Here is a 56,080-nt window from a genome sequence, read left to right on the forward strand (position 1 = left end):
GGCTCCGCCCTGGCCGCCGCGCGGTTCACCGCCGAGACGCCTGGGGACCAGCTCATCGCCCTCGACCGCCGGGGCGCCGAGCAGCACCTGTTCGGCGCCGCGCTCCGGCCGGGCGAGCGGCGGACGGACACCGGCCCCCGCGCGCACGGCGCCCGCCCCCTGGACGGGGCCGCCGTCGCGGGCAGCGGTGCGCGCGCCGCGGAGGAGCCGCCGCCGCCTCGGGACCTCGTCGCGAAGTCCCTCACCACCGGCGACCACGACGGGAACGGGTTCGCGGACCTGGTGATCAGCGGCGTCACCACCGGGGCCGAACCCGGCCACGGCTGGTCCTGGTACCTGGCGGGGCAGAGCGACTCCCTCGACTACCGGCGCGAACTGCGCGGCGGGCCGGTCGTCGCTTCCGGGGACATCGACGGCGACGGTTACGACGACCTCGTCACCGGCGAGCCGCACAGCCCCGACGACGGCGGCGACTCCATGACCGGCGGTCTCGTCGGCGTCTACCGGGGCGGCCCCGACGGGCCCGCCGGAGCCACCGGCGTCGGCACCCCGCCGCAGTGGTGGACCCAGGACTCGCCGGGCGTGCCGGGCGCCTCCGAGCGCGGCGACGGCTGGGGCGCGGACCTCTCCCTCGGCGACACGAACGAGGACGGCTACGCCGACCTCGCGATCGGCGCCCCCGGCGAGGACAACGGCACCGTCGCCGACGCGGGCATGGTCACCGTCCTGCGCGGCACCGCCCGGGGCCTGACCGCCACCGGCGCCGCCTCCTGGACGCAGAACTCGCCCTCCGTACCCGGCGCGGTGGAGAAGGGCGACAAGTTCGGCGGCCAGGTCCGGCTCGTCGACCCCAACGCCGACGGACGCTTCGGACTGCTCGCCGCCGCCCCCGGCGAGGACACCGAGGACGGCTGCGTCTGGGTCTTCTCGGCCGGTACGGGCGGACTCACCGCCACCGGCTCCTGGACCTTCAACGCGGGCACCTTCGGCGGCCCGTACCTCGACGCGCGCTTCGGGGCCGCGATCGACGAGTGACCCCCGCCGGCCAGGGGCCGGTCGGGGTCACGGACGTGGTCCCCGCCCGGGGTCCCCTTCCGGGCACCCGCCCTCGTACAGTGCAGGCATGAGCGATCACACGGTGCTGCACGTGAAGGGGCGGGTGCTCGTCGGCCCCGAGGACGTACGGGACGAACTGTGGTGCGTCGACGGGCGGATCACCTTCGACCGGCCCGCCGCGGAGGCGGTCACCGTCGAGGGCTGGGTGCTGCCGGGACTCGTCGACGCCCACTGCCACGTCGGCCTCGACCGGCACGGCCCCGTCGACGAGGCCACCAGCGAGAAGCAGGCCCTCACCGACCGGGACGCGGGCACCCTGCTCATCCGTGACGCCGGCTCCCCCTCCGACACCCGCTGGATCGACGACCGCGAGGACCTGCCGAAGATCATCCGCGCGGGGCGGCACATCGCCCGCACCCGCCGCTACATCCGCAACTACGCCCACGAGATCGAGCCCGCCGACCTCGTGGCGTACGTCGGCCGCGAGGCCCGGCGCGGCGACGGCTGGGTCAAGCTCGTCGGCGACTGGATCGACCGCGAGGCGGGCGACCTCACCGCCTGCTGGCCGCGCGCCGAGGTCGAGGCGGCCATCGCGGAGGCGCACCGGCTCGGCGCCCGCGTCACCGCGCACTGCTTCGCGGAGGACTCGCTCCGCGACCTGGTCGAGGCCGGGATCGACTGCGTCGAGCACGCCACCGGCCTCACCGAGGACACCATTCCGCTCTTCGCCGAGCGGGGCGTCGCGATCGTGCCGACCCTGGTCAACATCGCGACCTTCCCGCACCTCGCCGACGGCGGCCAGGAGAAGTTCCCCCGCTGGTCGGCCCATATGCGCCGGCTGCACGAGCGCCGGTACGACACCGTGCGCGCCGCCTTCGACGCGGGCGTCCCCGTCTTCGTGGGTACGGACGCGGGCGGCTCCCTCGCCCACGGCCTGGTCGCCGAGGAGGTCGAGGAGCTGACGAAGGCCGGCATCCCGCCGCTCGACGCGCTCTCCGCCACCGCCTGGGGAGCCAGGTCCTGGCTGGGCCGCCCCTCCCTGGAGGAGGGCGCCCCCGCCGACCTCGTCGTCTACGGCGAGGACCCGCGCGCGGACGTCCGTGTCCTCGCGGCGCCGCGGCGGGTCGTCGTCAACGGCCGGGTGATGGGCTGATCCCCCGGGGGATCAGCGGGTCAGGAACGCCAGGCGGGCCTTCTTCTCCGGGATGAAGACCTCCGGCAGGTCCACCTCGGGCAGCACGACCTCGGGGCCCAGCTCGAACCCGGCCCGCACCATCCGGGCGATGGCCTTCTCGTTGGCGGCGTCCGGGTCGACCACGATCCGGGTGTGGTCGCGCAGCGAGAAGGCGACGAGCGCGGTGAGCAGCCGGCCCGTCCAGCCGGGCTGCGGGGCCGTGCCCGGGGCGATCAGCAGGTGCACGCCGATGTCCCCGGGCAGCGCCTCGTAGCACTCGCCGACGCGGTCGGCCCCGGGGTCGTACGTCTGGAAGAGGGCGACCGGCTCGTCGTCCAGGCCGACGAGGAAGCCGTGGTGGGTGGTGAGCGAGTCGAGGTGCGCGTAGATGTCCCGGACCTGCTCGACGGTGGTCCCGGTCATGCCCCAGAAGCGGGCCCGCTCCTCGTTGACCCAGCCGTGCAGGAGCGGGGCGTCGCGCTCGGGCTCGACGGGCCGGACCGTGACGGTGCCGAAGCCCTCGACGTTCTGGACGTACACGGCGGTGGTCATCCCTGCTCCTTGGTGAGGTACTGCCAGTCGGTGGTGACGGGGGCGAGTTCGCCCCTCAGCCACAGGGGGAGTTGGTCGCGGTGGTGCGGGTCGCCGGGCACGCCGGACGCGCCGAACGGCACGACCCACCCGCTGCGCTCGCGGTCGGCGAGGTCCCAGACGTAGCGGGCGGCGGAGGCGCGGGCGCTGCGGTCGGTCCAGCCGGGCACGCTGGACGTGGAGAGCACGCAGTCGTGGTCGCCGCCGAGCCCCGGCCACTGGGCGTCGTCGGCGTCGGGCAGGGCCTGCCAGGGCGCGAGCCGGTGCGTCACGCCCCAGGCGGCGGGCGGCTCGCCGGCGCCGACCTCCTCGAGCGCCTCCCGGACGATCCGGTCGACGTCGCCCGCGGGCACGGGACCGGCCACGAGGAGGGTCTCCAGGGCGTAGGCGACGCGCGGCCCGAGGGCGAGCCAGGGCCGGAAGACCTCGGGGTACGGGGCGGGTTCGCGCAGCGCCGCGAAGGCCTCGTGGGCGGCGAGCCGGCGGACCACGGCCGCGCGCACGGCGGCGTAGAGACCGGCGTCGGCGCTCTCCGCGTCCATCCGCCGGTCCCAGGCGAGCAGCCGGTCCCGCACGGCGGAGGCGGCGGGGGAGAGGGCAGGGGAAGCGGGGAGGACATCCGGGGAGGTGGCGGGGGAGAGGTGCTCGCCCGCCCGCGCCACCGCCGCGAGGAGACGGGCCGCCGAGGGGTTGTCGGTGTCCCTGTGGACGGCGGTCGTCGTCTCCGGCGTCCATTCCGCCGAGGCGCCGAGCAGCGCGTCGATCCGGGCCGCCCGGTGCGGCGGTGCGAACTCGATGCCCAGGGGCGCGGCCAGGCCCCGGGCGTTGGCCATCACGGCATGGCCGCTCACCTCGGCGCGCGGCAGCGGCGCGGGCTCTGCCGCCCAGTCGTGCGCCGGGTCCCAGGCGGGCACGATCCGCAGCGAGTTGGCCTTGTCCCGTACGGGTACGTGGCCGGCGACCCGGTGCAGCAGACCGCCCTCGGTGTCGGCGGCCAGGACGACGTTCACGGGCTCGATCCAGCCGTCGAGGGCCGCGTCCACGTCGGCGACGGTCCGGGCGCGCAGCAGCGCGGGCAGCACCCCGAAGCCGAGCTGCCCGGTGACCCGGGGCGGGTAGCGCAGGCTGACGGCCTCCCAGCCGGCGGAGCCGGGCTCGTCGTCGGCGCCGATGATCACCGGACCCCGGTCCGTCTCGATCACCTCGACGACGACCGGCTCGCCGCCCGCCACCTCGATCGTCTCGGTGTGCGCCGCCGCGGGGCGCCACCCGTCGGGGCCGTACGCCTCCACCCCGCCGTCCGGGAGCCGCCGCAGCCGCTCCCGGTAGAGGTCCTGGTAGTCCGCCATCGCGTTGGTGATGGCCCAGGCCACCGGACCGGTGTGGCCGAAGTGGCCGAGTCCCGGGATGCCGGGCACGGCGATGCCCACGACGTCGTACGCGGGGCAGGCGAGCCGGATCTGCTGGTAGACGCCGGGCGCCTCGATGAACCGGTGCGGGTCGCCGGCCACCAGGGCCGCCCCGCTCGCGGTCCGCTCGCCCGCGACCAGCCAGCCGTTGGAGCCCGCGGTGCCGGGTCCGTCGGTCGCGAAGAGCTCGGTCCACTCCTCGCCGAGCCGGCGGGCGACCTCCTCGCGCCACAGCTTGGTGGGGAAGCCCGCGAACAGGATGTGGGTCGAGAGCCAGACCGCGAGCGGCGTCCACGGCTCCCAGCGCCCGGGCGCGAGACCGGTCTCCGCGAACTCGGGTGCGCGCGAGGCCCCTTCGGCCAGGCCGTCGTTGACGCCGTCCACGTACGCGCGCACCCAGGCGGCCGTCGTCGCGTCGTCGCGCTCGAGCCGTTCGAAGCAGCGGCGTGCGGTGTCGGCGAGCCGGGACCGGCGGGCGAAGCTGTCCCAGCCGAGTTCGGCGGCGCCGAGGAAGGCGGCCGTGGTGCCCTGCGCCCGGTGCCGCTCGACCTCCAGCTGCCAGGCCCGGTCGCGGGCGGTGACCCGGCCCTGGGCGAAGGCGAGTTCGTCCGGGTCCGCGGCACGCAGATGGGGGACGCCCCAGGCGTCCCGGTAGACCTCGATGCTCACGGAGACCCCGTTCCCGTCCATGTCCGCTGGTGATTTCTTAGGTTAGGCTGACCTAAATAATCTACAGGAGTTCAGGGGAGGGGATCGCGGTGGGTCACGGTTGGCAGGGTGCCGTTCTCAAGCTGATGCGCGGCAAGGACTTCACGTTCACCGTGACGGGCGCCGAGCAGGTCACGGAGGACTACCGCCGGGTGCACTTCACGGACGGCGGCCTGCTCGCCGCCGCCGGGGTGCACCCGACGATGTGGGTACGGATCTGGTTCGCCGGCGCGGGCAAGCCCCACCAGCGCGCCTACACCCTGGTCGACCCGGACGCGGAGGCCGGCACGTTCGGTCTGGAGTTCGCCCTCCACGACGGGGTCGCCAGCCGCTGGGCCCGCACCTGCGCCCCCGGCGACACCGTGGACGCGACCCTCCAGGGCACCGGCTTCGAGGCCCCCGAGCCGGTGCCCGGACGGCTGCTCGTGGTCGGCGACCCGGCCTCCCTGCCCGCGATCAACTCCCTGCTCGACGCGCTTCCCGGTGTCCCGGCCACCGTCTGGTTCGAGACCCAGCACGCCTCGGACGAGGAACTGCCGTTCCGGCTCGACCCCGAGCGGCACGAACTGCGCCGGGTGCCGCGCGAGCGCGACGGCGCCGGTCTCGTCGCCCGGGTGAAGGCCGAGCTGCCCGCGCTCGCCGACGCCGACCCGTACGTCTGGATCGCCTGCGACACCGCGACCACCCGCACCCTCGCCACGTACGCGCGCAAGGAGCTGGCGCTCCCCAAGGAGCGCGTCCACGCGCTCGGGTACTGGCGCCCGAGCTGAACGCGTCGCGTTGACGATCCGTTACTTCGGTGACGTGCGGGTCGTTCTCACCTCCCGCGTGCGGTGCCGCGCCCGCCCGCACGTGCGAGAGACGCGGGACACCCGGGAACGGTTGTGTCGAAAAAAATCGAATATGAACACGGAAACCCCCCTTTGGAGTGAACTCACGGCAGGCGACTGCCGGTTCACTCTCCGTGCGTAAAGATTCCGGTGTCTCAAGTCGCCGAGGCCGCGCCGACCCACCGTCCCCGTGGTGAGCGGCCGGCGACGCCATGTCTCTTGTGGGGGTTCCACCACCGTGAACAGCAACACCTTCCGCATGCCCGTACGCCGTACCGCCGCCGCCGCGACCGTCGCCGCCCTGACCATCGGCCCGGTGCTCCTCGCGGCGCCGGCGGCGCAGGCCACGGGCGGCGAAGGGCGCGCCACCGCCGTCGTCCTGCGAACCGGCCTCGACGTCTCCCTGCTGAACAAGACGGTCGACGTGCCGCTGCGGGTCAGCCTCAACGAGGTCAAGGCGCCGGAGACCGAGAGCGAGACCGCGCTCTCCGTGAAGGTGCAGGGGGCCGAGGGCGGGAAGCCGATCGACATCCTGGCCGCCGACGTCGCCACCTCCGAGGCCACCGTGGACGAGGAGAAGGCCGAGGGGCACGTCAACCTGGTCAAGGCGCGGGTGCACGTCCCCGGCATCCCGCTGCTCTCCCTCATCGAGGTCGAGAAGGTCACCTCGAAGGCCCTGTGCGAGGTGGGGAAGAAGCCCGTCGCCGAGTCCAACGTCCTCGGTCACGTGACGGTCTTCGGCAAGAAGACCACCCTCTCCGCGGGCGGCAGGACCCAGGTCACCGTGCCCGGCGTCGGCCAGGTCACCCTCGACCTCTCCCGTACCTCGACGACCTCCCGTACGGCCGCCGCGACGGCCCTCGAACTCAAGGTGGAGGTCGACCCGCTGAAGCTCGGTGTGGCCGAGGTCAACGGCACCGTGACGCTCGCCGAGGCGACCTGCGAGACGCCCGAGGGCACGGCCCCGACCGAGAAGCCCACCGAGAAGCCGACCGAGCGGCCCACCCAGAAGCCCAGCGAGCGGCCCTCCGAGCAGCCCACGACCAAGCCGAGCGACGCCGGAGGCATCAAGACCAACAACGGCGGCACCACCCCCACCGAGAACCTCGCCGAGACCGGCGGCAGCTCCACCACCCCGTACATCGCGGCCGGAGCGCTCGCCCTCGTCGCGGCCGGCGGCGGCGCCCTCGCGCTGACCCGTTCGCGCGCCCGCTCCCGGGGCTGACGGCCCGAGGCTGACGGCCCGAGGCTGACGGCCCGAGGGGGGACGGCCCGAGGGGGGACGGCCCGAGGGGGACGGGCGCTGGGGGAGTGGTCAAGGGGAACCACGGGGCCGGGGAGGGCGACGGTGACGACGTCGCCCTCCCCGGCCCCGCGCGCGTACCTGAGCTCAGCCGCCGATCAACAGGGCCTGGTCGAGGGCCTGGAGGAAGCGGTTCGTCGTCGCCCGGTCCCGGACCGCGAGCCGCAGCCAGTTCCGGTCCAGCCCGGGAAACGTGTCGCCCCGCCGGGCCGCGAAGCCCAGCGACCGCAGCCGCTCCCGCACCGTGTCCGCCCCGTCGATCCACAGCAGCACGAAGGGGCCCTCCGCCCCCTCGATCGCCCGCACCTCGTCGAACTCGGCGAGCCCGGCCAGCAGATGGGCCCGCTCCACCCCGATCCGGTGCGCCGCGTGCTCGGCCTCCGCGAGCGCCGCCCGCGACATGCACGCCTCCGCCGCGACGAGCGCCGGCGTCGACACCGGCCACAGCGGCTGCGCCCGCTCCAGGGCCGCGATCGTCTCCGGCTCGGCGAGCACGTACCCGATCCGCAGCCCCGCGAGCCCCCACGTCTTGGTGAGGCTGCGCAGCACCACGAGCCCCGGCACGTCGGTGCGTCCGGCCAGCGACTCGCGCTCGCCCGGCACCGCGTCCATGAAGGCCTCGTCCACCACCAGGATCCGCCCCGGCCGGGCGAGCGCGGCGATCGACTCGGCGGGGTGCAGCACGGAGGTCGGGTTCGTGGGGTTCCCGATCACCACCAGATCCGCGTCCTCCGGGACCGCCGCCGGATCCAGCCGGAAACCGTCCGCCTCGCGCAGCAGCACCCGGCCCACCTCGTGCCCGGCGTCCCGCAGCGCCGCCTCCGGCTCGGTGAACTGCGGATGTACCACCACCGGCCGCCGTACCGGCAGCGCCCGCGCGAGCAGCACGAAGGCCTCCGCCGCGCCGGCCGTGAGCAGCACCCGGTTCGAGGGCAGGTCGTGCCGCTCGGCGACGGCCGCCCGCGCGGCCCGGCCGTCGGGGTAGGCGGCGAGACCCGTCAGGGAGTCGGCGATGCGCTCCCGAAGCCAGTCCGGCGGGGTGTTCGTCCGGACGTTGACCGCCAGATCGATGAGTTTCTCGTCCCGTACCTCGGCGTCACCGTGGTGGCGCAGGTCGTGGGCGTCGGTATGCGTGTGCATGTCCATGGCCGCCGTCGTGTGGGGGGTGGGGATGGTGGGGGGTGAGCCGGGCTCGCCAGCGATGTACCCGTGAGCCCGGTGCAACAACCGTACGTCTGTGGCGCCTTCGTTCGGACGTAACGGGACGTAAGCGGCGAGCGCACACGTTACGCGCGCGTTCTTCCGCTTCGGCACGAGCAGCATGACCCCTGCGACAGCCTCTACGACAGCCCCGGGAAGCAGTTCCTCCCACGCGTCCGACGCGGCCAGCAACGCCGCCGCCTCCGCCACCGATCCCGTGCCGGTCGCCGTCAGCGGCAGCGCCGACGGATGCGGTACGGGCACGGCCGCGAGCTCCTCCGCCGTGAACCCCCGCACGGGCACGCCCAGTACCCCCGCCGCCCCCGTGAGGCCCGGCTCAGCTGCCCGCGCGTCGAGCGTGCCGAGGGACCGGACGTCCGCCCGCGCGAGCCCCGCCTCCCACAGCACCGCGTCGACCAGCGCGAGGACGTCCTCCACCGGAGTCCCGGGCCGGGCCCCGACGCCGAGGTGCGCGGACGCCCCCCGATCCGATACCAAAGCCCCATGGCTGTGGTCGTCGCGCTCGGCGCGTTCCTCATGACGCTCTTCGGCGGTTGGGTCGCCGGGCGCGTCACCGACCGCCGCCACCTGGTCCTCGGGCTCGCCGGCGGTCTCATGCTCGGCGTCGTCGGACTCGACCTGCTGCCGGAGGCGCTGGAGGCCGCGGGCGCCGAGGTCTTCGGTGTTCCGGAGGCCCTGCTGCTCTTCGTCGGCGGCTTCCTCTTCGCCCACGTGGTGGAGCGGCTCCTCGCCGTCCGCCGTGCGGCACACGGGGTCGGAGCCGACGAGAGGGTCCCGCAGGTCGGCCTCACCGCGGCCGCCGCGATGGTCGGCCACAGCCTCATGGACGGCATCGCCCTCGGCGCCGCCTTCCAGGTCGGCGGCGGGATGGGCGCCACCGTCGCCCTCGCCGTCATCACCCATGACTTCGCCGACGGCTTCAACACGTACACGATCACGAGCCTCTACGGGAACGCCCGCCGCAGGGCCGTCGGGATGCTCGTCGCGGACGCCCTCGCCCCGATCGTGGGCGCCGCCTCCACCCTGCTGTTCACCCTTCCGGAGGAACTGCTCGGCAGCTATCTCGGTTTCTTCGGGGGCGCCCTGCTCTACCTGGCCGCCGCCGAGATCCTGCCGGAGGCCCACCACGACCACCCCGCCCGCTCCACCGTGCTGTGCACGGTGGCGGGCGTGGCCTTCATCTGGCTCGTGGTGGGCGTCTCCGGCGGCTGACCTCACGCGACCGGACCGCCCGCGCACCGCTCGACGAACCGGGCGGCCACCTCGGGGGCACCCGCCCAGTGGGTGTGCACGTAACTGGCGTGCACACCGCCCTGTACGAAGCCCTCCAGACGCCGCTCGGGCTGCCGCAGCCCCCAGGCGGCCTCGGCCCCGGCACCCGGCTCGATCACGGTGCGGTGGAACTCGTGCCCCCGCATCCGGGTCCCGGCGGGTGCGAGGACGCTGTCGCTGACGGCGACGGCGTCCCGGTACCCGAGCGTGAGCCGCTCCGACATCCGCGCGTCCGCGTCGAGCACCCCGCACATGGGCGTGCCGTCGAGCGACCGCGCCAGGTACAGCAGCCCGGCGCACTCGGCGGCGATCGGCGCTCCGGAGCGGGCGAGCTCGGCGACGGCCTTCCGCAGCGGCTCGTTGGCGGACAGCTCGGCCCCGTACATCTCGGGGAAGCCGCCGCCTATGACGAGCCCGGACGTCCCCTCGGGAAGCGCCTCGTCCCGCAGCGGATCGAAGGTGACGACCTCGGCCCCGGCGGCGGTGAGCAGTTCGGCGTGCTCGGCATAGGAGAACGTGAAGGCGGCCCCACCGGCGACGGCGATCCTCGGCGTGGGCACACCGGGACCACCGGCGTGCAGCCGCTCCCCGACCTCAGGCACCCACGGCTCGGCGTGCAGTTCGGGAGCGCTGCGCGCGAGCGCCAGCAGCGCCTCCATGTCGCACCCGGCAAGAACCTGCTCCGCCTGCGCCGCGACAGCGGACACGGCAGCCGCCTGCCGCTCGGCGACCGGGACCAAGCCCAGGTGCCGCGACGGCGTGGCCACGGCCGGCGCCCGCCGCAGCACCCCGAGGACCGGCACACCCGACTCCCCGAGCGCCTCCCGCAGCAGATGCTCGTGCCGGTCGGTGGCGACCTTGTTGAGGATCACGCCCCCGATCCGCACCTCCGGGTCCCAGGACGCGAACCCGTGCACGAGCGCCGCCACCGACCGCGACTGCGACGACGCGTCGACGACGAGCACCACCGGCGCCTTGAGGAGCTTCGACACCTGGGCGGTGGAGGCCAGTTCGCCCTGGTCGGCGGCCCCGTCGTACAGGCCCATCACGCCCTCGACCACGGCCAGGTCACAGCCGCGCGCCCCGTGCGCGAAGAGCGGCGCCACCAGCCCCGTGCCGCACATGTACGCGTCGAGGTTGCGGCCTGGCCTGCCGGTCGCCAGGGCGTGGTAGCCGGGGTCGATGTAGTCGGGGCCGACCTTGTGCGGGGAGACGGCCAGACCACGGCCGGCGAACGCGGCCATCAGGCCGGTCGCGACCGTGGTCTTGCCCGCGCCCGACGACGGCGCGGCGATGACGAGACGTGCTACCACTCGATGCCCCGCTGGCCCTTCTGACCGGCGTCCATCGGGTGCTTGACCTTGGACATGTCGGTGACGAGGTCCGCGAAGTCGACCAGCTCCTGCGGCGCGTTGCGGCCGGTGATGACGACGTGCTGGTGCCCGGGACGGTCGCGCAGCACCTCCACGACCTCCTTGACGTCGATCCAGCCCCAGTGGAGGAGGTAGGCGAACTCGTCGAGGACGTAGAACTTGTACTTCTCCTCCGCGAGGTCCCGCTTGACCTGCTCCCAGCCCTCACGGGCCTTCTCCTCGTGCGACTGCTCGCCCTCGGCGACCTCGCGCTGGATCCAGGACCAGCCCTCGCCCATCTTGTTCCAGGTGACCGTGCCGCCCTTGCCGGTCTCGCCGAGCGCCTTGAGGGCGTTCTCCTCGCCGACCTTCCACTTGGCGGACTTGACGAACTGGAACACCCCGATCGGCCAGCCCTGGTTCCAGGCGCGCAGCGCCATGCCGAACGCGGCGGTCGACTTCCCCTTGCCGACGCCCGTGTGCACCATCACCAGTGCGCGGTTGCGTCGCTGACGGGTGGTGAGACCGTCGTCGGGCACGACGGTCGGCTGTCCCTGCGGCATTAAGCGGCCCTCCTGGCAGTGGTCCTGTGCGTTCCCTGAACATCTCTGACGAGGCCGGCGATCGAGTCGGCGCGCAGCTCGTCCAAACTGACGGCGGTGCCGCCGAGTTCGCGCGCCAGGCTCACGGCGAGTCCGAGCCGCACCGGCCCGGTCTCGCAGTCCACGACCACCGACGCCGTGCCGTCGGCGGCGTGCAGCCGCGCCGCGCGGGCGGCGAGCGCCACCGGGTCGGCGCCGCCTCCGGTCGCCCGCCCGTCGGTCACGACGACGAGCAGCGGACGGCGCGAGGGGTCCCGCAGCCGTTCGACCCGCAGCACGTCATGGGCCTTGAGGAGCCCTGCGGACAGCGGCGTACGGCCGCCGGTCGGCAGCTGTTCGAGCCGGGCGGCCGCGGCGTCCACCGACGAGGTCGGCGGCAGGGCGACCTCGGCGTCCCGGCCCCGGAAGGTGACCAGACCGACCTTGTCGCGCCGCTGGTAGGCGTCGAGCAGCAGGGAGAGGACGGCGCCCTTGACGGCGCTCATCCGCTGCCGGGCCGCCATCGAACCGGAGGCGTCCACGGCGAACAGCACCAGGTTCCCCTCGCGCCCCTCCCGGGTCGCCTGCCGCAGGTCGTCCCTGCGGACCACGAGTCCCCTGCCGGTCCGCCCGCGCGCCTTCTGGTGCGGGGCGGCGGCCCGCACGGTCGCGGCCAGGTGGAGCTTGGTCAGGGCGCCCCGGGGCCGGGTGGCTCCGGTGGTACGGCCGTGCTCGGTACGGGCCCGGGAGCGGCGCCCGGCCGCGCCCTCGCCGAGACCGGGCACGCTCAGCATCTTCGTACGGAAGGGCTCGGCGGCCTTGACGGCGGCGCGCTCACCGGCGCGGGCACCCTGCGGGGCGGACGCGGGCTCGGGAGCCGGAACCTCCTCCGGAGCCGGTACGTCGTCAGGAGCCGGTGCGTCGTCGGGCGCTACGTCGTCGGGCGCGTGGCCTTCCCCCTGCGGCGGAATGCCCCCGCCGGGACCGCCACCGTCAGGGCCGCCGTCGCCGGGGCCGCCGTCGCCGGGGCCGTCGGGCTCCGGGTCCTCCTCCGGCTCGTCCCCCTTGAACTGCTCCAGGGTCTCGTCGAGCTTGTCCTCGTCGAGGCCGGGCGCGTCGAAGGGCGAACGCCGCCGCCGGTGCGGAAGGGCGAGCAGCGCGGCCTGCCGTACGTCCTCGGAGGTGACCTCGGTGCGCCCCGCCCACGCGGCGAGCGCGGTCGCGGTCCTGGCCATGACGATGTCGGCGCGCATGCCGTCCACCTCGAACGCGGCGCAGGTCGCGGCGATCTGGAGCAGGACGGCGTCGCCGAGGGTCACCTGCGGCAGCAGGGCGCGAGCCGCGACGATCCGGCCGCGCAGCGCGGTCTCCTCGCCCGTCCACCGCGCGGCGAACGCGGCCGGGTCGTCCTCGAAGGCCAGCCTCCGCCGGACGACCTCGACCCGCTGCTCGGGCTCGCGCGACGCGGCGACCTCCACGGTGAGCCCGAACCGGTCGAGCAACTGCGGCCGCAGCTCGCCCTCTTCGGGGTTCATCGTGCCGACGAGCAGGAACCGTGCTGCGTGCCGCACGGAGACGCCTTCGCGCTCGACGTACGAGGAGCCCATGGCGGCGGCGTCGAGGAGGAGGTCGATGAGGTGGTCGTGGAGGAGATTGACCTCGTCGACGTACAGGATGCCGCGGTGCGCGTCGGCGAGGAGCCCGGGCTCGAAGGCCTTCACTCCGTCGGCGAGCGCCTTCTCGATGTCGAGGGCGCCGACGAGCCGGTCCTCGGAGGCGCCGACGGGCAGCTCGACCATCCGCGCGGGCCGTTCGGCACCGGGCCCGGCCTCGTGCGGCCCGTCCGGGCAGCCGGGGTCGGGCGAGACCGGATCACAGCTGAACCGGCAGCCGGCGACGACCGGCACGGCGGGGAGCAGCTCGGCGAGCGCCCGCACGGCCGTGGACTTGGCGGTCCCCTTCTCCCCCCGGACGAGCACACCGCCCACGGCCGGGCTGACGGCATTGAGCAGCAGCGCGAGCCGCAGGTCGTCCATACCGACGACGGCGGTGAACGGATACCGGGTGCTCATCGGTCGGTCACTCCTTCAACTCGTTGATGTTCGGCGGTCGTCATGCTCACGGCGCGCCCGGCGGCACGAACGGCAGCCCCGCCGGGGCTCCCTCCTCGATCAGCCGCAGCAGCGCGTCCGTGTCCGCGTGCTCCTCGATCAGGTCGCCGAGCCGGTCCAGCTGCTCTTCCCGCAGCGTCCCGAACGACGTGTCGGGAGCCGGCACGAACCGCCGCCCGGCCGCCGCCGCGACCTCCCGCAGGAAGGCCCGCCGGAACCCGTCGCTCTCCAGGGAGCCGTGCCAGTGCGTGCCCCACACGGAGCCGACCCGGCACCCGTCCAAGAACGACTCCCCACCGGCCACCGACGCGACGCCGTGGTGGATCTCGTACCCCTCGACCCGCTCGCCGAGCGCCTCTCCGACCGGCCGGGCGAGGGTCTTCTCGCGCGCGAACCGGACGCGTACGGGCAGCAGCCCGAGCCCGTCGACGGCCCCCGCGCGGGACTCGACCTCGTCCTCGATGTGCTCGCCGAGCACCTGGAAGCCGCCGCAGATCCCGAGCACCGGCCGCCCCTCGGCGGCCCGCCGGGCCAACGCGTCCGCGAGGCCGCGCTCCCGCAGCCACGCCAGCGCCTTGACCGTCCCCCGGGTGCCCGGCACGACGACCAGGTCCGCGTCGACGAGTTCCTCGGCCCGGTCCACGAACCGGACGACGACGCCCGGCTCGGCGGCCAGCGCGTCCACGTCCGTGAAGTTCGACATCAGAGGTACGGCGCAGACCGCGACCCGCAGCACGTCCTCGCCGAACGGCGGCGCGACGACCGACTCGCGTACCGCGCCGCGCAGCGAGACCCGGAGCCCGTCCTCCTCGTCGATGCCGAGCCCGTGGGCGTACGGCAGGACGCCGAAGGTCCGCCGTCCGGTCAGCCCGTGGAGCATGTCGAGGCCGGGTTCGAGGAGGGTCACGTCACCCCGGAACTTGTTCACGAGGTAGCCGGCCACCAGCGACTGGTCCTCGGGGCTCAGCAGCGCCGTCGTCCCGAAGAACTGGGCGAAGACCCCGCCCCTGTCGATGTCGCCGACCACGACCACGGGCAGCCGCGCGGCCCGCGCGATGCCCATGTTCACGATGTCCGTGCGCCGCAGGTTGATCTCGGCCGGACTGCCCGCCCCCTCGCAGATCACGGCGTCGTACATGCCCCGGAGTTCCTCCAGGCACGCCATCACCGGCTCGAAGAGTTCCTTCTGCCTGCCCCCGTGGTAGCCGCGGGCGGAGAGTTCACCCACCGGCTTGCCCATCAGGACGACCTGGCTGGAGCGGTCGCTGCCCGGCTTCAGCAGCACCGGGTTCATCAGCGCGGTCGGCTCCACCCGGGCGGCCTGCGCCTGCATGGCCTGGGCGCGGCCGATCTCGGCGCCCTCGCGGGTCACGAAGGAGTTGAGGGACATGTTCTGTCCCTTGAACGGCGCCACCTTCAGGCCCTTGCGGACCAGCCAGCGGCAGATGCCGGCCGTCACGACGCTCTTGCCGGCGTCGGACGTGGTCCCGGCGACGAGCAGCCCCCCACCCCTCATGCGTTCCTCCGCTTCAGCGCGTATCCGAGCAACCGGCCGCCCACACAGGCGGCCAGAGTGAGTCCGGTGACCCGGCGGGACAGGCGTACCGCCCGGTCGATGTCGGCGACCTCGACGGGCCGCCCCTCCCCGTTGAGCACCGGCCGGTGCTCGACGCGTCCGCCGTACGAGAGGGTCCCTCCGAGCCGTACGCCGAGCGCACCCGCGAAGGACGCCTCGACGGGGCCCGCGTTGGGGCTCGGGTGCTTCGCCGCGTCCGCCCGCCAGGCTCGTACGGCTCCGCGCGGGTTCCCGCCCGCGACGGTCGCGAGCACGGCCGTCAGCCGGGCGCCCGGCCAGCCGGCCACGTCGTCGAGCCGGGCGGAGGCCCAGCCGAAGCGCCGGTGGCGCGGCGATCTGTGGCCGACCATCGCGTCCAGGGTGTTGACGGCCCGGAAGCCGACCAGTCCCGGCACGCCCGCGACCGCGCCCCAGAAGAGGGCGCCGACCACGGCGTCGGAGGTGTTCTCGGCGACCGATTCGACGACCGCGCGGGCCATCGCCGGTCCGTCGAGGGACTGCGGGTCGCGTCCGCACAGGTGCGGCAGCCGCTCGCGGGCCACCTCCAGGTCGCCCGCGGCGAGCGCCCCGCCGATCGCGCGGGCCTCCCGCCCCAGGGTCGTACCGCCGACGACGGCCCAGACGGAGGCGGCGGTGAGGGCGACGGCGGCGGCCGGCCTGTTCCGTACGGCCCGTGCGGCGAGCGCGCCCAGGGCGACGGTGGAGCCGGCGCAGACGGCGGTGTGCAGGGCGCCCCAGCCGCGGTGGTCGTGGTGGAGGCGCCGCTCGACCGCGGCGGCCGCCCGGCCGAACACGGCGACGGGGTGTCCGCGGCGGGGGTCCCCGACGAGCAGGTCGACGGCGAGACCGGCGGCCGCTCCGTACGCGAATCCGTCCGGGAAGGGGCGACTGGCTCTGGAAAGGCTGCGGCTGCGGCCGGGCATGGCGCATGTCCTCACTCAGGGTCCGCGCCCTGGATCGACGTGACCGGCGGCGAGAGTTCCTGACTCCCGGACCCTTCGGATCCGGTCACAGTGGCGGGACCGCGCCGGATTCGCACCGGACTTCCTCTACTGCCGCCGTAATGGCCTCGGCAGTCCACCACGGGCCGAGAACAGCCGTCAACTCACCCTTGACCTGCGTCGCGTCACTGTGCGAAGCGCCACAAACACGACGGCCGGGCGGCCCGCACCCGAAGGTGCGGACCGCCCGGCCGAGGGACCGCGGGACCGTCAGACGACGATCAGGTAGATGCCGTACGCCACGGCCGCGAGGCACAGGGCGAAGCAGGCGTAGGCGCCGGTGCGGGCCAGGGCGGCGGAGCCCCCCTGGGCGGCGGCCTGCTCCTGCTTGGAGAGGCCGACGATGCCGAGGGTGAAGAGGCCCACCAGCGCGACGGTCGCCACGAGGCTGACTCCGAAGACGGAGCCGAGGGCTGCCCAGTCGATCTTCATGTCGTTCGTTCCTTACACCGCTGCGGCGGGGGCGGGGGGAGCGGCCGGGTCGGTGGGAACCGGCGCGGGGATGGTGGTCTTGAGGTCCTCGTCCGCGACGGCGGCGACGGATCCGGCCGCCGGCGGCGGGGTGACGGCCGCGATGGCGGTGGTCACGACGCCCGCGGGCTCGGTCTCGACGTCGTTGACGTTGGTGTGGTCGACCACCTGACGGCGGGAGATGACCCAGATGGCGAGGCAGGAGGCGACCAGGAAGGCCGCGACGGTGTAGACGCCCCAGTCGCCCTGGCGGGCGACGTACTCGGCACCGGCTCCGACCAGGCCCGCGGCCGGAAGGGTCAGGCCCCAGGCGACGAACATCCGGGTGGCGGTCGACCAGCGGACGACACCGCCCTTGCGGCCCAGGCCCGCACCCATGACGGCGCCGGAGCAGGAGTGCGTGGTCGACAGCGAGAAGCCGAGGTTCGAGGAGGCGAGGATGACCGCCGCCGCGCTGGTCTGGGCGGCGAAGCCCTGCTGCGGCTGGAGGTCGGTCAGGCCCTTGCCCATGGTGCGGATGATGCGCCAGCCGCCCAGGTAGGTGCCGAGCGCGATCGCGAGGCCGGCGGAGACGATCACCCAGACCGGCGGGTTGGAGCCGGGCGCGAGGACGCCGCCGGCGACCAGGGCGAGGGTGATGATGCCCATGGTCTTCTGGGCGTCGTTGGTGCCGTGGGCGAGGGAGACGAGACCGGCGGAGGCGATCTGACCGGCCCGGTAGCCCTTCTCGGTCGTCTTCTTGTCGGCGTTCTTGTCCATGCGGTACGTCAGCCGGGCGGCGAACATCGCGGCCAGGCCGGCGACGAGCGGGGCGGCGACCGCCGGGATGAGCACCTTGCTGACGACGACCCCGCCGTTGACCCCGCTGACGCCGATCGAGGCGATGGTCGCGCCGATGAGGCCGCCCATCAGGGCGTGGGAGGAGCTGGAGGGCAGTCCGACCAGCCAGGTCACCAGGTTCCAGAGGATCGCGCCGACGAGCGCGGCGAGGATGACCTCGGGTTGGATGCCCTCCTCGTTGACGAGCCCCTTGGAGATCGTCTTGGCGACCTCGACGGACAGGAACGCGCCGACGAGGTTCAGCACGGCGGACATGGCCACCGCCGTCTTCGGCTTGAGCGCACCGGTCGAGATGGTCGTGGCCATCGCGTTGGCGGTGTCGTGGAAACCGTTCGTGAAATCGAACACGAGAGCTGTCACGACCACAATGGCGAGCAGCAGCGTGATGTGTTCCATTTACCCAGGCAATCGTTTGACGTCAGTGGCTGGACGAACGTAGGCAACCTGAGTGAACGGAAGGTGAACTGGGTCGGGCGGCATGGTGTCCCGATCCGGTGTCAAGAGATTCCGTTTACGGCTCCGACGGTCGGACTGTCCACGATGCGGTCACCCGCAACCCGGGGTAATCCGGGCCCACACCGGGCACACGGGCCCCACCCCGCTCCCACCCCCGGCACCCGGTTCCGCTCCCTGGACCGAACCATCCGACCGGGGGACCCCGCGGAGGAGACCCACGTCACTCCCAGGAGTGGGTCCCGCGGCCCCCGGGGCCACCGCGGGAACGCCCCCGCCCGGGTCTGTCCGGGTCCGTCCGGTGGCAGCTCCGCCCCATCCTGCCGAGACTGGGAGCGTGCGCCCGGTTACAGCGACGGCAGCGGCCGTCACCACTCTGCTCGGTGTCGGCGTGGCCGCGGTCGCGGCCGGCCGGTACGCCAGCGACGTCGCCCTCAGGGCACCGTCCGGACGTCCCCTGCCCGGGGATCCACGGCTGACCGTGCACGCCACGGGCCCCGAGCGGATCACCCTCACCCGCAGCCTCGCCTCGCTGCGACCCGGCACGTACGGACTGGAAGGCCCCGGCCTGCACGCCGTCGTCGGCCCGGTCCTCGACCGGGTCCCGCACACCGCCGACACCGTCGTCCGGCGGCTCGAACGCGTCGAACTCGGCGTGCTCGGCGCCGGCGCCCGCGTCCGCCTCACCCCCCAGCTGCACCGCGGCACGCCGCTCGGCGCCCTGGGGCTCGCCCACGAGGACGCCGAGATCCCCGGCGAGCTCGGCCCCCTGCCCGCCTGGCTCGTGCCCGGCCCCCGCCCCACCTGGGTCATCGCCCTGCACGGCCTCGGCACCACCCGCGAGCACCCGCTGAACGTCGTCCCCTCCTACAGCCGCCGCAAGATCCCCGTCCTCGTCCCCGCCTACCGCGGCGACGAGGGAGCGCCCGCCGCCCCGGACGGCCTGGCCCACCTCGGCGACTCGGAGTGGCGGGACGTCGACGCCGCCATCCGCTACGCCGTCCGCAGGGGCGCCGCCAAGGTCGTCCTGCACGGCTGGGGGACCGGCGCCTCGATGGCCCTGCGCGCCGCCGCCGAGTCGGGGGTGCGCGACCGGATCAGCGGCCTCGTCCTCGACTCCCCGGTACTGGACTGGGAGGCCACCCTCCGCAACCTCGCGGCGGCCCGCCACGTCCCCGCTCCGCTGCTCCCGCTCGCGGTCCGCGCCGCCCAGGGCCGGATCGGCCCGCACGAGGACCTGCTCACCGTCGCCTCCGCACCGGAAGCCCCGAGGATCCCGATCCTGCTGTTCCACGGCCCCGACGACACCATCGCCCCCTGGGAGCGGTCCGTCGAACTCGCCGCCCGACGCCCCGGCCTCGTCTCCCTCCAGACCGTCCGGCAGGCTCCGCATGCGGCGATGTGGAACGCCGACCCGGTCCGCTACGAGGAGTCCGTGCGCCGCTTCCTCACCCCGCTCCTCTAGAGGCGCCCCGCCGATCGGGCCGGTCCCGTCACGGGCCCGGCCCGACGGGGCGTCCGATTCCGATTGGGCTTTCGGGCCGTCAGCGGGAAGACTGCCCCCGTGACGTCTCGAAAGCCCGATGAACCATTGGCGCGCAACTCCAGACTCCGACTCGTCCGCCCGCAGGCGCTGGCCACCGCCCGACGGGCCGTGACGACCCGGCGCACCCGGCCGGCGCCGAGGCCGCCCGAGGGCACTCCGCCCCGCGCGGAACTCGCCCGGCAGGCCCGGCACGTCCTCGCCGACGCCGTACGGATCGCCCGCTGGGCCGCCGCCCCGAGCGGCGCCGAAGCGACCCTCCGCACCGACCCGGGACCCGTCACCGCCCAGGAACGGGCCGCGGCCGCACTGAACCTGACGTCCGACCAGATCCGGGCCGGCTGGGACCGCGCCCGGCTCGCCGGACTCGTCGAGCTCCACGGCGACACCGCCCGCCCCGGCTGGCGGCTGCACGCCTGGGACCGCGACGACTCCGCCGTGCTGCGCGGCTGGGTCGCCCTCTTCGACGCCTGGTCGCTGGTCCACCCGGCCCCCGAGAAGGTCGAGCCGAGCGCCGTCGCCGAGGTCGTCGAGGCCGTCCCCCAGGTGCTCTCGCTGCTCCAGCTCTCCCAGGGCCCGGTCCTCGTCCCCGCCCTCCTCGACCTGCTCGGCCAGCGCGTCGAGGAGCTGCGCGAGGAGCGCTGCGAGGTCCCGGCGGCCGGCCCCGCCCCCGAGGCCGCCGGCATCCCCGGCCCGCCCGGCACCGACGGACTCCCCGCCCTCCTCGACTGGGCGCTCGAAGGCCTGGCGGCCGTCGGCGCGCTCACCCTCGACCCGGGCACGGAGGCGCGTCACGCCACCCTGACCCCGCTCGGCAACTGGGCGGTCTGGGTCAAGCTGGAGCAGATCTGCGTCGCCGCGCAGAGCCCCGCGGGCAACATCGAGCAGTCCGCCGAGGACATGCTGCGCGGCTGCGCCCGGCTCACCCCGGGGCCGGCCCGCGCCGAGTACCGCGCCTGGCTCGCGGCCCGCACCCTCTCCAGCGCGGTCACCGAGCTCCTCGCCGTCGCCCGGGGCGAGGACGCCCTGCTGCGCGGCCTCGCCTTCGAGGCGCTCAGGGTCGTCGGCGCGCCCGCGGAGGCCGAGGTGCGGGCCACCGTCGCCGAGCCCTCGCTGCGGCCGTACGCACTGCTCTGGCTGGCGGAGTACGAGGGCGCCGACCCGGACGACGCCCAGGAGGTCCTGACCCGCGAGGAGTCGACCTGGCTCTGGGTGGACACGGCGGCGGCCGTCGCCGACCACGGCGAGAGCGAGCTGCTCGTCCGGCACCTCGACTCGGCCGTGCAGGGCACCGTTCCGGCGCTCCTCGACGAGGTGAGGGCGATCGGCCACCCCCGTACCGTCCAGGTCCTGGTCGCGCTGGCCGCCGCCCACCCGGACCCGGCCCTGGCCAAGGCCGTCCGCAGGGCCGCCTTCCAGGTGCACACCGGCGGCGCCTGAGCCGAGACGGCACCGCCCGGCGCCCGGGCAGGGACGTGCGTCCGGCCGATCAGGGCCGGACGCGCCCTACTCCGCGGCGCCGGGCGTGTACGTCCCGAAGCTCCAGATGTTGCCCTCGGCGTCCCGGGCCATGTAGTCCCGGGAGCCGTACTCCTGGTCCTTCGGCGCCATCACGATCTCGATGCCCTGGGCGACGGCCCGCGCGTGGTGCTCGTCCACGTCGTCGACGTGCACGAAGACGCCCACCGGGCCGGACCCCGCCATCAGCTTGTCGAACTCGCTGCCGGTGCCCTTGCTGCCGAGCATCACCATGCCGTTCCCGTACGACAGCTCCGCGTGCGCGATCCGCCCGTCCTCGCCCTCGTACACGGCGGTCGCGGTGAAGCCGAACCCCTCCGTGAGCTGGGAGATCGCCGCCTTCGCGTCCTCGTACGTCAGCGTCGGACAGATGTGGGGGGCCTCAGCCATCCCGATCACTTCCCTTCGATTCAGCCGAATGTGACCTGGGTCTCAGTCTTGCAGCCCCCACCGGCAACTCAGCGGAAGGTGTTGCACCGGGCCATGTCACCGGTCCGGTAGCCCTCGTAGAACCACTGCTGCCGCTGGGCCGCCGAGCCGTGCGTCCAGTTCTCCGGCGTCACCCGGCCCTGGAACCTCTCCTGGATCCGGTCGTCGCCCACCGCGGCCGCCGCGTCCAGGCCGTCCCGGATGTCCGCGTCCGTGAGCGAGGTCAGCAGCGGCCGGCCCGTCCGGTCGTCGGGCGTGCTCGTCGCGTGCCGGGCCCACACGCCCGCGTAGCAGTCGGCCTGGAGCTCGACCCGCACGGCGTTGGAGTCCGCGCCGGTCCGCCCGTCCTGGGCGCGGCTCAGGGTCCCCATGAGGTTCTGGACGTGATGGCCGTACTCGTGCGCCACCACGTACGCCTGGGCGAAGGGTCCGCCGCTCGACCCGAACGTGGTCCGCAGCTCCTCGAAGAAGCCCAGGTCCAGATAGACCTGCCGGTCGCCGGGGCAGTAGAAGGGGCCGACGGCCGAGGTCGCGGAGCCGCACGCGGTCGCGACCCGTTGGCTGAACATCACGGTGGCGGCGCTCCCGTAGGTGCCGCCCCTGCGCGTGTACTCGCTCCGCCAGAAGTCCTGCAGACTGTTGACGACGGCGACGATCCGGCAGTCCTCGCGCGTGTTGGCGTCCGAGCCCTTCCGGCAGCTCTGGTTCACCTGGGCCACCGAGGAGGAGCTGGCCGCCGGCTCTTCTCCGCCGCCGGAGAGCCCGAGCTGATCCGGTCCCACCCCGAAGAGCACGCCCAGGACCAGCGCGATGAAGCCGATGACGCCGCCGCCGACGGTGGCCCTGCCGCCGGGGATGCGGCTGCTCCGGACGTCCCGTACCTCCGTGGTGTCCAGATCGGCGTCGTCGTCGAACTGCACGGTGCACCACCCTCCGCGTCACTGCCGCGGCAGTGGCCGCCGCCCTCCGCCGAGTATCGGGTGATCTCTCACCCGTCGCCCCTTTTGCGAAGCATCGGCGGGAACGTGAGATAACTCCCGATCGCGCCCTCGTACCCCGCATGGCCGAAAAGCAGTTGCAGGCGCCCGTTAGACTGGCCGTATGGCCATTCTCCCCGTGCATTAGCGGCGTCGAAGCCCTTCATCAGCCGTCCTTCCGCCGTTTCCCACCGCCCTGGAGTCTGTCCGTGATCACCGCTTCCGGCATCGAGCTGCGCGCCGGCGCCCGCGTCCTCATCGAGTCCGCTTCCTTCCGCATCGCCAAGGGCGACCGCATCGGCCTCGTCGGTCGCAACGGAGCGGGCAAGACCACGCTCACCAAGTGCCTCGCGGGCGAGGGCGTCCCCGCCGGCGGCACCATCGCCCGCTCCGGCGAGGTCGGCTACCTCCCGCAGGACCCGCGCACCGGCGACCTCGACGTCCTGGCCCGCGACCGCGTCCTCTCCGCCCGGGGCCTCGACGTCCTCCTCAAGAAGATGCGGATGAACGAGGAGCGCATCGCGACCGGCTCCGGCGCCACCCGCGACAAGGCCATGCGGCAGTACGAGCGCCAGGAGACCGAGTTCCTGACCAAGGGCGGATACGCGGCCGAGGCCGAGGCCTCCACCATCGCCGCCGCCCTCGGCCTGCCCGACCGGGTCCTCGGCCAGCCGCTGCACACCCTCTCCGGCGGTCAGCGCCGTCGTGTCGAGCTCGCCCGCATCCTGTTCTCGGACGCCGACACGCTCCTCCTCGACGAGCCCACCAACCACCTCGACGCCGACTCCATCGTCTGGCTGCGCGACTACCTGAAGACCTACCGCGGCGGCTTCATCGTCATCTCCCACGACGTCGACCTCGTCGAGACCGTCGTCAACAAGGTCTTCTACCTGGACGCCAACCGCTCCACGATCGACGTCTACAACATGGGCTGGAAGCTCTACCAGCAGCAGCGCGAGGCCGACGAGAAGCGCCGCAAGCGCGAGCGCCAGAACGCCGAGAAGAAGGCCGCGGCCCTCAACTCGCAGGCCGACAAGATGCGCGCCAAGGCCACCAAGACCGTCGCCGCGCAGAACATGGCCAAGCGCGCCGAGCGGCTGCTCTCCGGCCTGGAGGCGGTCCGCGCCTCCGACAAGGTCGCCAAGCTCCGCTTCCCCGACCCGGCGCCCTGCGGCAAGACCCCGCTGACGGCCGAGGGGCTCTCCAAGTCCTACGGCTCGCTCGAGATCTTCACCGATGTGGACCTCGCCATCGACAAGGGCTCGCGCGTCGTCATCCTCGGCCTCAACGGCGCGGGCAAGACCACGCTTCTCCGGCTGCTCGCCGGCGCCGAGACGCCCGACACCGGCGAGGTGACCCCCGGCCACGGCCTCAAGCTCGGCTACTACGCCCAGGAGCACGAGACGCTCGACCCCGAGCGCAGCGTCCTGGAGAACATGCGCTCGGCCGCGCCCGACCTCGACCTCGTCCAGGTCCGCAAGACGCTCGGCTCGTTCCTCTTCTCGGGCGACGACGTCGACAAGCCGGCGGGCGTCCTCTCCGGCGGCGAGAAGACCCGTCTGGCCCTGGCCACCCTGGTCGTGTCCTCGGCGAACGTGCTGCTCCTCGACGAGCCGACCAACAACCTGGACCCGGCGAGCCGCGAGGAGATCCTCGGGGCCCTGCGCACCTACAAGGGCGCCGTCGTCCTCGTCACCCACGACGAGGGGGCCGTGGACGCCCTCGAGCCGGAGCGGATCATCCTGCTCCCGGACGGCGTCGAGGACCTGTGGGGCCCGGACTACGCGGACCTGGTGGCGCTCGCCTGATGCGGACGGGGCCCCCGGCGGTCCCTGGTGATCATTCCGGGCTGGATCATTCGGCTCATGCGTGATCCTTCATCTGAGTGAGGGTGTCTCGTACCTCCGGCGCGGTGCTCTGCCGAATCCTTCCGGCAGACCCGCGCCGTACGTGTGTTCCCCTCACATCGCTGACCTGGCACTTCCCTCGACGATCGGCGCGAGGGGGCGTCTCCGGCCCCCCGGAATGCAGGCTTCCGTTCGTGATGACGCCGCACTCGGCGACAAACCCGGCGGCATGGACCTTGTCGAATGGGTGGCCAGGACGGACGGGAGGGGTGATCATGAGAAGTCCAGAGCGCACTTCCCATGAGGAGGCACGGGTGGCCGAGACTCTGAAGAAGGGCAGCCGGGTGACCGGCGCCGCGCGCGACAAGCTCGCGGCAGACCTGAAGAAGAAGTACGACTCCGGTGCGAGCATCCGGGCGCTGGCCGAGGAAACGGGCCGCTCCTACGGATTCGTCCACCGGATGCTCAGCGAGTCCGGAGTCACGCTGCGTGGACGCGGCGGAGCGACACGGGGCAAGAAGGCAGCCTCGGCCTGACACAGGGGCGGCTCGACCGGGCCACCGGGTCTCTCGGTGGCCACCCGGTCGGTCCCCGGACCGGCCAGGTGGTTACTGTGCAGTCACTTAGCATCGGATGGATGCAGTGCTGCACCGGAACCGGAGGCGCCCCATGACTACGCTCGACGACTCTGAGCTCGTATTCGACAAGGACGGTGTACGGCTCACCGTCGAGGACGCCGTTGCCACGGTGACCCTGACCAATCCGGCGAAGCGCAACGCTCAGTCTCCCGCTCTGTGGCGGGCGTTGACAGAAGCCGGCCGGTCTCTGCCCGGCAGCGTGCGGGTCGTGGTGCTGCGCGGTGAGGGCAAGTCCTTCTCCGCGGGTCTCGACCGGCAGGCGTTCACGCCCGAGGGCTTCGACGGAGAGCCGTCCTTCCTCGATCTCGCGCGGGGTTCCGACGAGGACCTCGACGCGGAGATCGCCGCGTACCAGGAGGCGTTCACCTGGTGGCGCCGCAGCGACCTCGTGTCGATCGCGGCCGTCCAGGGGCACGCCATCGGGGCGGGCTTCCAGCTCGCCCTCGCCTGCGACCTGCGGGTCGTGGCCGACGACGTGCAGTTCGCCATGCGCGAGACCAGCCTGGGGCTCGTCCCGGACCTGACCGGGACGCACCCCCTCGTCTCGCTGGTCGGCTACGCCCGCGCGCTCGAGATCTGCGCCACCGGACGCTTCGTCCACGCGGAGGAGGCCGAGCGCATCGGCCTCGCCAACCTGGCCGTGCCCGTCGACGAACTCGACGCGGCAGTACGGGACCTCGGCGCCGCCCTGCTCGCGGCGCCGCGCGACGCGGTCACCGAGACCAAGGCGCTGCTCCAGGGCGCCGCCGGCCGCTCGTACGAGGAGCAGCGCGCCGCCGAGCGCGCCGCCCAGGCCCGCCGCCTGCGCGACCTGGCGGGCCTCGGCGACTGACACGCCCGCCCGTACGCCGAGCGTGCGCTAGCGCAGCTCCGACACCACGACCGTGACCGCGGCCTCCTCAGGGTGGGCCGCGGTCACGGCCGTCCGTACGGCACGGGCCACGTCCAGGGGGCGGACGCCGGCCGTCACGGCCAGCTCCACCCGCACCCCGTCCGGGCCCCGGCGCACCGGCGGGCCCAGCGCGTCCGTCACCCCGGCGACGCCCGGCACCCCGAGCGCCGTGAGCGCGACCGGATCGTCCGTCGCGGGGGAGGTCCGACCGGGTGGGGGCGCGGCCGGTTCCGGTGCGGGCTCCGGCTCCGCGTCGAGGAGATCCGTCACCCGCAGGTCCACCGCGGCCACCACGAGCCCGAGCCCGTCCTCGGCCGCCGCGAGCAGGGCGGTCCGCAGGGCGTCGACGCGTTCGGGCAGGGGTCGCCCGGCCACCACGGCGAACGAGGCCGAGACGCGCAGGGCCCCCGGCTCCGATCCCGTTTCCGGCTCCGATCCCGTTCCCGGCTCCGATCCCGTTCCCGGCTCCGGTCCGGTTCCTGGTTGCGCGGCCCGTTCCCGCCCCGCCTCCCGCTCCCGGTCCGGCCCGATCCGCAGTTCGCCCGGCACCACACCCCGTACCGCGGCCGCGACCGGGCCGAGCACCCCGCGTGCCGCCCGCTCGGTGATCCACGCCCCGTCCGCCGCGCTTCCGAGCGGCACCAGCCTGCCCGGGGCGAGGCGATCCCGTACCGCCGCCGTCCAACCCTCAGCCGTCGTCATTACCCCAGCCTGCCGTATCCCCGGGGCGAGACCGGGTAACCGCCCTTAGTGTGGGCGAAGAACCCCGAAATATCCCAGAAGGGGCGTAATCCGATGGCAGACACCACTCCCTCCGGCTCCACCTCCGGCGACGAAGCGCGCCGTGCCCAGGTCACCAAGCGCGGCGGCGGCGACCCGGCCTCCCGGGGCAAGACCACGATCGCCGACGGCGTCGTCGAGAAGATCGCCGGTCTCGCCGCCCGCGACGTCGACGGCGTCCACGCCATGGGCAGCGGACTCTCCCGCACCTTCGGCGCCGTACGCGACCGCGTTCCCGGCGGCGGCACCAAATCGAGCGTCGCCCGAGGGGTGAAGGCCGAGGTCGGCGAGGTACAGACCGCGCTCGACCTGGAAATCGTGGTCGTCTACGGCTTCTCGATCACGGACGTCGCCGGTGACGTCCGGGAGAACGTCATCGCGGCCGTCGAGCGCATGACGGGCCTCGAGGTCGTCGAGGTGAACATCGCGGTCAGTGACGTGAAGCTGCCCGACGACGAGGAGGAGGAGACGGAACAGCGGCTCCAGTAGACGGGAACGGCGGGTACGGGGGGCCAGAGATCCTCAGGAAGGGGTCAGGAATGAGCATGGCGGTGGTCGGCCTGTTGGCCGGTATGGCTCTAGGCTTCGCCGGATACTTCGGCGGCTTCTGGGCGTTTCTGCTGGTCGCGGTACTGGGGGCGGTCGGCTTCGTGGCCGGCCGCTTCCTCGAGGGCGACCTCGAACCGGGCGATCTGTTCCGGGGCCGCGACCGCGGCGAACGGCGGCGGTGACCCGGGGTGGCAGCCGAGTGGATCAAGGACCCGGTGCGGGGCCGTGGCGCGACCACGATCGCCGACCGGGTCGTCGCGAAGATCGCCGCCCAGGCGGCCAGAGAAGGGTTGGGCGCCGTCCCCCAGGCCCAGGGCGCCGTCCCCCAGGGCGGCGCCCGCCCCCACGCCTCGGTCGTCGTCCACCGGGATGTCGCCCGGGTCGCGATCAGCCTCGAACTCGACTACCCCTCCGACCTCGGGCGCCGCTGCGGCGCCGTCCGGGGCCGGGTACGCGCGCGCGTGGAGGAGCTCGTCGGCATGGAGGTCCATGAGGTCACCGTCCATGTGGAACGCCTCCACTCGCAGCTCACCCGGCAGGCCGCACCGAGGGGCCGCCTGTCATGACGACCACGCCCGAACCGGACCCCACCCGCGGCCGGGCCCCGGACCCCCCGGACCCCGGCCGGCCCGACGACGTACCCGTCCTGGCTTCCGACGCCCCCGCGCCCACGCGCGTCCGCCGTTTCTGGGCGGTGCGCCGTATCCCCGCCGCCCTGCTCGCTGCCCTGGTCCTCGGCGGGGCCGGGCTGCTCCTCTACGACGTGGCGGCCGTCCGCGCCGACCGCACCGCCATGGCCTGGCGGCGCGAACTCGCCGACGCCCTCGCGACCCGGCCGCTCGACGACTCCCTGGTCGTCACCGGCGCCGCCGTCGCGGTGGTCCTCGGCCTCTGGCTCCTCGTCCTCGCGGCGACGCCGGGCCTGCGCGCCGTCCTGCCGATGCGCCGCGACCACGCCGACATCCGGGCGGGGCTCGACCGCGACGCCGCCGCCCTCGCCCTGCGGGACCGCGCCATGGAGGTCTCCGGGGTGCAGTCCGTCCGGGTGCGCGTCGGCCGCTCCAAGGTGGGCGTCCGTGCGGTCTCGCACTTCCGGGCGCTCGACGAGGTCCGCGCCGACGTGGAGAAGGTCCTCGCGGCCGGCGTCGACGAGCTGGCCCTCGCCCACCCGCCCGCACTGCAGGTACGGGTGGCTCGGCCGCCCAGGAAGGGGTGAGCACGGTGACCGTGGTCCTCCGGCGCGTCAACCGCGTCCTGCTCGGCCTGGCCGGGCTGCTCCTCGTGCTCGTCGGCGGGGGAGTCCTCGCCGCCGCCCTCGACCTGTCCGTGCCGTCCTGGTGGCCCTGGTCGGGCCCCTCGGACGTGCTGCTCTCCACCGCCGACCGGCAGCGCTGGCGCGACGAGGGCTGGTGGTGGCCGGTGGTCATCGCGGCCCTCGGGCTCCTCGTCCTGCTCGCCCTGTGGTGGCTGCTCGTGCAGTTCCGGCGGGCCCGGCTCGCCGAGGTCCTCGTCGACAGCGGCGACGGGGAGGCTGCGGTCCTGCGCGGCAGGGCGCTGGAAGGCGTCCTGGAGGCGGACGCCACGGCCCAGGAGGGAGTGGCGAAGGCCCGGGTCGCCCTCACCGGCCGCCGGACAGCCCCCCGTACCCGGGTCGCGCTCCAGCTGGAGCCGCACGCCTCCCCGGGGGACGCCCTGGCGACCCTCGGCACCCAGGCCCTTGCACATGCCCGGACGTCCACGGGCATGGCCGCCCTGCCCACCGAGGCGCGCCTGCGGGCGGTGAAGCACCGGGCGAAGCGGGTGACCTGAGGAGGGGGCGGGGCAGGGGCCGTCAGAAGCCGCTGCGGGCCCCGCCGTCCACCGGCAGCATCACGCCGGTCAGGTACGAGGCGGCCGGCGACAGCAGGAAGGCCGCCGTCCGCCCGAACTCCGCCGGGGTGCCGTAGCGGCGCAGCGGGATCGCGGCCTCGTTGGCCGCGCGGGCCGCGTCCGCGTCGCCGGAGAGCGCGTCGAGGGACCGCACCCGGTCGGTGTCGATCCGGCTCGGCAGCAGCCCGACGACCCGTACCCCGCGCGGGCCCAGGTCGTTGGCGAGGGACTTCGCGAAGCCGGCGAGACCGGGGCGCAGCCCGTTGGAGATGGTCAGACCGGGGATCGGCTCGTGGACCGAGCCGGACAGGACGAAGCCGATGACCCCGCCGTCGGTGAGCGTCTCGGCCGCCGCACGGGCCAGCCGTACCGCCCCGAGGAAGACGGTGCCGAAGGCGGCCGCCCACTGCTCGTCGGTGTTGTCCGCCGCGAAGCCGGGCGCGGGGCCGCCCACGCTGATCAGGATGCCGTCGAAGCCGCCGAACCGGGCCCGCGCCTCGGCGATGAGCCGCGCCGGGGTCTCCGGGTCGTCGTTGTCGGCGGCGACACCGGCGGCGCCGGGCCCGAGTTCGGCCACGGCCTCGGCGACGGTCTTCTCCTCGCGCCCGGTGACCAGCACCTTGGCGCCCTCGGCGAGGAGCGCCTCGGCGGAGGCCCGCCCGAGTCCTCGCGTCGCCCCGGTCACCACGTACACACGGTCCTTCAGTCCAAGATCCATGGAGCTATCCTGCCGGGTCCCGGTCCTCCCGGGCCAGCGCGAGGGCCGTGCCCACCAGGCCGATGTGGCTGAAGGCCTGCGGGAAGTTGCCCAGCTGGCGTCCCGTCACCGGGTCGTACTCCTCCGCCAGGAGCCCCACGTCGTTGCGGAGGAGCACCAGGCGCTCGAACAGCTCGCGGGCCTCCTCGGTCCTGCCGGTCAGGCGCAGCGCGTCCGCCAGCCAGAACGAGCAGACGAGGAAGGTGCCCTCCTGACCCGGCAGGCCGTCGATCGCCTCGGACCCGGTGCTGTACCGGCGCAGATAGCCGCCGTGCAGCAGTTCCGCCCGGACGGCGTCCACCGTGCCCACCACCCGCGGGTCGTCCGGCGGGAGGAAGCCGACCTGGGGGATGAGCAGGGTCGCGGCGTCCAGCTCCAGGGAGCCGTACGACTGGGTGAAGGTGTTCCGCACGGGGTCGTAGGACCTGGCGCAGACCTGCGTGTGGATCTCGTCCCGCATCGTCCGCCACCGGTTCGCGTCCCCCGGCAGCGAGGGGTCCGCCTCCAGGGTGCGGACGGCCCGGTCGGCGGCCACCCAGGCCATCACCTTGGAGTGGGTGAAGTGGCGGCGGGGCCCGCGCACCTCCCAGAGTCCCTCGTCGGGTTCCCGCCAGGTCGACTCCAGGAAGCCGAGCAGACTCAGCTGGAGGTTCCAGGCGTGCCGCTCCGCCGGGATCCCGGCCTCGCGCGCGCGGTGGAGCGAGTCCATGACCTCGCCGTACACGTCGAGCTGGAACTGGTCCACGGCCGCGTTCCCCGTGCGGACCGGCGCCGAGTCGGCGTACCCCCGCAGCCACGGCAGGGTCGTCTCGGGGAGTCGGCGCTCCCCGGCGGGCCCGTACATGATCTGCAGGTCGGCGGGGTCGCCCGCGACCGAGCGGAGCAGCCAGTCGCGCCAGGCGACGGCCTCCTCGACGTACCCGGCGGCGAGCAGCGCGCCGAGGGTGAGGGAGGAGTCGCGCAGCCAGCAGGCGCGGTAGTCCCAGTTCCGTACGCCGCCGACGTCCTCCGGCAGGGAGGTGGTGGGCGCGGCCACGATCCCGCCGGTGGGGGCGTACGTGAGTGCCTTGAGGGTGATCAGGGAGCGCAGCACCGCCTCCCGGTACGGCCCGCGGTAGGTGCAGCGGGCCGTCCACTCCCGCCAGTCGGCGAGGGACTGCTCCAGGGCCTCGTAGGGGTCGACGAGTTCGGGGCGGGGCTCGTGCGAGGGGTGCCAGGTGAGCACGAAGGCCACCTTCTCGCCCGCGTTCACGGTGAAGGAGGAACAGGTGGAGAACTGCTGGCCCCAGGTCTTCACGGGCGGATCGCTGCGCAGCCAGACCGCGTCGGGCCCGGCGACCGCGACCCGGTGGCCGTCCGCCCGGCGCATCCACGGCACGATCGAGCCGTAGTCGAAGCGGAGCCGCAGGACGGAGCTCATCTCGACGCTGCCGCTGACACCCTCCACGATCCGCATGAGATCGGGGGCCCTGTCCCGCTGGGGCATGAAGTCGACGACCTTGACGGTGCCCGTACGCGTCTCCCAGTAGGTCTCCAGGACGAGGGTGTCCTCGGCGTAGCGGCGCGTGGCGCAGGTCGTGGCGCCCTTGGGCGCGATCCGCCAGTGGCCGTTGTTCTCGTCGCCGAGGATCGCGGCGAAGCAGGCGGCCGAGTCGAATCGGGGCAGACACAGCCAGTCGACCGATCCGTCGCGGCCGACGAGCGCGGCGGTCTGGAGATCGCCGATGAGGGCGTAGTCGTCGATACGTTGCGTCACGCTTTGGGCTGTTCCCGGAAGCGGTGGCGGTCAATCAGCGGGACGGAGTGGCCTGGATCGCGTCGGGGGCGTTCTCCGGGGCCCGGGAGGCGTCGGCCCCGGCCGCCGCCGCTGCCCTGTCGCGCTTCTCCCGGCGGACCAGGATCACCCAGCCGACGGGCACGCCGGCCGTGAAGAGCCACCACTGGACGGCGTACGCCATGTGGGCGCCGATCGAGTCGTGATCGGGTTCGGGGATCAGCTCGGGGGTGTTCCCGGCGGGTTCGGGCGCGATCTGTTCGAGGTAGCCGCCGAGCACCTCGCGGCCGATGAGCTCGGCCTGCTGGGCGCTGTTGATCAGCATGACCTGGCGGTCCGGCAGGCCCTTCAGGTCCTTGATGCCGCTCGCGCCGGTCGTCTCGTCGGCCTTGAGCCGCCCGGTGATCGTGACCTCGCCCCGGGGGGCGGGCGGCACCGCGGGGAAGGAGTGCTGGTCGGCGGCGGCCGGCACCCAGCCGCGGTTGACCAGGACGATCCGGCCGTCCCGGAGGACCAGCGGGCTCAGGACGTGGACGCCGACCCGGTCGTCGCTGTTGGTGCGACGGCGGACGACCACCTCGTGGGCGGTGTCGAAGGTGCCGGTCGCCGTGACGGGCTTCCAGTAGTCGGCGCGCGGGACGGTGTGGCCGGGGGAGGTGAGCTCCTCGACCGGGACCGGCTTCGCCGCGACGCTGTCCGCGATCAGGGCGTTCTGGGCCACCCGGCGTTCGTGCCGGTGGAACTGCCAGAAGCCCAGCTCGATCATCGTCGGGACGAGGACGAGGGCGATGAGGGTGAGGATCACCCACTGCCGGGACAACAGGAAGCGGTACACGCCGTTGACGGTACAACGTGACGAAAGGCCCCCTTGCGGCGGGTACCGAAGGGGGCCGGAAGCCATCAGGGGATTCGTTTCCTCAACGCGGTCCGGCGCCGGGTCCGGTCACACCCTGTCGACGATGCCCACCTTTCCCTCCGCGCGGGCGCAGTGGCCGCCGCAGTACCAGTTGCCGTCGACCTCGACGCCCTGTCCGATGATCTGGACCCGGCAGTGCTCGCAGATGGGCGCCATGCGGTGGATGGCGCAGGCGAAGCAATCGAAGACATGCACCGCGCCCTGCGCGTGGACTTCGAAGGACATGCCGTAATCGTTTCCGCAGACCTCACAACGTGCCATGCGCCACAGGGTGGGGGCTCCCGGCGGGCGCGCGCAGCTCGGCACGCCCGCCGGGCCCGGGGTGTCACCCGTCTGCCGGGGCCACGTCCCGCAGCAGCTGGGTGTAGGCGGCCTCGTCGACGACCGGCGTGCCGAAGGACCTGGCCTTGAGGGTCTTGGAGGTGGCGGCGTCCGGGTCGTTGGTGACGAGCAGGCTGGTCAGCCGGGAGACGCTGCCCGCCACGTGGAGGCCGGCGTCGACGGTGCGGTCCTCCAGGAGCTCGCGGTCCACGGAGGTGTCCCCGGAGAAGGCCACCCGCATGCCCTGCTTGAGCGGTTTGTCCGTCTCGTAGCGGCCGGGGTTGGGGTACGGGCACGGCGGCCGCTTCCGCGAGGGACGCCAGCTGTTCGCCCGGTACGCCGACGGGCCCGAGGCCTGCTGACCGATCCGGGGCCGCTCCGGCGACGAGGCCCACTCGGTCAGCGGCCGGCACTCCAGGAGCGGCAGCCGTACGTTGCGCTCGGCCGCCGCGTGCAGGCTAGGCCGGAACGCCTCGGCGAGCACCCGCGCGTCGTCGAGCGCGTTGTGCGCGCGGCGCTGCACGACGCCGAAGTGCGCGGCGAGCGACTCCAGCTTGTGGTTGGGCAGCGGCAGGGACAGCTCCTTGGCGAGCGCGATCGTGCACAGCCGCTGCCGCACCGGGGCGGCGGACTCGGCACGCGCGTACTCACGGGCGATCATCTGCCAGTCGAACATCGCGTTGTGCGCGACGAGGACCCGTCCGTCGAGCCGGGCGGCGAACTCCGCCGCGATCTCCGGGAAGAGCGGCGCGCCCTCCAGGACGTCACTGGTGAGGCCGTGGATCCATACGGGACCGGGATCCCGCTCGGGGTTGACGAGGGTGTACCAGTGGTCCTCGACGTTCCCCCGGGCGTCCAGCCGGTAGACGGCAGCCGACACTATCCGGTCGTCGCGGGCGAGTCCGGTGGTCTCCACGTCGACGACCGCCCACCCCTGCGGGTAGGCGGCCGGCCACGTCGCTGCTGTCGTACGGTCGTCAAGCACGGTCACTGAGAATACGGCCCGCGACCGACATCCCCGTCCCCGGTGTCCCCGGGAACTCCCTTTCCGGTGTCCGCGGCGGCTCCTTCCCCGGCTCCGGCGAGGAGGCCGTCGACCAGGGCGCGCACGGAGTCGACGAACAGGCGCTCGGTGTCGATCGGAGCGGCCAGGGCGCGGGCGAGGGGCCCGTCGGCCCCGGCGTCCTCGCGGCGCCACAGTTCCTCCTCGGCGGGGGACTGGACCGGGGCGCGCTCCCTGTTGCGCTCCACCAGGACGTAGCCGACCACCTGGAACTGGAGCGCGCGGACCGCCCGCGCGGCGTGCGCCCCGCGCAGCCCCGCCGCGTGGGCCTCGTGGACCAGGGCCCGCTGGGCCGGCAGGAACATCCTTTCCGTCAGGCCCCGTTCGTGGACCATCGCCACCAGGTGCGGACGCTCGCGCAGGGCCCGGCGCAGCGCGCGGGCGACCGACATCATCCGCTCGGCCGGGGTCGCCCCGCGCGGGCGGATCGTCCCGAGGTCGGCGACCGTGCGCGCGACCAGCGCGTCCAGGAGGGACTCGCGGTTGCCCACGTGCCAGTAGATCGAGGTCACCGCGGTGGAGAGCTCGGCGGCGAGCCTGCGCATGGTCAGCGCGTCGGGGCCGTGCTCCCGCACCAGGGCGGCCGCGGCGTCCAGGACTTCGTCACGGGTCAGCGCGGAGCGTGCCATCGATTCCCCCAACTCCTCTGCGTGCACGCCTCTTTACCCTTCGGGGCCGGCGGTGTAACTGTGTTACAGGCTGACGATCCCGAAAGGCGGTACGTCATGGCACGAGTACGGTACGGGGCGCGCACCGACGCCGAGGCGGCGGCGGCCCGCGCACGGAGCGCCCGGCTCCCCGACATCTGGTCCACCGGGGTGGTCGCCGTCTGGGAGACCGATCCGGACGTCGTCGCGGCGGTCCTGCCGCCCCCGCTGAAACCCACCGCACGCCCGCTCGTCCGCGCCAACATCAGCCGGGTCGACCTGCCCGGCTACCCCCTGGGTGCCGGCTCCGTGGCGGTCGCCGCCGCCCACGGCGACCGCGAGGGCTGGTACCCGCTGGTCATGCCGATGACCCACGAACGCGCCCTGACCGGCGGACGCGAGGTCTTCGGCGAGCCGAAGAAACTGGGCGAGGTCACCGTCGAGCGCGACGGGCTCGTCATCCGCGCCGCCCTCGCCCGGCACGGCATCGCCTTCGTGGAGGTCCGGGGCGCGGTCTCCGGCCCGCTGCCGCTGCCGGAACCCGTCGAGAAGACCGACTTCTACTTCAAGTTCCTGCCGGGGGTGGAGGGTTCGGGCTTCGACGCCGACCCCGTCCTGGTCCACTGCGTGCGCAACGAGAAGGTGCGCAAACTGGAGCGGGTCACCGGTGACGTGGTCCTGCGCGAGTCCATGTACGACCCGGTCGCCGACCTCCCCGTGCGCCGGCTCGTCGAGATCACGATCGGCGAGAAGACCACCGACCAGAAGGGCACGGTCGCCGAACGCGTCTCCGCGCAGGCCCTGCTGCCGTACGTCCACCAGCGCTACGACGACCCGCAGCAGATCCTCGACGGCCCGCCCGAGGGGAGCGTCTGATGGAGCTGCGCGAGGGGCAGGTCGCCGTCGTCACCGGCGCCGCGAGCGGCATCGGGCTCGCCATGGCACGCCGCTTCGCCGCCGAGGGCCTGACCGTCGTCCTCGGGGACGTCGAGGAGGACGCGCTGGCGCGGGCCGCCGACGAGCTGATGGAGAGCGGGGCGCAGGTCCTCGCCCGGACGGTCGACGTCTCGGACGCCGACGAAGTGCATGCGTTCGCCGAGGCCGCCTACGACACCTTCGGCGCGGTCCACGTCCTCTGCAACAACGCGGGCGTCGGCTCCGGCGCCGAGGGCCGCATGTGGGAACACGACCCCAACGACTGGAAGTGGGCCTTCTCCGTCAACGTCTGGGGCGTCTTCCACGGCATCCAGGCCTTCGTCCCGCGCATGCTCGCGAGCGGCGAACCGGGCCATGTGGTCAACACCTCCTCCGGCGACGGCGGCATCGCGCCGCTGCCCACCGCCTCCGTGTACGCGGTCACCAAGGCGGCCGTGGTCACCATGACCGAGTCGCTCTACGCCCATCTGCGGGCCGAGCACGCGCGCGTGGGCGCGTCCGTGCTCTTCCCGGGACCGCACATGCTCCGCACCGGCCTCTGGGAGTCGCACCGCAACCGGCCCGAGCGGTACGCCAAGCAGCGCCCGCGCAGGACCCCGTACCGCAGTCTCGACCAGTGGGAGGCCGCCATGAAGGAGGCCGGTCACGAGGTGGCCTTCACCCCGGTGGAGGAGGTCGCGGAGCACGTCGTCGACGGCATCCGCGCCGACCGCTTCTGGATGCTGCCGGAGAGCGAGCACAGCGACCGGCAGATCAGGGCGCGCTCCACGTCGATGCTCGACCGCGCCGCCCCGTCCTATCTGGAGAGCTTCATCCTCGACTGACTGGGGGACAGCACGATGAGTCATGAAGACCCGTATCTGATCATCTCCTCCGACTGTCATGCCGGGCTGCCCACCGAGGACTACCGGCCCTATCTCGATCCCCGTTTCCGCCGTGAGTTCGACGAGTTCCTCGCCGGACGCGAGGCCCGCCAGGAGGCCATGACCCGGCTCGGGGTGCGCAACGAGGCCTTCGCCGACCGGTGGTTCCACGACAACGAGGAGGGCCTGCGCGGCGGCTGGGACCCCGTGCAGCGGCTCAAGGAACTCGACGGCGACGGGGTCGCGGCCGAGGTGGTCTTCCCCGACGCGGACGCGGTCGACAGCAGGACCGCCGCCCCCTTCGGCGTGGGCCTCGGCCTCTCCGGCGACCAGGACCCGGCGCTCGGCATGGCGGGCGCGCAGGCGCACAACCGCTGGCTCGCCGAGTTCGTGGGCGGGAACGCCGGCAACGCCGCGCGGCACTGCGGGGTCGCGCTGCTGCCCATCACCGCGGAGCCCGCGAAGGTCGTCGCCGAGATCCACCGGGCCAGGGAGTCGGGGCTCGGCGCGCTGATGATCCCCTCCATGTGGGTGGACAAGGCGCCGTACCACGACCGGCGCTACGACCCGATCTGGGCGGCCGCCGCCGAGACCGGGATGCCGCTCGTCACCCACTCGGGCGCGGCGCCGCGCGAGGAGTACGGAGACCACCTCGGCATCTACGTCTCCGAGGTCACCTGGTGGCCGGCCAGGCCGCTGTGGTTCCTGCTCTGGTCGGGCGTCTTCGAGCGGCACCCCGGGCTGCGGTTCGGGATCGCCGAGTCCGGCTGCTGGTGGCTGCCGAACCTGCTCTGGTTCATGGACCGGCTCTACCTCGGGGCGCACGGCGGCAAGAAGCTGTCCCCGTTCGCGGAGCTGACCCGGCCGCCGAGCGAGTACCTGGACCGGCAGGTCTTCGTCTGCGCCACCAACACCAAGCGGCGCGAACTCGCCCAGCGGTACGAGATCGGCGTCGACAACATCCTGTGGGGCTCGGACTTCCCGCACCCGGAGGGCACCTGGCCGAACACACGCGCGTGGCTGCGGAACACGTTCCACGACATCCCGGTGGCGGAGACGCGCCGGATGCTGGGCCTCTCGGCGGCGGAGGTCTTCGGATTCGATATTCAAGCATTGGATCCAATAGCCCGTCGGATCGGTCCCACCCCCGCCGACCTCGGCCAATCGCCCGACCAGGCAGCCGTGGAGGCCTCCTGGGCCCGCTCGCGCGAGGTCGGCCGCCACTGGCTGACGGAACACGACTTCCCGGTCCTGGGGGTCACGCCATGACGGACCGCCCCACCGGCCGCCCCACCGACGGCCATCCCGACCGCTACACCGTCATCTCGGCGGACTGCCATGCCGGCGCCGACCTCCTCGACTACCGCCCGTACCTGGAGAAGAGGCACCACGAGGCCTTCGACGCCTGGGCGGCGACCTACGTCAACCCGTACGAGGACCTGCTCGCCGACACCGCCGACCGCAACTGGAACTCCGGGCGCCGGCTGCGCGAACTGGAGGCCGACGGGATCGTCGCCGAGGTCGTCTTCCCGAACACCGTCCCGCCGTTCTTCCCCTCCGCCTCGCTGATGGCCCCCGCTCCGACCCGCGAGGAGTACGCGCTCCGCTGGGCGGGACTGCGGGCGCACAACCGCTGGCTGGCCGACTTCTGCGCCGACGCGCCGGGCCGCAGGGCGGGCGTGGCGCAGATCCTCCTCAACGACGTCGGCGAGGCCGTCGAGGAGATCCGCCGCACCAAGGAGGCGGGCCTCACCGGCGGGATCCTGCTGCCGGGCGCCCCGCCGGGGTCGGGGGTGCCCGAGCTGTACTCGGAGACGTACGACCCGATCTGGGCGGTCTGCGCCGAACTCGGCGTGCCGGTGAACCACCACGGCGGCTCCGCCTCGCCGCCGCTCGGCGACGAACCGGCCGCCCGCGCGGTCTTCATGGTGGAGACCACCTGGTTCTCCCACCGGGCCCTGTGGCACCTGATCTTCGGCGGTGCGTTCCGCCGCCACCCCGAACTCAGGCTCGTCCTGACGGAGCAGGGCTCCGGCTGGATCCCGGGGATCATGGACATGCTGGACTACTACCACGAGCGGCTCGTCGCGGCGGCCTCCCGGGCCGTCACCGCCGAGTCCAGGTTCGGCGCCGGTCTCGCCGCGTCCATGGGCAGGGGCCCCAGCGAGGTCTGGCGCGACAACTGCTTCGTCGGCGCGAGCTTCATGCGCCCCCACGAGGTGCCGCTGCGCGACCGGATCGGACTCGACAAGATCATGTGGGGCAGCGACTACCCGCACGACGAGGGCACCACCCCGTACTCCCGCGAAGGCCTCCGGATCGCCTACGCGGGAGTGCCGAGGGACGAGGTCGCTGCGATGGTCGGCGGCAACGCGGCCCGCGTCTACGGCTTCGACCTCGACCTCCTCGACCCCCTCGCCGCCGTCCACGGCCCGGAGGTCGCGGAGATCGCCACACCCCTGGAGAAGGTCCCGGAGGGCGCGACCAGTCCGGCCTTCGCCCCGGGCGGGTCGGTCCGCGTCTGGTGACGGCCGGGGTGAGACCCTCCCGGGGTGACTGACGCACCCCTCGACGACTCCGCCCACGAGGGAGGCCTCGGCTCCCGTCTCAACTGGCTCCGGGCCGCCGTGCTCGGAGCCAACGACGGCGTCGTCTCCACCGCCGGCCTCGTCGTCGGCGTCGCGGGCGCCACCGAGTCCCGGGCCACGCTGCTCACGGCCGGACTCGCCGGGCTGCTCGCCGGTTCGATGTCGATGGCGGCGGGGGAGTACGTCTCCGTCTCCACCCAGCGCGACTCCGAGAAGGCCGCGCTCGCCCAGGAGAAGCGCGAACTGCGGGAGGACCCGGAGGCCGAACTCGACGAACTGACCGCACTGCTGTCCGCCCGCGGCCTCTCCTCCGACGTGGCCCGCGAGGCCGCGGTGCAGCTCACCGAGCGCGACGCCCTGCGTGCCCACGCGCGCGTGGAGCTTGGCATCGATCCCGACGACCTCACCAACCCCTGGCACGCGGCCTGGGCGAGCTTCCTCGCGTTCACGGTCGGCGCCCTGCTGCCCCTGCTCGCGATGGTCCTGCCGCCGACGGCCGCGCGGCTGTGGGTCACGGTGCTCTCCGTCCTCGCGGCCCTCGCCCTCACCGGCTGGTGGAGCGCCCGCCTGGGCGAGGCGCCCCCGGGCCGCGCGGTCCTGCGCAACATGGCCGGCGGGGCGCTCGCGATGGCCGTCACCTACGGTGCGGGCTCCCTGCTCGGAGCGGCCGGGGTCTGACGGCGCCCGCCTGGTCGGATGGTGCCCGCCTCGCCGGAAGGCGCCCGCATTGTCAGAAGGTGCCAAAGCTTGCTGACAAGCCGTCTCGCATACTTGTTGGTAACAACGTCTAGCCCCGCCCCGCCCCCCACCCCTACCGTCGACGACATGCCGAACCTGCCCGATGTCGTGCTCTGGTCCATACCGGCGTTCGTCCTGCTCACCGTCCTGGAGATGGTCAGCCACCGGATCCACCCCGACGAGGACGCCGCCGGGTACGAGACCAAGGACGCCGCCACCAGCATCGGCATGGGTCTGGGAAGCCTGGCCTTCGACGCGCTGTGGAAGATCCCCGTGGTCGCGATCTACACCGCCGTCTACGAGCTGACCCCGCTCCGCGTCCCCGTCCTCTGGTGGACGATCCCGCTCATGCTGCTCGCGCAGGACTTCCTCTACTACTGGCAGCACCGCGGACACCACGTCATCCGCGTCCTCTGGGCCTGCCACGTCGTCCACCACAGCAGCCGCAAGTTCAACCTCACCACCGCCCTGCGGCAGCCGTGGACCAGCGTGACCTCCTGGCCCTTCTACCTGCCGATGATCGCCCTCGGCGTGCACCCGGCGGCCGTCGCCTTCTGCTACTCCGTCAACCTCGTCTACCAGTTCTGGATCCACACCGAGCGCGTCGGCAAGCTGCCCCGGCCCTTCGAGTACGTCCTCAACACCCCCTCCCACCACCGCGTCCACCACGCCTCCCAGGGCGGCTACCTGGACCGGAACTTCGGCGGGATCCTCATCGTCTGGGACCGGATGTTCGGCTCCTGGGTCGGCGAGACCGACCGGCCCGTCTACGGGCTCACCAAGAACATCGAGACGTACAACCCGCTCCGGGTCGCCACCCACGAGTACGCCGCCATCGCCCGCGACCTCCGGGCCGCGAACGACTGGCGCGAGCGGGCGGGGCGGGTCTTCCGCGGACCCGGCTGGCAGCCGGCACCCGTCGCGGGGAAGAGCCCGGAGCCGACCGCCGGGCCCGCCCACACGCCCGCCGCCCAGCCCGCCCACGCGCCCGCCGCCGAGCCCGCCCCGGGAACCGCCGCGTGAAGACCTCCTCCCCGGGCCTCTCGCGCGCGCTGCTCGCCGCCTTCGGGGCCGCCGCCGCCGTCGACCTGATCTCCCTGCTCGCCGGCGCCGAACTCGGCCACCAGCTCGCCAAACCGCTCCTGATGCCGCTGCTCGCCGCCCACGCCGTCACCAGAGGCGCCCCGAAGCTGCTCATCGCCGCGCTCCTCTTCGGCTGGGGCGGTGACGTCTTCCTGCTCTCCGACGCCGACTGGGCCTTCCTCGTCGGCATGGGCTCCTTCGCCGCGGGGCACGTCTGCTACCTGGTCCTCTTCGGACGGCGCCGTACGTCCGTCCCCCTGGGGATCGCGTACACCGCAGCCCTCGTCGGCACCGTCGCGCTCCTCTGGCCCGACCTCCCCGCCGACCTGCGGATCCCGGTCGCCGGGTACTCGCTGCTGCTCACCGCCATGGCCTACCGGGCGAGCTCCCTGGGCCTCCTGGCCGGCCTCGGCGGCGCCCTCTTCCTGCTGTCCGACACCCTCATCGCCACCGGGGTCGCCGGATGGCCCCAGCTGCCGGCGCCCGACTTCTGGGTCATGCTGACCTACATCGCGGCGCAGTACCTGCTGACGGCGGGAGTGCTCCGCGCGATGTACGGTGAACGTCGTACAAACGTCTGACAGCAAGGACCCTCCGCCATGCGCGCCACCACCATCCATGCCCCGTTCGACATGCGCGTGGAGGACGTGCCCGACGCGGTGGTGCAGGACCCCACGGACGTCGTCGTCCGCGTCCTGCGCGCCTGCGTCTGCGGCAGCGACCTGTGGGCCTACCGGGGCGAGTCGGCCCGGCAGCCCGGCCAGCGCATCGGGCACGAGTTCCTGGGGATCGTCGAGGCGGCGGGCGCCGACGTCTCCGGCTTCGCGGCCGGCGACCTCGTCGTCGCCCCCTTCGTCTGGTCCGACGGCACCTGCGACTACTGCGCCGAAGGGCTCCAGACCTCCTGCCCGCGCGGCGGCTTCTGGGGCTCGGTCGGCTCCGACGGCGGCCAGGGCGAGGCCGTCCGCGTCCCCTTCGCCGACGGCACCCTCGTCAAGCTCCCCGCCGACGCCGCCTCCGACGACCGGCTCCTGACCGCCCTGCTCGCCCTCTCCGACGTCATGGGCACCGGCCATCACGCCGCCCTCGGCGCGGGCGTGAAGCCCGGCTCGACCGTCGCGGTCGTCGGCGACGGCGCCGTCGGCCTCTGCGGCGTCCTCGCGGCCAAGCGCCTCGGCGCCGAGCGGATCATCGCGCTCGGCCGGCACACCGTCCGTACCGACATCGCCCGTCTCTTCGGCGCCACCGACGTCGTCGCCGAACGCGGCGAGGCCGCGGAGGCCGCCGTCCGCGAGCTCACCGGCGGCCAGGGCGCCCACGGCGTCATCGAGGCCGTCGGCACCGAGCAGTCCATGCGGACCGCCGTCGCCATCGCCCGCGACGGCGGCTCCATCGGCTACGTCGGCGTCCCGCACGGCAGCGGCACCGGACTCGACCTGTCCGTCATGTTCGACCGGAACATCGCCCTGCGCGGCGGCGTTGCCCCCGTGCGCGCGTACATCCCGGAACTGCTGCCGGACGTCCTCGACGGCACCATCGACCCGTCCCCGGTCTTCGACCTGACCGTCGGCCTCGACGGCGTCCCCGGCGGCTACAAGGCGATGGACGAGCGCACCGCCCTGAAGGTCCTCGTCACGCCGTGACCCAGGCGGCGGCGTCGCCGCCGGGCACGCCCGGCGGACGCGACCAGCCCGTCGGGCCGCCCTCGTACGCGACGGGCGACAGCGCGTGCCGCAGCCGCCCGAGCGGACCCTCCGACTCGGTGAGGTACCGCTCGGGCTCGTACCGGGGCAGCGTGTGCGTCAGCCAGTGGCCCGTCTGTGCCAGCGCCAGCCGGACGAGCCGCGTGCCGCCCTCCCGGTCCTGCTCGGTCAGCGACCGCAGCACCGCCGCCGCGAGCAGATAGCCCGTGCCGTGGTCCAGGGCCTGCGCGGGCAGCGCCCCCGGCTCCTCGGCCGAGCCCTCGGTCACCGCGATCCCGGTGGCCACCTGCACCAGGCTGTCGAAGCCGCGCCGCTCGCGCCAGGGGCCGTGGTCGCCCCACGCGGAGAGCCGCGCGGTGACGAGCCCGGGGCGGTGGAGGCCGAACCGGTCGAGCGCGCCCGGCCGGTAGCCGGTGACCAGCACGTCGGCGGCGTCCAGGAGTTCGTCGAAGGTTCGCCGGTCGGAGGGCCGGTCCAGATCGAGGGCGGCGGTCCGCTTGCCGACGTCCGTGTCCGCGTGCTGGTCCGGCAGTTCGGGGTTGCCCGGCGGGTCGATCCGCAGCACGTCCGCGCCGAGCAGCGCGAGCGTCCGGGTCGCGACAGGACCCGCGATCACGCGCGTCAGGTCGAGGACCCGCAGGGGGCCCGTACGGCGCCGGGGCGGGGCCTCGTCGAGCCGCTCACGGGTGAGCAGCGGCCGGGCCGCCACCCCACGGCCCTGTTCGTGCGCCGCCCACTCGGCGGGCGTGCGCAGGGCCACGGCGAGCCCTCCCGCCGCGTACACCGCCGTCTCGACGTCCACGGCCCGCCGTGCGCCGATCGCCGCCTCGACGGCCTCCACCGACCCGGAGCGGACATCGAGCGCGGTGAGCAACGCCGCCCGGTGATGGGGATAGTTGGCGTGGGTACGGATCCACCCGTCGGCCGCCCGCCAGAACCGCGACAGCGGCGCGAAGTTCACCGGCGCCCGCCCGTCGACCCGCAGATGACGCTCGCTCACGAAGGCGGTGGCCACGGCCCCGTCGTCCACCCGCACCCGCCCCGGCAGCCCGGCCCGCTCGACGGCGGCGAGCCCGGCGACCGCGACGGTCGCCCGCGCCAGGTCCATCACGGGCAGTCGCGCGGGCAGCAGCCCGGAGGTCCCGCCGTACTCCACGCGGTCGACCAGGGCGGGATCGCCGCCGAGAGCCGACCACAACAACTCCGTACCCGTACGCACCGTGTTGCCCATGCCGTTGTCCATGAGCGCAGTGTGGCACTGAGTGCCATGCGAAAGGCCCTGGTGTGGCACACGCCCCACCAGGGCCTTCCGGTCACGCCGAGCCGCTCACTTCACGGCCTCGTACTTCACGGCCTCTTACTTCACCGCGTCCAGGGCGTCGACCAGACCGGCTCCGTAGAAGCCGTTCTTGTTCACGCCACCCTCGCAGACGGCGTCGATCTTGCCGTCGCCCTCGATGTCGTACGGGTTGGTGCAGGCGCGGTCGTCGGCCTGCGCGTACAGCAGCGCCTTCAGCGCCGCCGGGCTCGCGTAGGGGTGCGTCGACTTGATGAGCGCGAGGACACCCGCCGCGTGCGGCGAGGCCATCGACGTGCCGGCCTTGTAGTTGTAGCCGCCGTTGACCGTGGTCGACAGGATGCGACCGTTGACCGCCGGGGCGCCCGGGGTCTGGTACTCGGTGCGGTCACCGCCGGGGGCGGCGACGTCGATGATGCCGAGGCCGTAGTTGGAGTACGACGACTTCAGGTCCTTGGCACCGGTCGCGGAGACGGTGACGACGCCCGGCAGCATGGCCGGGTAGTCGAAGCACACCTTCGGGTCGATGACCCGCTCGGCCGGGACGGTGTCGTTCGGGCTGCTCTTGTCGACGATCGAGTCGGCCGCGAGGTCGAACTTCGAGTTGCCGGCCGCCGCGACGTTGACGGTGCCCTTGCGCTCCGCGTAGCGGGTCGCACGGGTGACCGCCTCGATGAGGGCTTTCTGGTCCTCGTCGGTCTTGCAGGCGAACATCCACGGGTCGGTGTAGTAGCTGTTGTTCGTGATCTCCACGCCCTGCTCGGCCGCCCACATGAAGCCGCAGACCACGGCCTCGGTGTAGAAGAAGCCGTCCGGGGTGGACACCTTGATGCCGGAGACCTTGACGCCCGGGGCGACACCGGTGATGCCGACGCCGTTCTTGGCGGCGGCTATGGTGCCGGCGACGTGGGTGCCGTGGTCGCTCTCGCCCGGGTTCGGGCGCCACGAGCCGGGGGTGGTGTCCGGCTTGCCCGACACGCAGTTGGCGGACGCGGCGACGTCGAAGTTCGGCGCCAGGTCCGGGTGGGTGTCGTCGACACCCGTGTCGATGACGGCGACGGTGACGCGCTTGCTGCCGAGCGTCTTCGCGTGGGCCTTGTCCGCCTTGATGGCGGGGAGGTCCCACTGCAGGGGCTCCAGCGGGTCCTGCGCGTCCGTGGCGCTCGCCGCGGCGGCCTTCGCCTCGGCCGCGGACAGCGTCTGGGCGCCCTCGTCGACGGCGTCGTCCGCCTGGGCGGACAGCGGGGCGGTACGGGTCGAACCGGCCGACACCACACCACGCGCCTGACGGATCGTCTTCGCGAACTCGGGGTTCTGCGAGTGGACGACTATCACGCCTATCTGGTCGTACGAGACGACCACCTCACCGCCGGCGGCGGCGATCGCCTTCTTCACCGAGGCGGCCGTCCAGCGGCCCCCCTCGACGTTGACGACGTACGTCAGCTTCGGCCCGTTCGTCGCCACCGCTGCCGTAGCCGGTGCGTCGCTCAGATCCGCGGCGGAGGCGGCGCCGGAGGGAAGGAAGCCGAGCGAAGCCGTGAGCGCGAGACCAACCGGCAGAGCGAGAGCTCGGCCGCGCCTCGATCCCAGATGAGCCATGGGTTCTCCACATCATCCGTATGTACTGCTCGCGCGCGGGTTTGCGCGCGGGCAGGTGCATGACGAGTGAAGCTATCGCTGATCTTCCCGGCGCTTCAATGAGTTGAGAAGACTTCATGAAGATCTGTGCGAATAAATCCCTCGTGTGAACCGCTTCGCTTCGCGCTCCGTGCCGTTGTGCAGGGGAGGAGCTCTGATCGGAGCACCGGTACCCGCACCCCTGGTGAGGCCCCCTTGACCATGCCGTCCGTCCCCGCGTCACGAGGAGATTCCGTGGCTACCGAAGCACCGCCGCCGCCCAGAAACGGGATGGATGCCGCATCCGCTCCCGTAACGCCCACGACGGAACAGTTCGTCGAGGTGCAGGAGGGCGCGGAGTTCGGCGAACTGCGCCGTACGTACCGCTCCTTCGCCTTCCCCCTCACCCTGGCCTTCATCGCCTGGTACCTGCTGTACGTGCTGCTCTCCAACTACGCGGGCGGCTTCATGGGGACCAAGGTGTTCGGCAACATCAACGTGGCGCTCGTCCTGGGCCTCGGCCAGTTCCTCACCACCTTCCTCATCGCCTGGCTCTACTCACGGCACGCGGCGAACCGGCTCGACCCCAAGGCCGAGGCCATCAAGTCCCGTATGGAGGGCGACGCATGAGCACCACCGTCCTGCTCGCCGCCGACAGCGCCCCCGTCCTCCTCGCCGCCGACAGCGCCACCGCCGAGCACCGGCCGCTGATCATCGCCCTCTTCGGCGCCTTCGTCATCGCGACCCTGATCATCACCATCTGGGCCGGCCGCCAGACCCGCAGCGCCGCCGACTTCTACGCCGGCGGAGGCCAGTTCACCGGCTTCCAGAACGGCCTCGCGATCTCCGGCGACTACATGTCCGCCGCGTCCTTCCTCGGCATCAGCGGTGCCATCGCCCTCTACGGCTACGACGGCTTCCTCTACTCGATCGGCTTCCTGGTCGCCTGGCTCGTCGCCCTGCTCCTGGTCGCCGAACCGCTGCGCAACTCCGGCCGCTTCACCATGGGCGACGTCCTCGCCTACCGGATGCGCCAGCGGCCCGTCAGGACCGCCGCCGGCACCTCCACGATCGTCGTCTCGATCTTCTACCTGCTCGCCCAGATGGCGGGCGCCGGCGTCCTCGTCTCGCTGCTCCTCGGCATCACCAGCGACGGCGGCAAGGTCGCGATCGTCGCCCTCGTCGGCGTCCTGATGATCGTCTACGTGACGATCGGCGGCATGAAGGGCACCACCTGGGTGCAGATGGTGAAGGCGGTCCTGCTCATCGCGGGCACGCTCCTCATCACCTTCCTCATCCTGCTGAAGTTCGACTTCAACCTCTCGCAGCTGCTCGGCGCCGCCGCCACCAACAGCGGCAAGGGCGACGCGTTCCTGGAGCCCGGCCTCAAGTACGGCCTCAGCTCCGTCTCGAAGCTCGACTTCATCTCCCTCGGCATCGCCCTCGTCCTCGGCACCGCGGGCCTGCCGCACATCCTGATCCGCTTCTACACGGTGCCGACCGCGAAGGCCGCCCGTAAGTCGGTCAACTGGGCCATCGGCATCATCGGCGCCTTCTACCTGATGACGATCGTCCTCGGCTTCGGCGCCGCCGCCCTGCTCAGCGGCGACACCATCAAGGCGTCCAACAAGGCCGGCAACACGGCGGCCCCGCTCACCGCCCTGGAGGTCGGCGGCGGCGCCGGCTCCACCGGCGGCGCGATCCTCCTCGCCGTCATCTCCGCCGTCGCCTTCGCCACCATCCTCGCCGTGGTCGCCGGTCTGACCCTGGCCTCCTCCTCGTCCTTCGCGCACGACATCTACGCCAACGTGATCAAGCGCGGGAAGGCCACCGAGAAGGAGGAGATGCGGGCCGCCCGATGGTCCACCGTCCTCATCGGCATCGTGTCGATCGCGCTCGGCGCCCTCGCCCGCGACCTCAACGTCGCCGGCCTCGTCGCCCTCGCCTTCGCGGTCGCCGCCTCGGCCAACCTGCCGACGATCCTCTACTCGCTCTTCTGGAAGCGGTTCACCACCCAGGGCGCGCTCTGGTCGATCTACGGCGGACTGATCTCCTCCGTCGTCCTCGTCCTCTTCTCGCCGGTCGTCTCCGGCGGGCCGGCCTCGATGTTCAAGGGCGTGGACTTCCACTGGTTCCCGCTGGAGAACCCGGGGCTCGTCTCGATCCCGCTCGGCTTCCTCCTCGGCTGGCTCGGCTCGCTCCTCTCCAAGGAGGAGCCGGACGCGGGCAAGTACGCGGAGCTGGAGGTCAAGTCCCTGACCGGTGTCGGGGTCGCCGCCGCGGTCAAGCACTGACCGCAGCGCAGCGGGTCGTATACGGTCCGCGATCCCCGGACGGCCGCGTCGTAGAGTTCTACGACGCGGCCGCGCCGGTCCCGTGACAATCTGCCCTGCTCGTTGTCCGCGCGCTCACGTAGGCTCGAACCACAAGCAACCGCAAGACCGGGAGGGGGCCCACAGTGCTCATCGACACCTATGGCCGGGTCGCCACCGACCTGCGCGTCTCACTCACGGACCGCTGCAATCTGCGTTGTACGTACTGCATGCCGGAGGAGGGCCTGCAGTGGCTCGCCAAGCCGGACCTGCTCACCGACGACGAGATCGTCCGGCTGATCCGCATCGCGGTCACCGACCTCGGCGTGACCGAGGTCCGCTTCACCGGCGGCGAGCCGCTGCTCCGCCCCGGCCTCGTCGGCATCGTCGAGCGCTGCGCCGCCCTGGAGCCCCGCCCCCGGATGTCCCTCACCACCAACGGCATCGGACTCAAGCGCACGGCCACCGCCCTCAAGGCCGCCGGCCTCGACCGGGTCAACGTCTCCCTGGACACCCTGCGCCCCGACGTCTTCAAGACCCTCACCCGGCGCGACCGCCACCGGGACGTCCTCGACGGCATGGCCGCCGCCCGCGACGCCGGCCTCACCCCGGTCAAGGTCAACGCCGTCCTGATGCCCGGGCTCAACGCCGACGAGGCCCCCGACCTCCTGGCCTGGGCGGTGGCGGAGGGTTACGAACTCCGCTTCATCGAGCAGATGCCCCTCGACGCCCAGCACGGCTGGAAGCGGGACGGCATGATCACCGCCGGTGACATCCTTGAGTCCCTGCGCACCCGCTTCACCCTGACGCCCGAAGGCTCCGACGAGCGCGGTTCCGCGCCCGCCGAGCGCTGGGTCGTCGACGGCGGACCGCACACGGTCGGCGTCATCGCCTCCGTCACCCGGCCGTTCTGCCGGGCCTGCGACCGCACCCGGCTCACCGCCGACGGGCAGGTGCGGACCTGTCTGTTCGCCACCGAGGAGACGGACCTGCGGGCCACGCTCCGCTCGGACGCCCCGGACGACGAGGTGGCCCGGATCTGGAAGCAGGCGATGTGGGGCAAGAAGGCCGGCTCCGGCCTCGACGACCCCGACTTCCTCCAGCCCGACCGCCCCATGTCGGCGATCGGCGGCTGACCCGGGGCAGCCCCGGGGCTGACCGGGGCCCTCAGCCCTCGGCCGGCTCCCACTCGGCCAGCGGCACGACGTCCTTCAGGAAGCCCCGTACGCCCAGGAACTGGGAGAGGTGTTCGCGGTGCTCCTCGCACGCGAGCCAGGTCTTACGACGCTCGGGCGTGTGCAGCTTGGGGTTGTTCCACGCGAGCACCCAGACGGCGTCGGCGCGGCATCCCTTGGCCGAACAGATCGGCTTCTCTTCGCTCACTGGACCATTGATCACCTGATCATTGTCCAGCAAGGGCGATGCCGAGCAGCCACGGGGGGAGCTGCCCGGCATCGGTCCGTCGCTCCGACGGGGGATGCGGAGCGCGTAGGAAGTATGTCACGGCACATGGGGTGCGGTGCACTGGAAGCTCAGGATTGATTTGAGCTTTTCTTGAGCTTTTTCGGCCACTGTGCGTGATCAGTTCCGGCCGGACGGAGGCTCCGTCTCCCTGTCCGCCGAGGCCTCTGCGGCACCGAGCGCAGGCCGCACCGGAGGCGGTACGAAGGTGGAGGGAAGGGACGGAGCCGACTCGCGGCCCGCGTTGGCGATGACCACGGCGATGTACGGGAGCAGCACGCCCAGGGCGAGGGCCACCACGGCCACATGCCGCTGGACGTCCCACAGCACCGCGGCCGCGATCACGGACAGCGTCCGCACCGTCATCGAGATGACATAACGCCGCTGGCGTCCCCGCACGTCGTCGGCGAGCCCCTGCCGGGCCCCCGTGATCCGGAAGACCTCGGTTCCGCCTCGCTTCCGCATCGCCGTCCACCACCCACCGGTCGCGCCGGACTCTCCCGGTCCGGACCTTGTTTCCACGGTACGCCCGCGCTCCGCCGCGGCGGAGGCCGGGGGCACGGATGGCGCCGCCCGACATGCGCCGTATGGCCCACGGGCCGAAACTGGGCGGACATGCGTACAAGGAGGCGACGATGAGTTGGTTGTGGGCGATCATCGTGGGATTCGTCCTCGGCCTGATCGCGAAGGCGATCCTGCCGGGCAAGCAGCAGATCCCGCTGTGGCTGACGACCGTGTTCGGCATTCTCGGCAGCGTGCTCGGCAACGCGGTCGCGACCTGGATCGGGGTCAACGAGACCAAGGGCATCGACTGGACCCGCCACCTGCTCCAGCTGCTCGGCGCCGTCGCCGTGGTCGGGGTGGGGGACATGCTGTGGGCCTCGATGAAGAGCAGCAGACGCCGCGCCTAGGGTCTTTCGTTTGGATCATGCCAGATCAGGGAGCGGGGTCTGCTGCCGTGGCTCGCAAGGCGGAGGAGGGCGCCATGGCGGAGCCGTGGCAACCGACGACAACGCGGCGAGGTGCGGTGCCAGGGCCCGCGAGCCCGGCATGATCCAAACGAGAGGCCCTAGCCCCGCTCGGGCGCCGGACGCACGGAGGCCCGGTACGACACACACGAGGGTGTGCCGTACCGGGCCTCCGGCGTAGGCGTACCGGTCAGGCGCCGGCGAACTCGATCGCCGCCAGGTTCTTCTTGCCGCGCCGCAGCACCAGCCAGCGGCCGTGCAGCAGCTCGTCCGCCGACACCTCGGCGTCCTCGGCGGTGACCTTCACGTTGTTCACGTAGGCCCCGCCCTCCTTCACCGTGCGGCGCGCGCCCGACTTGCTCGGCGCGAGCCCGACCTCGGTGAACAGGTCCACGACCTGGCCCAGCTCGGTCACCCGGGCGTGCGGCAGCTCCGACAGGGCGGCGGCCAGCGTCGCCTCGTCCAGCTCGGCCAGGTCGCCCTGCCCGAACAGCGCCTTGGAGGCGTTGATGACGGCCGCGCACTGCTCGGCGCCGTGCACCAGGGTGGTGAGCTCCTCGGCGAGCGCCCGCTGCGCGGCACGCGCCTGCGGCCGCTCGGCGGTCTGCGCCTCCAGCTCCTCCAGCTCCTCGCGGGACTTGAAGGACAGGATCCGCATGTACGTCGAGATGTCCCGGTCGTCCACGTTCAGCCAGAACTGGTAGAACGCGTACGGCGTGGTCATCTCCGGGTCCAGCCAGACGGCGCCGCTCTCGGTCTTGCCGAACTTGGTGCCGTCCGCCTTGACCATCAGCGGGGTCGCGAGCGCGTGCACCTCGGCGCCGGGCTCCACGCGGTGGATCAGGTCGAGCCCCGCCACCAGGTTGCCCCACTGGTCGGAGCCGCCCTGCTGGAGCGTGCAGCCGTAGCGGCGGTACAGCTCCAGGAAGTCCATGCCCTGGAGCAGCTGGTAGCTGAACTCCGTGTAGCTGATGCCCTGCTCGGACTCCAGGCGCCGGGCGACGGAGTCCTTGGTCAGCATCTTGTTGACCCGGAAGTGCTTGCCGATGTCCCGCAGGAACTCGATCGCCGACAGGCCGGCGGTCCAGTCCAGGTTGTTCACCATGACCGCCGCGTTCTCCCCCTCGAAGGAGAGGAACGGCTCGATCTGCGTCCGCAGCCGGTTCACCCAGTTCGCGACCGTCTCGGGGTCGTTCAGGGTGCGCTCGGCCGTCGGCCGCGGGTCACCGATCTGGCCGGTGGCCCCGCCGACCAGCGCCAGCGGCCGGTGCCCGGCCTGCTGGAGCCGGCGGACGGTGAGGACCTGGACCAGGTGGCCGACGTGGAGACTGGCCGCGGTCGGGTCGAAACCGCAATAGAAGGTGACGGGACCGTCCGCGAGAGCCTTGCGCAGTGCGTCCTCATCGGTGGACTGGGCGAACAGCCCACGCCACTTCAGCTCGTCGACGATGTCCGTCACGACCGTCAGTCTCCTCTGGTTGTTTGGTGGTACGACGACCCAGTCTAGGCGGGTCAGACCCCCTTGCTGACCGAGCTCATGTTGAAGTCGGGCACCCTCAGGGCGGGCATCGCGGCCCGGGTGAACCAGTCGCCCCACTCGCGCGGCAGCGTCTTCTCCGTCCGGCTCGCCTCCGAGGCCCGCGACAGCAGGTCCACCGGCGACTCGTTGAACCGGAAGTTGTTCACCTCGCCTACCACCTCGCCGTTCTCGACGAGGTAGACGCCGTCCCGGGTCAGTCCGGTGAGCAGCAGCGTCGCCGGGTCGACCTCGCGGATGTACCAGAGGCAGGTGAGGAGCAGCCCGCGCTCCGTCGCGGCCACCATCTCCTCCAGGGAGCGCTCGCCGCCCCCGTCCAGGATCAGGTTCCCCGCCCCGGGGGCCATGGGCAGCCCGGTGAGGGCCGCCGTGTGCCGGGTGGTGATCAGGTGCTCCAGCTTCCCGTCCCGCACCCAGTCCGTCGGCCCGATCGGCAGGCCGTTGTCGAAGACGGAGGAGTCGTCGCCCGAGGAGTGCGCGATCACGAACGGCGCGGACTCCAGGCCCGGCTCGTTCGGGTCGCTGCGCAGCGTCAGCGGCAGCGGGGAGAGCGTCTCGCCGAGCCGGGTGCCGCCGCCGGGCTTGGAGAAGACCGTACGGCCCTCCACCGCGTCCCGGGCCGTGGAGGACCACAGCTGGTAGATCAGCAGGTCGGCCACGGCCGTCGGCGGCAGCAGCGTCTCGTACCGTCCTGCGGGCAGCTCGATCCGCCGCTCCGCCCAGCCGAGGCGGGTCGCCAGCTCGGCGTCGAGCGCGGCCGGGTCGACGTCCTTGAAGTCCCGGGTCGAGCGCCCGGCCCAGGCGGACCGCGAGCGGTCGGGCGACTTGGCGTTCAGCTCCAGGGTGCCGTTGGGCTGGTCGTGCCGGAGCCGTAGACCCGTGGACGTCCCCAGGTAGGTGGAGGTCAGCTCGTGGTTGGCGAAGCCGTAGAGCTCACGGCCGCCGGCCCGCGCGCGGGCGAAGGCCTCGCCGAGCGCCGGGGCGAAGTCGGCGAAGACGGCGGAGGACGTCTCCGCCGGGGCGTCGGTGAAGTCGGGCGACGAGGGAACGTCCGCCACCAGCGGCTGGGCGTCCTCGGCGGGCCCGGCCGTGCGCGCGGCGGCCTCGGCGGCCCGGACCAGCGGCTCCAGGTCGTCGACGGTCACGGCGGACCGGGAGACGACCCCGGTGGCGGTGCCCTGCGCGCCGTCCACGGTCGCGATCACCGTGAGCGTACGGCCGCGGGTGACACCGTTCGTGGTGAGCGCGTTGCCCGCCCAGCGCAGGTTGGCCGAGGACTCCTCGTCGGCGATGACGACACACCCGTCGGCACGGGACAGCTCAAGGGCCCGCTCGACGATCTCGTACGGCTTGCTGACGCGGCTCATCGCCCGGCCTCCTGCGTCGTGTTGAGGATGTTGACGCCCCGGAAGAGGGCGGAGGGGCAGCCGTGGGAGACCGAGGCGACCTGGCCCGGCTGGGCCTTGCCGCAGTTGAACGCGCCACCGAGCACGTACGTCTGCGGGCCGCCGACCTGCTCCATCGAGCCCCAGAACTCGGTGGTCGTCGCCTGGTACGCCACGTCCCGCAGCTGGCCGGCGAGCCGCCCGTTCTCGATGCGGAAGAAGCGCTGTCCGGTGAACTGGAAGTTGTAGCGCTGCATGTCGATCGACCAGGACCGGTCGCCCACCACGTAGACGCCCCGCTCCACACCGCCGATCAGGTCCTCGGTCGACAGGCCGCCCGGGTCCGGCTGGAGGGAGACGTTCGCCATCCGCTGCACCGGCACGTGCGCGGGGGAGTCCGCGAAGGCGCAGCCGTTCGACCGGCCGAGGCCGGTGAGCTTCGCGATCCGCCGGTCCAGCTGGTAGCCGACGAGCGTGCCGTCCTTCACCAGGTCCCAGCTCTGCGCCTCGACGCCCTCGTCGTCGAACCCGACCGTCGCGAGCCCGTGCTCGGCGGTCCTGTCACCCGTCACGTTCATGATCGAGGAGCCGTACGTCAGCTTCCCCAGCTGGTCGAAGGTGGCGAACGAGGTGCCCGCGTACGCCGCCTCGTAACCCAGGGCCCGGTCCAGCTCGGTGGCGTGCCCGATCGACTCGTGGATCGTCAGCCAGAGGTTCGACGGGTCCACGACCAGGTCGTACCGCCCCGCCTCCACGCTCGGCGCCCGCATCTTCTCGGCGAGCAGCCCCGGGATCTCGTCGAGCTCCTTGTCCCAGTCCCAGCCGGTGCCCGTCAGGTACTCCCAGCCCCGCCCGACCGGCGGCGCGATCGTCCGCATCGAGTCGAACTCACCGGTCGTCCCGTCGACGGCGACCGCCGTCAGCTGCGGATGCAGCCGGACCCGCTGCTGCGTGGTGACCGTGCCCGCCGTGTCCGCGTAGAACTTGTTCTCGTGGACGGTGAGCAGCGAGGCGTCGACGTGCGCCACGCCGTCCGCGCGCAGCAGCCGCGCGCTCCAGTCGGCGAGCAGCGCGCTCTTCTCCTCGCCGGGCACGGAGAAGGGGTCGATCTCGTACGAGGAGACCCAGGTGCGCTCCTCGTGCACCGGCTCGTCGGCCAGCTCCACCCGCTCGTTCGAACCGGCCGCCGCGATCACCTTCGCCGACAGCTTGGCCATCGCCACCGCCTGCGAGGCGACCCGCGCGGCCGCGTCCATGGTCAGGTCGACCCCGGACGCGAACCCCCAGGCCCCGCCGTGCACCACCCGCACCGCGTAGCCGAGGTCCGTGGTGTCGGAGGAACCGGACGGTTTGGCGTCGCGCAGCCGCCACGAGGCGCTGCGCACCCGCTCCAGACGGAAGTCGGCGTGCTCGGCACCGAGCGCGCGCGCTCGGGCGAGCGCCGCGTCGGCGAGCGCCCGCAGGGGCAGCGCGACGAACGAAGGGTCGATCTGATGGACCACGAGCGGCCTCGCTCTCGGTGATCGGAAGAAGGCGGTCGAACTGTCCCGGAAGTCAATCACGGGACGGGCCGCGGAGTCGGCGCATTGATGCGCGCCCTCGGCGCGACCCACTCCAACGCGCCTTCGTCCGGGCCCTCTTGAGGAATCGGAATAGAGCAACGGCATAGCACCGGTGGTGCCGCAATGAGATGCTCGACGCCATGCACGGGTGGGTGAACGGAGTCAGGTCCTGGCTGACGTCGCTTGACGAGGAGGCCCTCAGATCCCTGCTGACCCGGCACCACTGCCTACGGGGCGACAAACACGCCCACACCTCCGACCGGCCCCCGTCCCCTCCCTCACGGCGGGAACTCCACGCGGCACGGGTGCGCCTCGCCAAGGCGCAGCAGGGACAGCTCACGGGCATCGCCGCCTGCGGGCTCGTCTGGGCGGTGCGGGCGCTCCGCACGGAGTACGGCTTCTCGCAGCGCGCCCTGGCCGAGCCCACCCTCGACGAACTCCTCGCCATGCTCAGGGTGCTCGACCCGCCGCTCGCCCGCTGCGCCCTCTACGGGATGCTCCTGCCCGGTACGAGCCGGCTGCCGGTCGGACCGCTGGCGAGGCGGCACGAGAGCGCGTTACGGACGGCGGCGGACAGCGGTCCACCGCCGGACGCCCACGAGGTCGGCCCGCGCTTCGAGGCCGCGGAGGCCCCGCCCGACGCGGACCCGGGTCCGGACGAGAGCCCGGCCTTCGCGCCCTTCACCCCCGCCGCCCCGCCGCCCCACTCCCCGATGACGAATCCCGATCGTGAGGACGCCGCGCCCGTGCCCGCACCCGAACCCCTGGTCGACCTGCCCGCGTCGCTCGCCGTCCTGAAGGGCTCCGGCGAGCGGCTGGCCGGTGTCCTGCGCGCCGCGGCGGACGCCGTCGAGGCCGGGCACCTCCCCGTGGACCATCCCGGCGCCGGGATCGCGGCCTGGACGGCGGAGCGCGAGCGACTCGCCTCCGCGCTCGCCGCCGAGGGCGTCACCTGGTCGCCGGACCTCGGGTACGACGCCGCCGGGGCGGAGTTGGCCCGGCTGCGGGAGGCCCGGGCGGAGCAGCTGGACGCCCTGCGCCGCAAGGCGAGCCGGTACGCCGAGCTCCTGGAGTGGGCGGACGACGAGGAGGAGGCCGCCGACCTCCGCCGCCACCTGGACCGTACGGAGACGCAGCTGCGCGAACTCGGCGCCCCGGCGGGTCAGGAGTGCGGCGCCCAGGGCGGCGACGCGCGGGGGGAGGCCCCGCCGGGGGACGCTGCGCCGGGGGAGTCCCCGTCGGGACGGACCGAGCACGGCACCGGTGACGCGAACGCGGCCGCGGCCCTGACCGCGACGACGGGCCGGGTCCGGGTGGGCGCCTCCGCGATCGAGGCCGTCCGCCGGGCGGTGGAGCCGCCGCCCGCGACGCCCCTGCTGACGCAGCCCCCGGTACCGCCGCCGACGTCGCCCCCGGCATCCCCGCCGACGCAGGCCCAGAGCGCGCCGGCCCCCGTCCCGGCCCCGACCCAGGACCCGGCCCCGGACCCGAGTTCCGCGCCCGCCCCGGCGGCCCCCGTCCCGGTCTCCGTCCCCGCCCAGGCCCAGCCGCAGCCCCAAGC

The 56,080-nt window shown here is 73.2% G+C and carries 53 protein-coding genes, 1 pseudogene and 1 riboswitch (1 of these 55 cut by a window edge); of the genes and pseudogenes, 28 read left to right on the forward strand and 26 right to left on the reverse strand.

What is annotated here, in order from left to right:
* Both IO20_RS0102860 and IO20_RS0102865 read left to right on the forward strand, forming a co-directional pair.
* A protein-coding gene (locus IO20_RS0102860; RefSeq protein ID WP_030546987.1) for an FG-GAP repeat protein crosses the window boundary here: on the forward strand, positions 1-1,035 show its 3' portion. It extends 513 nt beyond the left edge of the window; 1,035 of the gene's 1,548 nt are visible here — the last part of the coding sequence; its start codon lies off the left edge, out of view; its stop codon occupies positions 1,033-1,035.
* A gap of 88 nt (positions 1,036-1,123) precedes the next feature.
* Positions 1,124-2,209, forward strand: coding sequence for an amidohydrolase family protein (locus tag IO20_RS0102865; protein ID WP_030546985.1), 1,086 nt, complete (start codon positions 1,124-1,126; stop codon positions 2,207-2,209).
* A gap of 12 nt (positions 2,210-2,221) precedes the next feature.
* Here IO20_RS0102865 and IO20_RS0102870 read toward each other — a convergent pair whose 3' ends face one another.
* Together IO20_RS0102870 and IO20_RS0102875 are read right to left on the reverse strand one after the other, a co-directional pair.
* Positions 2,222-2,782, reverse strand: a complete 561-nt coding sequence (locus tag IO20_RS0102870) for a GNAT family N-acetyltransferase (RefSeq protein WP_030546983.1) — start codon at positions 2,780-2,782, stop codon at positions 2,222-2,224.
* A complete protein-coding gene (locus IO20_RS0102875; RefSeq protein WP_078945864.1) occupies positions 2,779-4,920 on the reverse strand; it encodes a penicillin acylase family protein in 2,142 nt (713 codons plus the stop codon). The genes IO20_RS0102870 and IO20_RS0102875 overlap by 4 nt, the downstream gene beginning before the upstream one ends.
* 68 nt (positions 4,921-4,988) lie before the next feature.
* On the opposite strand from IO20_RS0102875, the gene IO20_RS0102880 reads away from it, so the two are divergent.
* Both IO20_RS0102880 and IO20_RS0102885 read left to right on the forward strand, forming a co-directional pair.
* Positions 4,989-5,708, forward strand: coding sequence for a siderophore-interacting protein (locus IO20_RS0102880; RefSeq protein ID WP_030546979.1), 720 nt, complete (start codon positions 4,989-4,991; stop codon positions 5,706-5,708).
* Positions 5,709-6,006: 298 nt separating this feature from the next.
* On the forward strand, positions 6,007-6,993 hold the full coding sequence (locus tag IO20_RS0102885) for an SCO1860 family LAETG-anchored protein (protein WP_030546976.1): 987 nt from the start codon (positions 6,007-6,009) through the stop codon (positions 6,991-6,993).
* Positions 6,994-7,158: 165 nt separating this feature from the next.
* Here the strand turns inward: IO20_RS0102885 and cobC are convergent, their stop codons facing one another.
* Positions 7,159-8,769: an Rv2231c family histidinol phosphate aminotransferase CobC gene (cobC, locus tag IO20_RS0102890; protein ID WP_078945863.1), complete on the reverse strand. Its 1,611-nt coding sequence runs from the start codon at positions 8,767-8,769 to the stop codon at positions 7,159-7,161.
* 6 nt (positions 8,770-8,775) lie between these two features.
* On the opposite strand from cobC, the gene IO20_RS0102895 reads away from it, so the two are divergent.
* Positions 8,776-9,504 carry a ZIP family metal transporter gene (locus tag IO20_RS0102895; protein WP_030546972.1) on the forward strand — a complete coding sequence of 243 codons (729 nt, stop codon included), beginning with the start codon at positions 8,776-8,778 and terminating at the stop codon, positions 9,502-9,504.
* Positions 9,505-9,506: 2 nt separating this feature from the next.
* On the opposite strand, the gene IO20_RS0102900 is transcribed toward IO20_RS0102895, so the two are convergent.
* From IO20_RS0102900 to IO20_RS0102930, 7 genes are all read right to left on the reverse strand, one after another.
* On the reverse strand, positions 9,507-10,877 hold the full coding sequence (locus IO20_RS0102900) for a cobyrinic acid a,c-diamide synthase CobB (protein ID WP_030546969.1): 1,371 nt from the start codon (positions 10,875-10,877) through the stop codon (positions 9,507-9,509).
* Positions 10,871-11,479, reverse strand: coding sequence for a cob(I)yrinic acid a,c-diamide adenosyltransferase (cobO, locus tag IO20_RS0102905; protein ID WP_017238571.1), 609 nt, complete (start codon positions 11,477-11,479; stop codon positions 10,871-10,873). Before cobO ends, IO20_RS0102900 begins: the two co-directional genes overlap by 7 nt.
* Positions 11,479-13,569, reverse strand: coding sequence for a putative cobaltochelatase (locus IO20_RS0102910; protein WP_030546967.1), 2,091 nt, complete (start codon positions 13,567-13,569; stop codon positions 11,479-11,481). The genes cobO and IO20_RS0102910 overlap by 1 nt, the downstream gene beginning before the upstream one ends.
* Positions 13,570-13,615: 46 nt before the next feature.
* A complete protein-coding gene (locus IO20_RS0102915; protein WP_030546965.1) occupies positions 13,616-15,124 on the reverse strand; it encodes a cobyric acid synthase in 1,509 nt (502 codons plus the stop codon).
* Positions 15,121-16,107: a cobalamin biosynthesis protein gene (locus tag IO20_RS0102920; RefSeq protein WP_030546963.1), complete on the reverse strand. Its 987-nt coding sequence runs from the start codon at positions 16,105-16,107 to the stop codon at positions 15,121-15,123. The genes IO20_RS0102915 and IO20_RS0102920 overlap by 4 nt, the downstream gene beginning before the upstream one ends.
* A gap of 34 nt (positions 16,108-16,141) precedes the next feature.
* Positions 16,142-16,281, reverse strand: a riboswitch (cobalamin riboswitch).
* A gap of 114 nt (positions 16,282-16,395) precedes the next feature.
* The gene (locus tag IO20_RS0102925; RefSeq protein WP_030546960.1) at positions 16,396-16,617 is read right to left on the reverse strand and encodes a hypothetical protein; all 222 of its coding nucleotides are present in this window, start codon (positions 16,615-16,617) and stop codon (positions 16,396-16,398) included.
* A 12-nt stretch (positions 16,618-16,629) separates the two neighbouring features.
* Positions 16,630-17,892: an inorganic phosphate transporter gene (locus IO20_RS0102930; protein ID WP_030546959.1), complete on the reverse strand. Its 1,263-nt coding sequence runs from the start codon at positions 17,890-17,892 to the stop codon at positions 16,630-16,632.
* Between the two features lie 394 nt (positions 17,893-18,286).
* Here IO20_RS0102930 and IO20_RS0102935 point away from each other — a divergent pair, with 394 nt between their 5' ends.
* Together IO20_RS0102935 and IO20_RS0102940 are read left to right on the forward strand one after the other, a co-directional pair.
* Positions 18,287-19,414 (forward strand): alpha/beta hydrolase, encoded by a 1,128-nt coding sequence (locus IO20_RS0102935; RefSeq protein ID WP_030546958.1) that lies wholly within the window; start codon positions 18,287-18,289, stop codon positions 19,412-19,414.
* 99 nt (positions 19,415-19,513) lie between these two features.
* The gene (locus IO20_RS0102940; RefSeq protein ID WP_078945862.1) at positions 19,514-20,932 is read left to right on the forward strand and encodes a hypothetical protein; all 1,419 of its coding nucleotides are present in this window, start codon (positions 19,514-19,516) and stop codon (positions 20,930-20,932) included.
* Between the two features lie 66 nt (positions 20,933-20,998).
* Here the strand turns inward: IO20_RS0102940 and IO20_RS0102945 are convergent, their stop codons facing one another.
* Together IO20_RS0102945 and ypfJ are read right to left on the reverse strand one after the other, a co-directional pair.
* The gene (locus IO20_RS0102945; protein WP_030546955.1) at positions 20,999-21,400 is read right to left on the reverse strand and encodes a VOC family protein; all 402 of its coding nucleotides are present in this window, start codon (positions 21,398-21,400) and stop codon (positions 20,999-21,001) included.
* A gap of 68 nt (positions 21,401-21,468) precedes the next feature.
* Positions 21,469-22,359, reverse strand: a complete 891-nt coding sequence (gene ypfJ / locus IO20_RS0102950) for a KPN_02809 family neutral zinc metallopeptidase (RefSeq protein ID WP_030546953.1) — start codon at positions 22,357-22,359, stop codon at positions 21,469-21,471.
* Positions 22,360-22,625: 266 nt separating this feature from the next.
* On the opposite strand from ypfJ, the gene IO20_RS0102955 reads away from it, so the two are divergent.
* The 3 genes from IO20_RS0102955 to IO20_RS0102965 all read left to right on the forward strand — a co-directional run bounded on the left by IO20_RS0102955 (position 22,626) and on the right by IO20_RS0102965 (position 25,733).
* Positions 22,626-24,224 carry an ABC-F family ATP-binding cassette domain-containing protein gene (locus IO20_RS0102955; RefSeq protein WP_030205748.1) on the forward strand — a complete coding sequence of 533 codons (1,599 nt, stop codon included), beginning with the start codon at positions 22,626-22,628 and terminating at the stop codon, positions 24,222-24,224.
* Positions 24,225-24,577: 353 nt separating this feature from the next.
* Complete coding sequence (locus IO20_RS0102960) at positions 24,578-24,799, forward strand: helix-turn-helix domain-containing protein (protein WP_006123601.1); 222 nt, start codon at positions 24,578-24,580, stop codon at positions 24,797-24,799.
* A gap of 133 nt (positions 24,800-24,932) precedes the next feature.
* Complete coding sequence (locus tag IO20_RS0102965) at positions 24,933-25,733, forward strand: enoyl-CoA hydratase/isomerase family protein (protein WP_030546950.1); 801 nt, start codon at positions 24,933-24,935, stop codon at positions 25,731-25,733.
* Between the two features lie 27 nt (positions 25,734-25,760).
* Here IO20_RS0102965 and IO20_RS0102970 read toward each other — a convergent pair whose 3' ends face one another.
* Positions 25,761-26,495 (reverse strand): hypothetical protein, encoded by a 735-nt coding sequence (locus IO20_RS0102970; protein ID WP_030546948.1) that lies wholly within the window; start codon positions 26,493-26,495, stop codon positions 25,761-25,763.
* A 93-nt stretch (positions 26,496-26,588) separates the two neighbouring features.
* Here IO20_RS0102970 and IO20_RS0102975 point away from each other — a divergent pair, with 93 nt between their 5' ends.
* From IO20_RS0102975 to amaP, 5 genes are read left to right on the forward strand one after another with little or no spacing between them, the layout of a single operon-like run.
* Positions 26,589-27,062, forward strand: coding sequence for an Asp23/Gls24 family envelope stress response protein (locus IO20_RS0102975; protein ID WP_030546946.1), 474 nt, complete (start codon positions 26,589-26,591; stop codon positions 27,060-27,062).
* 50 nt (positions 27,063-27,112) lie between these two features.
* Positions 27,113-27,304, forward strand: a complete 192-nt coding sequence (locus tag IO20_RS0102980; RefSeq protein WP_030546944.1) for a hypothetical protein — start codon at positions 27,113-27,115, stop codon at positions 27,302-27,304.
* A gap of 6 nt (positions 27,305-27,310) precedes the next feature.
* A complete protein-coding gene (locus IO20_RS0102985; RefSeq protein ID WP_030546942.1) occupies positions 27,311-27,688 on the forward strand; it encodes an Asp23/Gls24 family envelope stress response protein in 378 nt (125 codons plus the stop codon).
* Positions 27,685-28,338 carry a DUF6286 domain-containing protein gene (locus tag IO20_RS0102990; protein ID WP_030546940.1) on the forward strand — a complete coding sequence of 218 codons (654 nt, stop codon included), beginning with the start codon at positions 27,685-27,687 and terminating at the stop codon, positions 28,336-28,338. The genes IO20_RS0102985 and IO20_RS0102990 overlap by 4 nt, the downstream gene beginning before the upstream one ends.
* A 5-nt stretch (positions 28,339-28,343) precedes the next feature.
* A complete protein-coding gene (gene amaP / locus IO20_RS0102995; RefSeq protein WP_030546938.1) occupies positions 28,344-28,931 on the forward strand; it encodes an alkaline shock response membrane anchor protein AmaP in 588 nt (195 codons plus the stop codon).
* A 22-nt stretch (positions 28,932-28,953) separates the two neighbouring features.
* On the opposite strand, the gene IO20_RS0103000 is transcribed toward amaP, so the two are convergent.
* The 6 genes from IO20_RS0103000 to IO20_RS0103025 all read right to left on the reverse strand — a co-directional run bounded on the left by IO20_RS0103000 (position 28,954) and on the right by IO20_RS0103025 (position 34,451).
* Positions 28,954-29,709 carry an SDR family oxidoreductase gene (locus IO20_RS0103000; protein ID WP_030546935.1) on the reverse strand — a complete coding sequence of 252 codons (756 nt, stop codon included), beginning with the start codon at positions 29,707-29,709 and terminating at the stop codon, positions 28,954-28,956.
* Between the two features lie 4 nt (positions 29,710-29,713).
* Entirely contained in the window at positions 29,714-31,504 is a 1,791-nt protein-coding gene (locus tag IO20_RS0103005; RefSeq protein ID WP_030546933.1) for a glycoside hydrolase family 15 protein, read from the reverse strand.
* A 34-nt stretch (positions 31,505-31,538) separates the two neighbouring features.
* A complete protein-coding gene (locus tag IO20_RS0103010) occupies positions 31,539-32,357 on the reverse strand; it encodes an SURF1 family cytochrome oxidase biogenesis protein (RefSeq protein WP_030546931.1) in 819 nt (272 codons plus the stop codon).
* A gap of 108 nt (positions 32,358-32,465) precedes the next feature.
* The gene (locus tag IO20_RS0103015; protein ID WP_037631103.1) at positions 32,466-32,699 is read right to left on the reverse strand and encodes a hypothetical protein; all 234 of its coding nucleotides are present in this window, start codon (positions 32,697-32,699) and stop codon (positions 32,466-32,468) included.
* Positions 32,700-32,763: 64 nt separating this feature from the next.
* Positions 32,764-33,750: a DEDDh family exonuclease gene (locus IO20_RS0103020; RefSeq protein ID WP_030546928.1), complete on the reverse strand. Its 987-nt coding sequence runs from the start codon at positions 33,748-33,750 to the stop codon at positions 32,764-32,766.
* Positions 33,747-34,451, reverse strand: a complete 705-nt coding sequence (locus tag IO20_RS0103025; RefSeq protein WP_031126717.1) for a TetR/AcrR family transcriptional regulator — start codon at positions 34,449-34,451, stop codon at positions 33,747-33,749. Before IO20_RS0103025 ends, IO20_RS0103020 begins: the two co-directional genes overlap by 4 nt.
* 96 nt (positions 34,452-34,547) lie before the next feature.
* On the opposite strand from IO20_RS0103025, the gene IO20_RS0103030 reads away from it, so the two are divergent.
* From IO20_RS0103030 to IO20_RS0103065, 8 genes are all read left to right on the forward strand, one after another.
* Positions 34,548-35,345 carry an acetoacetate decarboxylase family protein gene (locus tag IO20_RS0103030; RefSeq protein ID WP_030546924.1) on the forward strand — a complete coding sequence of 266 codons (798 nt, stop codon included), beginning with the start codon at positions 34,548-34,550 and terminating at the stop codon, positions 35,343-35,345.
* On the forward strand, positions 35,345-36,229 hold the full coding sequence (locus tag IO20_RS0103035; RefSeq protein WP_030546922.1) for an SDR family NAD(P)-dependent oxidoreductase: 885 nt from the start codon (positions 35,345-35,347) through the stop codon (positions 36,227-36,229). Before IO20_RS0103030 ends, IO20_RS0103035 begins: the two co-directional genes overlap by 1 nt.
* Positions 36,230-36,244: 15 nt before the next feature.
* Positions 36,245-37,537, forward strand: coding sequence for an amidohydrolase family protein (locus IO20_RS0103040; protein WP_030546920.1), 1,293 nt, complete (start codon positions 36,245-36,247; stop codon positions 37,535-37,537).
* Positions 37,534-38,796, forward strand: coding sequence for an amidohydrolase family protein (locus IO20_RS0103045; RefSeq protein ID WP_051874303.1), 1,263 nt, complete (start codon positions 37,534-37,536; stop codon positions 38,794-38,796). Before IO20_RS0103040 ends, IO20_RS0103045 begins: the two co-directional genes overlap by 4 nt.
* 24 nt (positions 38,797-38,820) lie before the next feature.
* Positions 38,821-39,534: a VIT1/CCC1 transporter family protein gene (locus tag IO20_RS0103050; protein ID WP_030546916.1), complete on the forward strand. Its 714-nt coding sequence runs from the start codon at positions 38,821-38,823 to the stop codon at positions 39,532-39,534.
* A 147-nt stretch (positions 39,535-39,681) separates the two neighbouring features.
* Positions 39,682-40,617: a sterol desaturase family protein gene (locus IO20_RS0103055; RefSeq protein ID WP_030546914.1), complete on the forward strand. Its 936-nt coding sequence runs from the start codon at positions 39,682-39,684 to the stop codon at positions 40,615-40,617.
* The gene (locus IO20_RS0103060) at positions 40,614-41,258 is read left to right on the forward strand and encodes a lysoplasmalogenase (RefSeq protein WP_030546912.1); all 645 of its coding nucleotides are present in this window, start codon (positions 40,614-40,616) and stop codon (positions 41,256-41,258) included. The genes IO20_RS0103055 and IO20_RS0103060 overlap by 4 nt, the downstream gene beginning before the upstream one ends.
* A gap of 18 nt (positions 41,259-41,276) precedes the next feature.
* On the forward strand, positions 41,277-42,320 hold the full coding sequence (locus tag IO20_RS0103065; protein ID WP_030222116.1) for a zinc-dependent alcohol dehydrogenase family protein: 1,044 nt from the start codon (positions 41,277-41,279) through the stop codon (positions 42,318-42,320).
* On the opposite strand, the gene IO20_RS0103070 is transcribed toward IO20_RS0103065, so the two are convergent.
* The gene (locus IO20_RS0103070) at positions 42,310-43,623 is read right to left on the reverse strand and encodes a CoA transferase (RefSeq protein ID WP_030546910.1); all 1,314 of its coding nucleotides are present in this window, start codon (positions 43,621-43,623) and stop codon (positions 42,310-42,312) included. The genes IO20_RS0103065 and IO20_RS0103070 overlap by 11 nt on opposite strands.
* 114 nt (positions 43,624-43,737) lie before the next feature.
* Positions 43,738-45,276 carry a S8 family peptidase gene (locus IO20_RS0103075; RefSeq protein ID WP_030546908.1) on the reverse strand — a complete coding sequence of 513 codons (1,539 nt, stop codon included), beginning with the start codon at positions 45,274-45,276 and terminating at the stop codon, positions 43,738-43,740.
* A 273-nt stretch (positions 45,277-45,549) separates the two neighbouring features.
* Between IO20_RS0103075 and IO20_RS0103080 the strand changes: the two genes are divergently transcribed.
* The 3 genes from IO20_RS0103080 to moaA all read left to right on the forward strand — a co-directional run bounded on the left by IO20_RS0103080 (position 45,550) and on the right by moaA (position 48,742).
* Entirely contained in the window at positions 45,550-45,924 is a 375-nt protein-coding gene (locus tag IO20_RS0103080; RefSeq protein WP_030546906.1) for a DUF485 domain-containing protein, read from the forward strand.
* On the forward strand, positions 45,921-47,588 hold the full coding sequence (locus IO20_RS0103085) for a solute symporter family protein (RefSeq protein WP_037634406.1): 1,668 nt from the start codon (positions 45,921-45,923) through the stop codon (positions 47,586-47,588). Before IO20_RS0103080 ends, IO20_RS0103085 begins: the two co-directional genes overlap by 4 nt.
* Positions 47,589-47,752: 164 nt before the next feature.
* The gene (gene moaA / locus IO20_RS0103090) at positions 47,753-48,742 is read left to right on the forward strand and encodes a GTP 3',8-cyclase MoaA (protein WP_030546903.1); all 990 of its coding nucleotides are present in this window, start codon (positions 47,753-47,755) and stop codon (positions 48,740-48,742) included.
* Between the two features lie 31 nt (positions 48,743-48,773).
* Here the strand turns inward: moaA and IO20_RS0103095 are convergent, their stop codons facing one another.
* Positions 48,774-48,989 carry a hypothetical protein gene (locus IO20_RS0103095; protein WP_030546900.1) on the reverse strand — a complete coding sequence of 72 codons (216 nt, stop codon included), beginning with the start codon at positions 48,987-48,989 and terminating at the stop codon, positions 48,774-48,776.
* A 198-nt stretch (positions 48,990-49,187) separates the two neighbouring features.
* Positions 49,188-49,532 (reverse strand): DUF3099 domain-containing protein, encoded by a 345-nt coding sequence (locus tag IO20_RS0103100; protein ID WP_030546898.1) that lies wholly within the window; start codon positions 49,530-49,532, stop codon positions 49,188-49,190.
* A 170-nt stretch (positions 49,533-49,702) separates the two neighbouring features.
* On the opposite strand from IO20_RS0103100, the gene IO20_RS0103105 reads away from it, so the two are divergent.
* Positions 49,703-49,978: a GlsB/YeaQ/YmgE family stress response membrane protein gene (locus IO20_RS0103105; protein WP_030546896.1), complete on the forward strand. Its 276-nt coding sequence runs from the start codon at positions 49,703-49,705 to the stop codon at positions 49,976-49,978.
* Positions 49,979-50,225: 247 nt separating this feature from the next.
* Here IO20_RS0103105 and tyrS read toward each other — a convergent pair whose 3' ends face one another.
* From tyrS to IO20_RS0103120, 3 genes are read right to left on the reverse strand one after another with little or no spacing between them, the layout of a single operon-like run.
* On the reverse strand, positions 50,226-51,494 hold the full coding sequence (gene tyrS / locus IO20_RS0103110; RefSeq protein ID WP_030546894.1) for a tyrosine--tRNA ligase: 1,269 nt from the start codon (positions 51,492-51,494) through the stop codon (positions 50,226-50,228).
* A gap of 53 nt (positions 51,495-51,547) precedes the next feature.
* Positions 51,548-52,939, reverse strand: a complete 1,392-nt coding sequence (locus tag IO20_RS0103115) for a metallopeptidase TldD-related protein (RefSeq protein WP_030546892.1) — start codon at positions 52,937-52,939, stop codon at positions 51,548-51,550.
* Positions 52,936-54,459, reverse strand: a complete 1,524-nt coding sequence (locus tag IO20_RS0103120; protein WP_030546891.1) for a TldD/PmbA family protein — start codon at positions 54,457-54,459, stop codon at positions 52,936-52,938. The genes IO20_RS0103115 and IO20_RS0103120 overlap by 4 nt, the downstream gene beginning before the upstream one ends.
* Positions 54,460-54,659: 200 nt before the next feature.
* Here IO20_RS0103120 and IO20_RS40200 point away from each other — a divergent pair.
* A pseudogene (locus tag IO20_RS40200) lies at positions 54,660-56,080 on the forward strand (hypothetical protein); the annotation flags it as partial.

It is taken from the genome of Streptomyces exfoliatus (assembly GCF_000725545.1).
GTDB classification, from domain to species: Bacteria; Actinomycetota; Actinomycetes; order Streptomycetales; family Streptomycetaceae; genus Streptomyces; species Streptomyces exfoliatus.

Bases quoted from the DNA above. Each gene is read 5' to 3' on its own strand.
- IO20_RS0102920 (WP_030546963.1), bottom strand. From the start codon at position 16,107: ATGCCCGGCCGCAGCCGCAGCCTTTCCAGAGCCAGTCGCCCCTTCCCG.
- IO20_RS0102990 (WP_030546940.1), top strand. From the start codon at position 27,685: ATGACGACCACGCCCGAACCGGACCCCACCCGCGGCCGGGCCCCGGAC.
- IO20_RS0103085 (WP_037634406.1), top strand. From the start codon at position 45,921: ATGAGCACCACCGTCCTGCTCGCCGCCGACAGCGCCCCCGTCCTCCTC.
- IO20_RS0102870 (WP_030546983.1), bottom strand. From the start codon at position 2,782: ATGACCACCGCCGTGTACGTCCAGAACGTCGAGGGCTTCGGCACCGTC.
- IO20_RS0102980 (WP_030546944.1), top strand. From the start codon at position 27,113: ATGAGCATGGCGGTGGTCGGCCTGTTGGCCGGTATGGCTCTAGGCTTC.
- IO20_RS0103045 (WP_051874303.1), top strand. From the start codon at position 37,534: ATGACGGACCGCCCCACCGGCCGCCCCACCGACGGCCATCCCGACCGC.
- cobO (WP_017238571.1), bottom strand. From the start codon at position 11,479: ATGCCGCAGGGACAGCCGACCGTCGTGCCCGACGACGGTCTCACCACC.
- IO20_RS0102865 (WP_030546985.1), top strand. From the start codon at position 1,124: ATGAGCGATCACACGGTGCTGCACGTGAAGGGGCGGGTGCTCGTCGGC.
- IO20_RS0103070 (WP_030546910.1), bottom strand. From the start codon at position 43,623: ATGGACAACGGCATGGGCAACACGGTGCGTACGGGTACGGAGTTGTTG.
- IO20_RS0102910 (WP_030546967.1), bottom strand. From the start codon at position 13,569: ATGAGCACCCGGTATCCGTTCACCGCCGTCGTCGGTATGGACGACCTG.
- IO20_RS0102970 (WP_030546948.1), bottom strand. From the start codon at position 26,495: ATGACGACGGCTGAGGGTTGGACGGCGGCGGTACGGGATCGCCTCGCC.
- IO20_RS0102930 (WP_030546959.1), bottom strand. From the start codon at position 17,892: ATGGAACACATCACGCTGCTGCTCGCCATTGTGGTCGTGACAGCTCTC.
- IO20_RS0103035 (WP_030546922.1), top strand. From the start codon at position 35,345: ATGGAGCTGCGCGAGGGGCAGGTCGCCGTCGTCACCGGCGCCGCGAGC.
- IO20_RS0102875 (WP_078945864.1), bottom strand. From the start codon at position 4,920: ATGGACGGGAACGGGGTCTCCGTGAGCATCGAGGTCTACCGGGACGCC.
- IO20_RS0103065 (WP_030222116.1), top strand. From the start codon at position 41,277: ATGCGCGCCACCACCATCCATGCCCCGTTCGACATGCGCGTGGAGGAC.
- IO20_RS0103000 (WP_030546935.1), bottom strand. From the start codon at position 29,709: ATGGATCTTGGACTGAAGGACCGTGTGTACGTGGTGACCGGGGCGACG.
- IO20_RS0102895 (WP_030546972.1), top strand. From the start codon at position 8,776: ATGGCTGTGGTCGTCGCGCTCGGCGCGTTCCTCATGACGCTCTTCGGC.
- IO20_RS0103025 (WP_031126717.1), bottom strand. From the start codon at position 34,451: ATGGCACGCTCCGCGCTGACCCGTGACGAAGTCCTGGACGCCGCGGCC.
- IO20_RS0102915 (WP_030546965.1), bottom strand. From the start codon at position 15,124: ATGAGGGGTGGGGGGCTGCTCGTCGCCGGGACCACGTCCGACGCCGGC.
- IO20_RS0103100 (WP_030546898.1), bottom strand. From the start codon at position 49,532: ATGCGGAAGCGAGGCGGAACCGAGGTCTTCCGGATCACGGGGGCCCGG.
- IO20_RS0103115 (WP_030546892.1), bottom strand. From the start codon at position 52,939: ATGAGCCGCGTCAGCAAGCCGTACGAGATCGTCGAGCGGGCCCTTGAG.
- IO20_RS0103015 (WP_037631103.1), bottom strand. From the start codon at position 32,699: ATGGCACGTTGTGAGGTCTGCGGAAACGATTACGGCATGTCCTTCGAA.
- IO20_RS0102965 (WP_030546950.1), top strand. From the start codon at position 24,933: ATGACTACGCTCGACGACTCTGAGCTCGTATTCGACAAGGACGGTGTA.
- IO20_RS0102925 (WP_030546960.1), bottom strand. From the start codon at position 16,617: ATGAAGATCGACTGGGCAGCCCTCGGCTCCGTCTTCGGAGTCAGCCTC.
- IO20_RS0103075 (WP_030546908.1), bottom strand. From the start codon at position 45,276: ATGGCTCATCTGGGATCGAGGCGCGGCCGAGCTCTCGCTCTGCCGGTT.
- IO20_RS0102945 (WP_030546955.1), bottom strand. From the start codon at position 21,400: ATGGCTGAGGCCCCCCACATCTGTCCGACGCTGACGTACGAGGACGCG.
- IO20_RS0103055 (WP_030546914.1), top strand. From the start codon at position 39,682: ATGCCGAACCTGCCCGATGTCGTGCTCTGGTCCATACCGGCGTTCGTC.
- IO20_RS0103040 (WP_030546920.1), top strand. From the start codon at position 36,245: ATGAGTCATGAAGACCCGTATCTGATCATCTCCTCCGACTGTCATGCC.
- IO20_RS0103105 (WP_030546896.1), top strand. From the start codon at position 49,703: ATGAGTTGGTTGTGGGCGATCATCGTGGGATTCGTCCTCGGCCTGATC.
- IO20_RS0102975 (WP_030546946.1), top strand. From the start codon at position 26,589: ATGGCAGACACCACTCCCTCCGGCTCCACCTCCGGCGACGAAGCGCGC.
- IO20_RS0103030 (WP_030546924.1), top strand. From the start codon at position 34,548: ATGGCACGAGTACGGTACGGGGCGCGCACCGACGCCGAGGCGGCGGCG.